This is a genomic window from Serratia sp. FDAARGOS_506 (assembly GCF_003812745.1).
Taxonomy (GTDB): Bacteria; Pseudomonadota; Gammaproteobacteria; order Enterobacterales; family Enterobacteriaceae; genus Serratia.
In genome coordinates this window covers 2685836-2740395 of sequence record NZ_CP033831.1, presented here as the reverse complement: position 1 = coordinate 2740395, position 54560 = coordinate 2685836, and the positions used below count along the sequence as shown (strand labels likewise).

Below are 54560 nucleotides of genomic sequence, written 5' to 3'. Positions count from 1 at the left end.
TGACCCAGCGCTTCGCCAAGGCCAAGGCCTTTCAACACGTGCTGCTGCTGCGCAGCCCGCAGGAGATAAAGACCACCATCGACAACCAGCGAGCGCTGCTGCTGATCCGCTTCCCGGCGCAGTTCTCGCGCGATATCGCCACCGGCAACACCGCGCCGCTGCAGCTGCTGCTCGACGGACGCAACTCCAACAGCGCGCAGATCGCCGCCAACTACGTGCAGCAGATCGTGCAAGAATATCAGAACGAGCTGCTCGGCAACCGCGCCAAACCCAACAACAGCGAGCTGGTGGTGCGCAACTGGTATAACCCGAATTTGGACTACAAATGGTTCGTGGTGCCGTCGCTGATCGCCATGATAACCACCATCGGCGTGCTGATCGTCACCTCGCTGTCGGTGGCGCGCGAACGCGAACAGGGCACGCTGGAACAGCTGCTGGTCTCGCCGCTCACCACCTGGCAGATCTTTATCGGCAAGGCGGTGCCGGCGCTGATCGTCGCCAGCTTCCAGGCAACCATCGTGCTGCTGATCGGCATCTTCCTGTACCAGATCCCGTTTGCCGGATCGCTGCTGCTGTTCTATGCCACCATGCTGATCTACGGGCTGTCGCTGGTCGGTTTCGGCCTGCTGATCTCGTCGCTGTGCGCCACTCAGCAGCAGGCATTTATCGGCGTGTTCGTGTTCATGATGCCGGCGATCCTGCTCTCGGGTTACGTCTCGCCGGTGGAAAATATGCCGATGTGGCTGCAGGATCTGACCTGGGTTAACCCGATACGCCATTTCACCGACATCACCAAGCAGATCTACCTGAAGGACGCCAGCTTCGGCATCATCTGGCACAGCCTGTGGCCGCTGCTGGTGATCACCGCCACCACCGGCAGCGCCGCCTACGCGCTGTTCCGCCGAAAAATCGCATAAAAAAAGCTCTGCATGTCACATGCAGAGCCTGGTAAGTCCTATGGATTTCAAGCTACTGCTTGAAAGGTCCCGGATTTAGCGGCGGTTGCCGAAGATACGCAGCAACATCAGGAACAGGTTGATGAAGTCGAGATACAGCGTCAGTGCGCCAACGATGGCGTACTTGCGGAAGCCGTCTTTGTCATCGGCGTTCAGCTGCTCGCCCATCGCCTTGAGTTTTTGCGTGTCATACGCGGTCAGGCCGACGAACACCACTACACCGATGTAGGTAATCGCCCACATCAGCGCGGTGCTTTTCAGCCAGATGTTCACCAGCGAGGCCAGCACGATGCCGATCAGCGCCATGAACAGCATGCTGCCGAAGCCGCTCAGATCGCGCTTGGTGGTGTAGCCGTACAGGCTCATGGCGCCAAACATACCGGCGGTGACCACGAAGGTGCTGGCGATCGAGCTGTAGGTGTAAGCGATGAAGATGCTCGACAGCGTCAACCCGGTCAGCGCCGAGTACAGCATAAACAGCGAAGTGGCCACGGCGCCGCTCAGGCGGTTGACCATGCCGGAAATCACGAACACCAGCGCCAGCTGGGCGATGATCAGACCGAAGAAGGTGATCTGGCTGGAGAAGATGAAGTTGAGGATCGCGGGCGTGTTGGCCGCATACCAGGAAACGAACGCCGTCAGCAGCAGACCGCAGGTCATCCAGCCGTAAACCTGCGCCATGTAGGCCTGAATGCCGCTGTTGGCACGTTCGACGATTGAACCATTAGAGCGTGGATATCGGTCCATGACGGTTACCTTTTGCGTAGTAAACAAGATTCCGAAGCCCCTCGAACGGGGCTTCGCCTGCTATAAGCGTACCACAGAATATGCCGGGCGAAAGCGGCAAAGGTCTTGATTTGTTTCCGCTGTTGACGCGTTATTTAGCCGGGTTTTGCCAGCGCTGCGCCGCTTGACGATCGCTGTCGCGGGCATCCACCCAACGATCGCCCTGGCCGGTGGCTTCGCGCTTCCAGAACGGCGCGCGCGTCTTCAGGTAGTCCATGATGAACTCACTGGCGGCGAACGCCATGCTGCGGTGCGCGCCGGTCACGCCGACGAACACGATCTCGTCGCCGGGATACAGCGCACCGACACGGTGGATCACCGTCACCCGTTGCAGCGGCCAACGGCTGCGCGCCTCGGCCACGATCTCCGCCAGCGCCTTCTCCGTCATGCCGGGGTAGTGTTCCAGCGTCAGCGCGCTGACGTCATCCCCCAGATTATGGTTGCGTACCTTGCCGATGAAGGTCACCACCGCGCCGTCGGCGTCGCACTGCGCCAGCCACTGGTATTCGTCGCCGACGTTGAACGGCGCTTCGCCCACGCGAATGCGGGTATTTTCCATGCTTACCCCCCGGTGACCGGCGGGAAGAAGGCCACTTCATCGCCGGCGCGCAGCGGATGATCCGCCGCCACCAACGACTGATTGACCGCCGCCAACAGCTTGCCGGACTCCAGCGCCAGCGCCCAGCGATCGCCGCGCGCGCACAGCGCCTGGCGCAGCGCCTCGACGGTCGGGTAATCCGCCGGCATCGACAGGCCACCGGTGCCCACCAGTTCGCGCACCTGCGCGAAGAAAAGAATATCGATCATACGTTCACCTTAAAATCGCCGGATTTGCCGCCGCTTTTCGCCAGCAGGCGCACCGGGCCGATCACCATGTCTTTCTGTACCGCTTTGCACATGTCATAGATGGTCAATGCCGCCACCGAGGCGGCGGTCAGCGCCTCCATCTCGACGCCGGTTTTGCCGGTCAGCCGGCAGCAGGTTTCGATGCGCACCCGGTTGTGCTGCGTTTGCGCCTCCAGCTGCACTTCGACCTTGCTCAGCATCAGTGGGTGGCACAGCGGGATCAGCTCCCAGGTGCGTTTGGCCGCCTGAATGCCGGCGATGCGCGCCGTGGCGAACACGTCGCCCTTGTGATGGCTGCCGTCGACGATCATCGCCAGCGTGGCGGGCAGCATCTCGACGAAGGCTTCGGCGCGCGCCTCGCGCACCGTTTCGGCCTTGGCGGAAACGTCAACCATATGGGCTTCGCCGGCGGCGTTAATGTGGGTTAGCTGTGTCATGACTCAGGGCTTCTTCAAGTGGGGCTGGAAGTTGCACGGGCGATGGCGCGCGTCCAACTGCTCTTCGATAATCCGCTCCCAGGCGGTGCGGCAGGCGCGGGTGGAACCCGGCATAGCGAAGATCACCGTGCGGTTGGCCAGGCCGGCCAGCGCGCGCGACTGGATCGTTGCGGTGCCGATCTCTTCGTACGACACCATGCGGAACAGTTCGCCGAACCCTTCCACCTCTCTGTCGAACAGCGGTAGCAGCGCTTCTGGCGTGTTGTCGCGGGCGGTAAAACCGGTGCCGCCGGTGATCAGCACCGCCTGCACGCTGTCATCGGCGATCCAGGCGGAAACCCGCGCGCGGATCTGGTAAATGTCATCTTTGACGATGGCGCGATCCACCACCTGATGACCGGCTTCCTGCGCCGCTTCCTGCAGATATTGGCCGGAGGTGTCTTCCGCCGCGCCGCGGCTGTCGGACACGGTCAGGATGGCGATATGCGCCGGAATAAACTCGCTGCTCGCATGGCTCATGGTTCAATAGGCTCCTATTGGCTGTCAGCCGCCGATAAACGACAGGTTCTGGGTGATCCCGCTGTTGCCCTGATGCAGGAAATGGGTCTGCTTCTTGCTCAGCAGCCCGCTCTGGATGCGCGCCTTCAGCGCGTCGAGCTGGCCGTCGTCCGCCAGCAGATCGCGCAGGGGCACCCCCTGCTCGCCGAACAGACACAGGTGCAGATTGCCGATGGAAGAAACGCGCAGCCGGTTGCAGCTGGCGCAGAAGTCTTTCTCATAAGGCATGATAAGACCCACCTCACCCTGGTAGTCCGGGTGGCTGAACACCTGCGCCGGGCCGTCGCTGCGGCCGCGCGCCTGGCGCTGCCAGCCCTGCTGCTCCAGCTGCCGGCGAATCACTTCGCCGGAAACGTGGTGTTTGCGAAACAGCTCGCCGCCCTCGCCGGTTTCCATCAGTTCGATAAAACGCAGCTGGATAGGCCGGTCTTTGATCCAGGCGAGAAAGGCGCCGAGCTGCTGGTGGTTAACGTCGCGCATCAGCACCGCGTTGACCTTGACCTTGCTGAAACCGGCGCTGAAGGCGGCGTCGATGCCGTCCATCACCTGGCGGAACTTGTCCTGACCGGTGATGGCGTGAAACTGACGGGGATCCAGGCTGTCGACGCTGACGTTGATCGCCGTCAGACCCGCGTCACGCCAGGCGGCGACGTCGCGCGCCAGACGGTAGCCGTTGGTGGTGACCGCCAGGGTACGGATGGCCGGGTTTTCCCGCACGGCGGCGATGATCTCGGTAAAATCGCGGCGCAGCGAAGGCTCGCCGCCGGTCAGACGCACCTTTTCGGTACCCAGTTCGGCGAACGCGCGGCTGACGCGGCGGATTTCATCCAGCGACAGGAAGCTTTTCGGGCTGCCGCTCGGCTTGTAGCCGTCGGGCAGACAATAGGTGCAACGAAAGTTGCACACGTCGGTGATCGACAAGCGCAGGTAATAGAACTTGCGCTCATAAGCATCAATGAGTTGCGGCACCATAACACCTTTCCAAAGTCGGGAGATGCGAGCGTTTCCCCTCTGCACCCTGGTGGCTGACTTCGCCACGGCCCAGGCGCCATATCGTTCCTGATGAACAACGTAGGCGCAGGGGCTAGGAGTTTGATTTCTCTTCCCGCTACCTTGAGTAGCCGGAACGAAACCGTGGTTTTCAGCAGAATTCTAGCGCTAATCGGCAACGATAGCCAACGCGTAAATTCGCTATATAATTGTCTATACAGCGTTTTTAGACGCCGCGTATTCGGGTAAACCATGATAAACATCAGTTGCGCGGACGAATTGACCGGAATCACGCAAATGACACTCTTATCGCGTTTTTATGCCGGATCCGCTACCTTATGCGGGCAGTTCAGCCCCTTTGTAAGGAAATTTATGCGTAATCGTACCCTGGCCGATCTCGACCGCGTGGTGGCGTTAGGCGGCGGACACGGCCTGGGCCGTGTGATGTCGGCCCTGTCGTCCTTAGGCTCCCGCCTGACCGGCATCGTCACCACTACCGACAACGGCGGCTCCACCGGCCGCATCCGCCGTTCGGAAGGCGGCATTGCCTGGGGCGATACCCGTAACTGTCTCAACCAGCTGATCACCGAACCGAGCGTCGCCTCGGCGATGTTCGAATACCGCTTCAGCGGCAACGGCGAACTGGCCGGCCACAACCTCGGCAACCTGATGCTGAAAGCGCTGGATCATCTTAGCGTTCGCCCGCTGGAAGCGATAAACCTGGTGCGCAGCCTGCTGAAGGTCGACGCGGCGCTGATTCCGATGTCGGAGCAACCGGTAGATTTGATGGCGCACGATCACGAAGGCAATCACGTTTACGGTGAAGTGAATGTCGATCAGCTGACCCATATGCCGCAGGAGCTGATGCTGTCGCCGCCGGTCAACGCCACGCGCGAAGCGCTGGACGCCATCGCGCAGGCTGACGTGATCCTGATCGGACCGGGCAGTTTCCTCACCAGCCTGATGCCGCTGCTGCTGCTGGACGATCTCACCCAGGCACTGCGTCGCAGCAGCGCCAGCATGATCTATATCGGCAACCTCGGCCGCGAGCTGAGCGTGGCCGCCGCGGCGCTGTCGTTAAAGGATAAGCTGACGCTGATGGAAGATAAGATCGGCCGCCCGATGATCGATGCCCTGATCGTCGGCCCGGCGGTAGACGCCAGTGAAGTGCAGGATCGGGTCGTGATTCAACAGCCGCTGGAAGCGAGCGACATCCCTTATCGCCACGATCGCCAACTGCTGCGCCAGGCGCTGGATCGGGCGCTGGTGGAGCTGGCCGCCCGCCGCTGACCGAATTTAACCGTCTCGCCCGCGCAGCCAGGGATTATCGCTGGCTGGGGCGGGGTGGCTGACCATATCGATATACAGATCTTCTACCTCTTTGCGCGCCCAGGGCGTGCGACGCAAAAACTTCAGGCTGGACTTGATGCTCGGATCGCTGCGGAAGCAGTTGATGCGAATGCGCGCCCCCAGCTCGGACCAACCGTAGTGATCCACCAGTTTATTCAGCAGTTGTTCCAGCGTCACGCCGTGCAGCGGGTCTTTGGACTGGTGTTGACTCATGTTCGATACTCTTCGTGGTCAGATCGGGCCGCACACCTTAACAGCTTTGGCACGGCCGACAAGGAATTTCGACGCCCGCAGCGCGGGCGCCATCCAACGGTCAGGAAATCGCGATGAACTGTTCGCGCAGCTGATGGATCTCGTCGCGCAGGGCAGCCGCCTGCTCGAATTCCAGGTTTTGCGCGTGAGTGTACATTTGCGCCTCCAGATCGCGGATTTTCTGATCCAGCGCTTTCGGCGTAAGGTTCTGAAGCTGAGCGCCGCCGTCCACCGCCTTGCCCTTGCCTTTGCTCTTGGCGCGGTTGACCGGCTGGCCGATCTGCAGAATATCGCCGATCTTCTTGTTCAGCCCCTGCGGCACGATGCCGTTGGCTTCGTTGTAGGCCTGCTGCTTGGCGCGGCGCCGCTCGGTTTCGCCGATCGCCTTGGCCATCGAGTCGGTGATGCGATCGCCATACAGGATCGCCTTGCCGTTCAGGTTACGCGCCGCGCGGCCGATGGTCTGGATCAGCGAACGCTCGGAACGCAGGAAGCCTTCCTTGTCGGCGTCCAGAATCGCCACCAGCGACACCTCAGGCATGTCGAGCCCCTCACGCAACAGGTTGATGCCCACCAGCACGTCAAACTCGCCCAGACGCAGGTCACGGATGATTTCGACCCGTTCCACGGTATCGATGTCCGAGTGCAGGTAGCGCACGCGCTCGCCATGCTCTTCCAGGTATTCGGTCAGGTCTTCCGCCATGCGTTTGGTCAGGGTGGTCACCAGCACGCGCTCGTTGATCGCCGCGCGCTTGCGGATCTCGGAGAGCAGATCGTCCACCTGGGTGGTGACCGGCCTCACTTCCACGATCGGATCCAGCAACCCGGTCGGCCGCACCACCTGATCGATCAGATCGCCGCCGGATTTCTCCAGTTCATATTTGCCCGGCGTCGCGGAAACATAGATGGTCTGCGGCGCCAGCGCCTCGAATTCCTCGAAGCGCAAGGGGCGGTTGTCCAGCGCCGACGGCAGGCGGAAGCCGTACTCCACCAGCGTTTCTTTACGCGCGCGATCGCCCTTGAACATCGCGCCGATCTGCGGAATGGTGACGTGGGATTCGTCGACCACCAGCAGGCCGTCCGCCGGCAGGTAGTCGAACAGCGTCGGCGGTGGCTCGCCCTCGGCGCGCCCGGACAGGTAGCGCGAGTAGTTTTCGATCCCCGAGCAGTAACCCAGCTCGTTCATCATCTCCAGATCGAACTGGGTGCGCTGCGTCAGGCGCTGCTCTTCCAGCAGCTTGTTGTTGGCCAGCAGCACCTTGCGACGGTCCGCCAGATCGACCTTGATCTCTTCCATCGCCTGCATGATCCGCTCGCGCGGCGTCACGTAGTGCGATTTCGGGTAGATGGTAAAACGCGGCACCACCTGCTCGATCTGCCCGGTCAGCGGATCGAACAGCGACAGCCGCTCCACTTCGTCGTCGAACAGCTCGACGCGCAGCGCCAGCTCGTCCGATTCCGCAGGGTAGATGTCGATTACCTCGCCGCGCACGCGGAAGGTGGCGCGCTGGAAGGCCTGATCGTTGCGGGAATACTGCAGCTCCGCCAGCCGGCGCAAAATGGATCGTTGATCGATGATCATGCCTTGAGTCAGGTGCAGCATCATCTTCAGGTAAAGATCCGGATCGCCCAGGCCGTAGATCGCCGACACCGACGCCACCACCACCACGTCGCGCCGCTCCAGCAGCGCCTTGGTGGCGGAAAGGCGCATCTGCTCGATGTGCTCGTTCACCGAAGCGTCTTTTTCAATGAAGGTGTCGGAGCTGGGCACGTAGGCTTCCGGCTGGTAGTAGTCGTAGTAAGAGACGAAGTATTCCACCGCATTCTCCGGGAAAAACTCTTTCATCTCGCCGTACAGCTGCGCCGCCAGCGTCTTGTTCGGCGCCAGCACCATGGTCGGCCGATTCAGATCGGCTATCACGTTGGCGATGGTGAATGTCTTGCCCGAACCGGTTACCCCCAGCAGCGTCTGGTGCGCCAGGCCGTCTTCCAGCCCCTCTTCCAGTTTGCGGATGGCTTCCGGCTGATCGCCGGCCGGTTTGAACTCTGAATGCAGTTTGAAAAGTTTACTCATTGCTCGGCTACCCTGTGGAGATGCGCGCGCTCAGGCGGCCCGCCGGCTCTGCGCCGGGCATGGCCCCTAATTATGGAAAGTGTCGGCAATTTGCGCCAGTGCCCATGATACTGGATATAAAACCAGCTTCAAGCGGATTCGTCACTGCGCCCGGCGCCGCGGCAACGCGGTTGCACCGTGGCGTTACAGCCCGGTGACATTTTTATTGTCAATAACAGATTTATCCCCAGAACATGCCGCGAATTAACTTATTGTTAGCACGGCGTCGAAAAATCATACATAGAGACCTGATCAATGCCCTTGCGTCTTGATTTTAATTAAATTACTGATATTTAATGACATTAACAAAAAGACGAGAATGCGGACAAAGCGAACAGAACCCGCGTCGGCTCTCGCTTTACAGCGTTTTTCTAAATCTAATACACAAGGTTATCCACAGGAATAGTGGATAACTCTCACCGCCCCGCCCGGGGCGGGAGTTACAGAAAGAAAGCTTTTCGCCCTTTACACTCACCAAAATGCCTTTTTTAGTTATTTTTTCATAAAAATATCGCTTTGTTTATGCCGATTAATACTAAAAATCCCCATTGCCAAAATCGCATTGTCCCCTTTCACGCGGATCGCTCTTGACGGCGGCGCAACGCCTTGCACCATCTTCTCACCGAAGAGCACCATGAGAGTGCAAAAAACGTCCGGGTTAACTTCCCTGCGCATTTTCAGGCCGCCACGGCAGCGCGCGTCAGGCCTGACCAGCGGTTAACAAGGTGGTAACAATCCCCGTTTTCACCCGGCGGCAAAAACTGGCCTGGGAGTTGCTTCATATTCCTGCGTATAAACGCGGTGCGGCAGCATGATGCACTGCCTGCCGCGGCACATGACCGCCGCAGTGCTATCGCCCGTAAAAGCGCAAGAACGACACCAAGTCGTCACAAGCGTCGTTTTTAACGACATATTGACTGTCATTCCGTCCACCGCAGACCTTGCTCTGGCTCATTAGACGGACGGCATTTTGTTCCAGACATTACCACACTCGGGAAATCCGCCGCCCATGCGGCCTTTGCAGTCCCCGCCAACGAGTGAAACGGGCGTCTATGAGGAGAATGTCAAATGCTGAACCTGAGATCGGTCAATCAATTTTACGGGCAGAACCACACCCTGTGGGACATCAACCTGGAGCTGCCGCGTGGCCAGTGTACCGTGCTGCTTGGGCGCAACGGCGTGGGCAAAACCACGCTGGTCAACTGCATCATGGGGCATCTGCCTGTAGTGAGCGGCAGCATGACCTGGCAGCCGGCGGATCAGCCGCCGCAAAACCTGCTGCTGCAGCCGATGGAGCGCCGCGCCGCACTCGGCATCAGCCACGTACCCCAGGGGCGGCAGCTCTTCTCGCAGCTGAGCGTGGAGGAGAATCTGCAGGTGGCGCAAATGGCCGGGCGCGGCGCCCCTCGCCGCATTCCGCCGCTGATCTACAGCCTGTTCCCCCATCTGCGCCAGATGCGCGCACGCCGCGCCGGCGATCTTTGCTTGGGCGCCCAACGCCAGCTGGCGATTGCTCGTGCGCTGGCCCAAGAGCCGGCGCTGCTGATCCTCGACGAACCGACGGCGGGCGTGCCGCCCTCGATCGCCGCCGACATAGGCAACGTGATCCGCCGGCTCAACCGCGAATTAGGCATGACCATTTTACTGGTGGAACATCAGTTAGCGTTCGTGCGCCGGGTGGCGGACCGCTTTTGCCTGTTGGACAGCGGGCGCACTGTGGCGCACGGTGCGCTGGCGCAGCTGGATGAGGCGTTGATCGGTACCGAGCTGGCGGGACAGGAAGGAGGATGAGGGGGAAAGCCCCCTCATTGAGCGTTTATAACAGGCTGACATCCAGATACTGCCCCAACGGCGCCCGTTCGGCCTGAGGCAGGTGCGGGATTTCGCCCAGCAGCGGTGCCGGCAGCATGCGGCGCAGCGTAGCCAGATATTCCTGATGCCGCCGCCCCGGCGGCGTCACGTCGTTGGCGATCCAACCGGCCAGCGTCAGCCCCGCCTGTCGCACCGCCTGCGCTGTCAGCACCGCGTGGTTGATGCAGCCCAGTTTAATGCCCACCACCAAGATCACCGGCAGTTGCTCCTGCTGCACCCAGTCGGCGAAGGTGTACTGCGCCGACAACGGGGTAAACCACCCGCCGGCCCCCTCGACCAGCACCCAGTCGGCGCGCTGCTCCAGCCGGCGCAGGCCGTCGGACAGCCGCGCCGCGTCGATCGGTCGGCCTTCATCGGCGCTGACGATATGCGGCGAGGTCGGTTCAGCAAAAACGTAAGGGTTCACTTCGTCGTAGCGAAGCGCCACGCCGCTGTTGGCCTGCAGTGCCAGCGCGTCGCCGTTGCGCAGCCCCTCGGTGGTCATCTCGCTGCCGGAAGCCACCGGCTTATAACCGGCGCTGCGGTAGCCCGCCCGGTTGGCAGCCTGCAGCAAAGCGCTGCTGGCGACGGTTTTTCCGACTTCGGTGTCGGTACCGGTCACGAACCAACGTTTAATCACGATAAATCACTCCATAAACCAGATGATAGCTGAGCGGGAATTCCCCCTGCCGGCACGGGTAAGCCGCCTGCAGCGCGGCGAGACGGCCACGCGACATCAGGCCGCCCTCGCGCCCCTGATGCAGGTGCGTCGCCCCGATGCCCTTGAGCGAACGCATCAGCGTCATCACGTCCGGGTAGTTCAGGATGCGTAACTCCGTGACCAGCTCGTGTCGGTATTCAGCACAAGCGGCGCGGATCTGCGCCAGCGGCAGGAAGGCATTAACGTGGCGCTCGCCGTCCACCTGCTGCCAGGCGTCCCCCAGTTCCTGCAGCGATCCCGCCGCCAGCGTGGAAAACAGGATCGCGCCACCGGGCCGGGTCACACGATACAACTCCGCCAGCGCGGCGGGCAGATCGCTGCACCACTGCACCACCAGGCTGCTGAAACAGATGTCCATCGCCGCATCGGGCAGCGGCACCTGTTCGATATCCCCCAGCAAATAATGATGCGCCGCCTGCCGTTGGCGGGCGACATCCAGCATGCCCGGCGCCAGATCGAGCGCGGTTACCTGCTTGCCGCGCTCGCGCCACAGGCGGCTGAAATAGCCGGTGCCGCAGCCGGCATCCAGCAGCCGTTCGCCCGGATGAGTACTCCCCATCCCCAGTAAGCGCTCGCCAACGTCACGCTGCAGCGCGGCGGCGGCATCGTAGCTGCCGGCGGCACGGCTGAAGGCCGAAGCGACCGCCTGTTTGTTCACCGCGTCATTGGCTGACGTCATGCAATACCTCCAGCAGGCGATCGATGTCCTGCGGCTGATGCGCCGCCGTCAGAGTGATGCGCAGCCGCGCGCCGCCCGGCGGCACCGTTGGTGGGCGGATGGCGCTTACCCACAGCCCGCGCTCGCGCAGGCGGGTTGCCAGATCGAGCGCGCGTTGATTGTCCCCCACCAGCAGCGGCTGGATGGCGGTGTCGGAGTCCGTCAGGGTCAGCGCCAACGGTGCCGCGCCCTGGCGGAAACGGCGAATATTGTCCTGCAGCCGGGCGCGCAGGTCATCGCCCTCTCGAATGCAGGCCAGCGCTGCCTGCAGCGCGCAGGCCTGCGCCGGCGGCATCGCGGTGCTGTAGATCAGATGGCGGGCGAACTGCAGCAGATACTCGGCGGTCGCCTCATCGCACAGCACCGCCGCGCCGCTGACGCCGAACGCCTTGCCGAAGGTCGCCACCAGCAGTTCAGGGCGCACGCCCTGCTGCCAGCAGCTGCCGCGGCCTTGCTCGCCGCGCACGCCGATGCCGTGGGCGTCGTCCACCATCAGCCAGGCGCCCGCCGCACGGGTTAAGCGATGCAGTTCCGCCAACGGCGCGCCGTCGCCATCCATGCTGAACACCCCTTCGGTCACCGCCAGCCGCTGCCCGTCGCAGGGTTTGGCCAGCAGATCCGCCAGCGCCTGCGGCTGATTGTGCTGGAAGCGGCGCAGCTCGGCCGGCGACTGCGCCGCCGCCTCCAGCAGCGAAGCGTGGCTGAGGCGATCGGACAAAATGCGATCGCCTTTCTGCATCAACGCCGCCAGCACCGCCTGGTTGGCGGCGTAGCCTGAGATGAACAGCAGCGCGCGCGGATAGCCGAGCCACTCCGCCAGTTGTTCTTCCAGCGCCTGATGCGCCGCGCTAAAACCGGTCACGTGGCCCGAACCGCCGCTGCCGACGCCGTAACGCTGCGCGCCCTGCTGCCAGGCAGCGATCACCCGCGCATCCTGGCTCAACCCCAGGTAGTCGTTACCGGAGAAGTTCAGGTAGAGACGCTCACCGAGCCGGATCTGGCGGCCATTGCCGCCCTCGGTGGTCTGTCGCCGACGGTAGGCGGCGTTCAGGCGCCGCTCTGCCAGCGCCTGCTCGATGCGTTGTTGCCAGCTCATCACGGCGCCGCGTTGTAAAACTCGGCGGTATCGGCGTTCAGCAGTTGCTTGGCCAGCACCTGTTGTTGCTGGTTGTCGCCGTGTTCAGTAGCGGTCTGCTGCGGATTTAGCCCCAGCTTGCGGAACAGCTGCAGGTCTTTGTCTTCTTCCGGGTTCGGCGTGGTCAGCAGCTTGCAGCCGTAGAAGATCGAGTTGGCGCCGGCCATAAAGCACATCGCCTGCGTCTGTTCGTTCATCTGTTCACGGCCTGCGGAGAGGCGGACATAAGAAGACGGCATCATGATGCGCGCCACCGCGATGGTGCGGATGAAATCGAATGGATCGACGTCGTCGTTATCCGCCAACGGCGTGCCTTTTACCTTCACCAGCATGTTGATCGGCACGCTCTCCGGCGGCTTCGGCAGGTTGGCCAGCTGCACCAGCAGCCCGGCGCGGTCGCGCACGGTTTCACCCAGCCCGACGATGCCGCCGGAGCACACTTTGATGCCGGCGTCGCGCACCTTGTCGAGCGTATCCAGGCGTTCCTGGTAGCTGCGGGTGGTGATGATGCTGCCGTAGAACTCCGGCGAGGTATCGAGGTTATGGTTGTAATAATCCAGCCCGGCCTCCGCCAGGCGCTCGGCCTGAGTGCCGTCCAGCGTGCCCAGCGTCATGCAGGTTTCCATGCCCATCGCTTTCACGCCCTGCACCATCTGCTGCAGATAAGGCATATCGCGCTCGTGCGGGTTCTTCCACGCCGCCCCCATGCAAAAACGGGTCGAACCGTTCGCCTTGGCCTTGCGCGCCGATTCCAGCACCTGCTCGACCTGCATCAATCGCTCCGACTCCAGGCCGGTCTTGTAGCGCGAGCTTTGCGGGCAGTATTTGCAATCTTCCGGGCAAGCGCCGGTTTTGATCGACAGCAGCGTGCTGACCTGCACCTGACGCGGATCGAAGTGCTGGCGGTGTACGGTTTGCGCTTCGAACAGCAGTTCAAGCAAAGGTTTATCAAACAGGGCCTGGGCTTGCCCTACAGTCCAGTGAATGCGGTCAGCCATCATGGCGTCTCCAAAACGAAAAAGTGTCGCCAGTTTAAATATTGTGGATATACTGTCAACCAATCTTAATCCAATTTGGTTTACAAGTATGTCTGTCACCGCTTCCGACCTGGCGTTTGACCAACGTCATATCTGGCACCCCTACACCTCCATGAGCCGCCCGTTACCCTGTTATCCGATCGAGTCGGCCAGCGGCGTCGAGCTGCAGATGGCGGACGGCCGGCGTCTGGTGGACGGCATGTCCTCCTGGTGGGCGGCGATCCACGGTTACAACCATCCGCATCTGAATCAGGCCGCCAGCCAGCAGCTGGAGAAGATGTCGCACGTGATGTTCGGCGGCATTACCCATCCGGCCGCCATCTCGCTGTGCCGTCGGCTGGTGGAGATGACGCCGGAAGCACTACAGTGCGTGTTCCTGGCGGATTCTGGTTCGGTGGCGGTGGAAGTGTCGCTGAAAATGGCGCTGCAGTATTGGCAGGCGCGCGGTGAGCGGCGGCAGCGCATCCTGACGCTGCGCCACGGCTATCACGGCGATACCTTCGGCGCGATGTCGGTCTGCGATCCGGACAACTCGATGCACAGCCTCTATCAGGGCTACCTGGCGCCGCACCTGTTCGCCACCGCGCCGCAGTGCCGCTTCGACGAGGAATGGCGTGAAGAAGACATCGTGCCGTTCGCCGCGCTGCTGGAGCAGCACGCCGGTGAAGTGGCGGCGGTGATCCTGGAACCGGTGGTGCAAGGCGCCGGCGGCATGCGCATCTACCACCCGACCTACCTCAAGCGGGTGCGCGAGCTGTGCGATCGCCATCAGGTACTGCTGATCGCCGACGAGATCGCTACCGGCTTCGGCCGCACCGGCAAACTGTTCGCCTGCGAGCACGCACAGGTGGTACCGGACATTCTCTGCCTGGGCAAGGCGCTGACCGGCGGCTACATGACCCTCTCGGCCACTCTGACCACCCGCCACGTGGCGGAAACCATCAGTAACGGCGCGGCCGGCTGCTTTATGCACGGGCCGACCTTTATGGGCAACCCGCTGGCCTGTGCGGTGGCGGACGCCAGCCTGGCGCTGCTGGCGGAAAATCGCTGGCAGGCGCAGGTGAACGCCATCGAAGCTCAGCTGAAGCGGGAACTGCTGCCGCTCGCGGCGCTGCCGAAGGTGGCGGACGTGCGGGTGCTGGGCGCGATTGGGGTGGTGGAGATGCGTGAACCGGTGGATGTCGCCGAGCTGCAGCGCGGGTTCGTCGAGCGTGGGGTATGGATCCGGCCGTTCGGCAAGCTGATTTACCTGATGCCGCCTTACATCATCGAAGCGGAGCAGCTCACCCGCCTGACGGCCGCCGTCGCCGCCGCCGCGCGTTAATGCCTTACCAATGCTGGTCCAGATAGCGGGCCAGCAACCCCAGGCACAGCAGCCAAAGTAAAATGATCATCGCCGCCGCCATGCGGCCGGTGGGGTTATCGACGCGCTTTTGCGCCTTCTCGCGCAGCTCGGCCATCAGCGGCTTGGGGATCAGGCGCACCGCCAGCATGATGCCCAACGGCACGATGATTACGTCATCCAGATAGCCCAGCACCGGAATGAAGTCCGGGATCAGATCGATCGGCGAGATCGCATAGCCGGCCACCAGCAGCGCGATCAGTTTGGCGTACCACGGGGTGCGCTTATCACGGGCGGCCAGCCACAGCGCGTAAATATCGCGCTTGATGCTTTTGGCCCAACGGCGTAGCCAGCCGAACCACGGCGTGCGTTTTTTCAGTGAGATCATGGTGGCGTTGTTTGGCTATCCGGCGGTCTGTAGAAAGGAAGATGCGGCCATGGTAACCGATCCGCGCCGCCGTTGGCGAATGGCAATCCCACTTGTATTGTCACGGCGAAACGATCTAGCTTAAGGGTCCGCGTTTATCGACAACTGGGAGTCACTATGGCTTTTCGTTTGTACAGCAACGATCTGCAGGACGGCGGCAAGCTGCCGCAGGCGCAGGTCTTCAACGGCATGGGCTACCACGGCGATAACCTGTCGCCCCACCTGGCCTGGGACGGCGTGCCGGCCGGTACCAAGAGCTTCGTGATCGCCGTTTACGATCCCGATGCCCCGACCGGCTCCGGCTGGTGGCACTGGATCGTGGCCAACATTCCCGCCGACGTGCGCGAGCTGCCGCAGGGCGCGGGCTCCGGCAAAGCCCCGCTGCCCGCCGGCGCACTGCAGACCCGCACCGACTTCGGCTCGGCCGGCTACGGCGGCGCGGCGCCGCCAGAGGGCGAGAGCCACCGCTACCAGTTCACCGTGCATGCGCTGGACGTGGAACGTATCGAGGTTGATGAGGGGGCCAGCGGCGCGCTGGTGGGCTTCAACGTCCATTTCCACAGCCTCGGCAGCGCCACGCTGACGGTGACGTTCAACTGATCCCCCGCCAGTAAAAAAAGCGCGGCTCAACCGAACCGCGCTTTTCCCTATTTTCCAGGCTGCCGAATCACTTCGCCAACACGCTCACCCACATCGGGCCTTTGCCTACCGGATAGCGCGCCAGCGTGGTCAGCTCACCGCTGCTCTGGTCAATCTCATGCACCGCGATGTGATCGGATTTCTGGCCGGAGGAAATCACGAAGCGGCCGCTGTGATCGATGTTGAAACCGCGCGGCTGCGCTTCGGTTGGGTGATAGCCAACCACGCTCAGCGTGCCGCCGTCTTCGGAAACGCTGAAGATGGTCAGAATGCTGGCTGTGCGATCGCTGGTGTACAGGAAGCGGCCATTCGGCGTGATATGGATGTCCGCCGCCCAGCGGGTGCCGTCGAAGTCGGCCGGCATGATATCCAGCGTCTGCGTCACGGTGTATTTGCCGCCGTTTTCCGAAATGGCCAGCACGTCCACCGTACCGTCCAGCTCATTGACGCAGTAGGCGAATTTGTCATTGTGGTGGAACGCCATATGACGCGGGCCGGCGCCGGCGGCGATATCCACCGCTTCCTGCGCGTGCGGCGTCAACTGGCCCGCCAGGCTGAGGTTAAACAGGCGGATGCGGTCTTCTTTCAGGCACGGTACCAGCACCAGTTGGTTAGTCGGGTCGATGTTCGCCGAGTGCGGTGCGCTCAGGCCGTCGATCTGTTGAATCGGCGCCGTCACCACGCCGTCGTGGCCGATCGGGCTGATGCTGGCGCAGTTGCCGCTGTAGGAAGCGGAGAACAGGTAACGCCCCTGCAAATCGGTGGAGATATGGGTTGGGCTGCCCGGCAGCGGCGCCATGCCGGCCTGCTGCAGCGTGCCGTCCGCCTCGATGCGGTAGCTGACGATGCCGAACGCCGGACGCACGCCGACATACAGGTGGGTCTTGTCCGGATGAAGGGTCATCGGCTGCACCTGGCCCGGCACATCAACGGTTTGCAACAGCGTCAGCGCGCCGGCGTCGTCCAACTGCCAGACGTGGATCTGCTGGCTCTCCGGGCTGGCGACATAAACGATTTGCTTCATGTGTTCTCCTTGCAAAGGGTATAAAGAGGAACCGGTTTCAGGCCGTTCGATTGCCCCTAGCTTACCGCACATCCGCCGCATGGCAACCCCGCTTAGCACCGTAAGCTCACGCGGTTTTCTCCGTTGGCTATCCGGTGTACCATCGGATTAATTTTATGGCTAACGATAACGAGAACCCTATGAGCTACCGCGTCATCGCCCTCGATCTTGACGGCACCCTGCTTGACAACCAAAAACGCATCTTACCGCAATCGCTGGAAGCGCTGGCGCAGGCGCGCGCCGCCGGCATCCAGGTGGTGGTGGTCACCGGCCGTCACCACGTCGCCATCCATCCGTTTTACCAGGCGCTGCAGATAGACACTCCGGCCATCTGCTGCAACGGTACCTACCTGTATGATTTTCAGCAGAAGAAGGTGCTGGCGGCCGATCCGCTGGCGAAAGATCAGGCCAAGCAGGTGCTGCAGATGCTCAAGCAAACCGACATTCACGGGCTGATGTACGTTGACGACGCCATGCTCTACCAGGAGCCCAGCGGCCACGTGACCCGTTCGCTGGCCTGGGCCGAAACCCTGCCGGTGGCGCAGCGTCCGACGCTGCTGCAGGTCGCCAGCCTGGCGCAGGCGGCCGACGACGCACAGGCGATCTGGAAATTCGCCACCTCGCACGCCGATACCCTGGCGCTGCGCGAGTTTGCCGACACGGTGGAGAAAGAGCTGGGGCTGGCGTGCGAATGGTCCTGGCACGATCAGGTGGATATCGCCAAAGGCGGCAACAGTAAAGGCAAGCGCCTGCGCCAATGGGTGGAGTCGCAGGAGCTGAGCATGGATCAGGTGGTGGCGTTTGGCGACAACTACAACGACATCAGCATGTTGGAAGCGGTCGGGTTGGGCGTGGCGATGGGCAACGCCGATGACGCGATCAAGGAACGCGCCGATCTGGTGATCGCCGATAACCTGCAGCCGGGCATCGCCGAGCTGATCCGCACCCGCGTGCTGTAGTTTTTGCGCCCTCCCGCCGGGAGGGCCTGTCTTAGCTGCTCTCGCGGCTGATCGACACGCTCTTCACCTGCGCGTACAGCCACTGCCCGGGGCGGATCGCCAGTTCGTCGCGCGCCCAGGGCGTGATCCGCGCCCACAGCACATGCTCCCCGACCGCCAGCTTCACTTCCACCTGCCCGTCCACGTCCAGACACTCGCTCACCTTGGCCGGCAACACGTTGCGAATGCTGCTGTTGACCGGCGGCTGCAGCACCAGCGAAACGTCGGCGGCGTTGATGCGAATGCGCAGCTGAGTGCCCAGTTCGGCGCCGATGCCGCTGACCCACAGCCTTTGATCGCCGAGCGCCAGCGCGGTCATGGCATAACGTTGATGATGCTCAATCACGCTGACGCGCAGCACGCTGCTCTGATCTTCTCTCTGCAGCCATGGCCGCAGCGCGCTGCTGGCCCAGACAGCTTCCAACCCGCCGAACGCGCGCACCTCGCCGCGATCCAGTACCATCACCTGCTCGGCCAGGCGCAGGATCTCGTCCAGGCTGTGGCTGACGTAGAGGATAGGGATGTTGACGTCCTGCGCCAACCGTTCCAGATACGGCAGCAGCTCGCGTTTGCGCGGCAGATCGAGCGAGGCCAGCGGTTCATCCATCAACAGCAGTTCCGGCGCGGTCAGCAGCGCGCGGCCGATCGCCACCCGCTGTTTTTCACCGCCTGACAGCGTCAGCGGCAGCCGATTGAGCAACGGCCCGATGCCCAGCAGCTCGACGATAGTGTTGAACTGCGCGCGCATGCCGGCCGCCATGCCGTACTGCAGGTTGCCGCGCACCCGATAGTGCGGGAACAGTCGCGCATCTTGAAACACGTAGCCGATACGGCGCTTTTCCGGCGGCAGGCAGAGACCGCTGGCGGTATCCACCAGCGTGCGGCCGTTGAGCGAGATGCGCCCCTGCTGCAAACGGGTCAGGCCACCGATGGCGTTGATCAGGGAAGTTTTGCCCGCGCCGGACAGGCCAAAAATCGCGGTGATGCCCTGCGCCGGCAAATCGGCGCGGACGTTGAGATTAAGGTCGCCCAGCTGCTGCGAGAAATCCAGCTCCAGCATTTACACCCCCATCCGTTTGCGGCCCCAGCGGGCCAGCCATTCGGACACCATCAGCGAAGCCAGCGACAGCACGATGGCGATCACACACAGGCGCGCGGCGGCGGCCTCCGCCCCCGGCGTTTCGATCAGCGTATACATCGCCAGCGGAATGGTGCGGGTTTCCCCCGGAATGTTGGAGACGAAGGTGATGGTGGCGCCAAACTCCCCCAGCGAACGGGCGAAGGCCAGCACCACGCCGACAATGACGCCGGGCAGCGACAGCGGCAGCGTGATGGTGAAAAACACCCGCCACGGGTTGGCGCCCAGCGTGCGAGCCGCCTGCTCCAGCCGAGTGTCCACCGCCTCCAACGCCAGTCGGATAGCGCGCACCATCAGCGGAAACGCCACCACCGCCGACGCCAACGCGGCGCCGCGCCAGCTAAAGCTAAAGCTGAAACCGAACCAATCGTACAGCCGCTCGCCGATGACGCCGCGCCGCCCCATGGCGATCAGCAGCAAATAGCCGACCACCACCGGCGGCAGCACCAACGGCAGGTGAATGATGCCGTCCAGCAGCGCCTTGCCGGGAAAGCGGCAACGCACCAGCACCCAGGCCATAAGAATGCCGAACGGCAGGCTGCAGACCACCGCCAAACCGGAGACTTTCAGGCTCAGCTCAACCGCCTGCCACTCGTACTCACTCAGAATCATTTACGCGGGGTGAATCCATAATGTTCAAAAATAGCGGCCGCTTCCGGGCTCTTCAGATAGGTATAGAAAGCGCTGACCGTCGGATTTTGACGATCTTTCACAATCGCCATCGGATATTCAACCGGTTTGTGGCTGTCTTCCGGGAATACGCCCACCACTTTCACCTTGTCGCTGGCGACCGCGTCGGAACCGTAAACGATGCCGAGCGGCGCTTCACCGCGCTCCACCAGCGCCATCGCGCTGCGTACGTTGTTGGCACGCGCCAGTTTCGGTTCCAATGCGTTCCAGGCACCCAGGTGTTCCAGCGCTTCTTTGGCGTAGATGCCGGCCGGCACGTGATCCGGATCGCCCACCGCCAGGCGGCCGCCATTCAGCAGCTTGGCCCAGTCGGTCTGCTTGTCGATGGCGATCTTATCTTGCTTATCGCTTTTGGCGGCGATCAGCACCAGTTCGTTACCCAGCAGCGTGTAGCGGGTGTCTTTCACCATCTGCTGCTTGTCGATGGCGTAATCCATCCACTGTTGATCGGCGGAGATAAACAGATCGGCCGGGGCGCCCTGCTCAATTTGGCGCGCCAGCGTCGAGGAGGACGCGAAGGAGGAAACCACCTGCACGTCCTTGCCTTTTTGATACTGAGTGGCGATGTCCTGCAGCGCGTTGGTCAGCGACGCGGCGGCGAACACGGTGATCTTTTCCGCCGCAGAAGCCTGAGCCACCAGGCCCGATGCCAACACGATCCCGCCAACCCATTTGGTCCATTGCTGTTTCATTGTTTTTCTCCGCAAGTTAACGTGCATTATCACTCTTCGTTATATAAAAAATAATATAACGTTGCGCGAAAGCTTGTCATGCGGTTTATCGGCAAAGCGTGAGATAACTTGAGGAATGCCCGCCGGGTGATGCCGGCGGGTATCGGGATGGGGAACGGTCAGTGCTGGGTGCGGTTTTCTTTCGAACGGCCCACTTTGGAGAAGACGTTGAACACTTCGCCAAAACCGTAGATCAGGCCGAGGATCAGCGCCATGACCACCGGCACCATTACCACGGCAAACAACAGACTTTTCAATAATTCCAACATGATAGCCTCGCTTAACTGCCCATTGAGCGGCAAATGCCTTTCACCGCATAGGGGTTATTCTAACCCAAAAAATCGGCAAAACCGGAGTTATTTTAGCCAGCGGGGCGAAATTGTGATCGGCTAAACGTGCCCTTTCCACCGGGATCATGCCGGTGCGGGGTAATAGATCAGCGGCGGCGCATAGCCGGCGGGCGCCGCCAGCCGGGCCTCTACCCCGTACACTGCGCGAATGTTCTCCGGCGTCAGCGCCTGTCGCGGCGCGCCCGCCGCGCAGATCCCGCCCCGCTGCAGCAGCGCCACCCGATCGCAATAGCAGGCCGCCAGATTCAGATCGTGCAGCGTCACCACCACGCTGAGCTTCAGCCGCCGCAGCAAGGCCATAAACTGCTGCTGATGGGCGATATCCAGATGGTTGGCTGGCTCATCCAGCAGCAGCCACGGCGTTTGCTGCGCCAACGCGCGCGCCAGGTGCACCCGCTGCCGTTCGCCGCCGGACAGCCGTTGCCAATCGCGATCGGCCAGGTGGCTGATGCCCACTTGCTCCATCGCCCGCCCGGCGAGGCGTCGATCTTCGGGGCCGAAACTGCGCCAGCGGCCGACATGAGCCAGGCGCCCCAGCAGCACCGCCTCCTTCACCGGCAGCGCGAAGGCGCCGGGGGCAGATTGCTCGAGAAAGGCGATACGCCTGGCGCGCTCCCGCCCGGAAAACGCGGCGATTTCGCGCCCTTCGAGCCAAACGCGGCCCCCGGTGGCAGGCTGCAACCCGGCCAGCAGCTTGAGCAGCGTGGATTTACCGCTGCCGTTGACGCCGAGCACGCCGGTGATCTCACCGGGCAAGGCGCAGAAACTAAGGTTTTCCAGCACCGTGCGCGTACCCGCGCGCCAGCTCACCGCTTCGGCGCACAGGCCGGATCGCGCTTTTTCAATCGTCATGCATTGACCTTTCGATACAGCAACAGCAGGAATACCGGCACCCCCAGCAGCGCCGTCAGCACGCCGACCGGCAGCTCGCGCGGGGCAAACAGCGTTCTGGCCAGGGTGTCCGCCGCCACGGCGAACAGAGCGCCGCATAGCGCGCTGGCCGGCAACAGCAGCCGATGCCGCGAGCCGACCAGCCGCCGGGCGACATGCGGCACCGTCAGCCCGATAAATCCCACCGCGCCGCTGAACGCGACGATCGCGGCCGTCAGCGCGGTGGTCACCACATACAGCAGCAGCTTCAGCGGAGCCACCGCCACCCCCAGCGACGCGGCGGTCACGCCGCCGAACGCCAGCGCGTCCAGTTCACCCGCCCGCAGCCAACAAAGCAGCAGCGCCGCCGCCAGCGCCAGCCCGCACAGCCCGACCTGCGGCCAGCGCGCGTCGCTGAACGATCCCAGCAGCCAGAACATCACGCCGCGCGTGGCGTTGGCATCCGCCTGCCAGAGGGTGATCAGCGAAGTCAGCGCAGAGAGCAACTGCGTCACCGCCACCCCGGCCAGAATAAACAGCGTGGACTCCCCCTGCAGCGAACGCCCGGCCAGCAGCATCACCAACGCAAACGCTCCCAGCGCGCCGATAAACGCGCCGCCGGACACCGACAACAGGCCGCCCCCCAGCCCCAATACCAGTACCGTTACCGCCCCCACGCCGGCGCCGGAGGAGATACCCAGCACCCAGGGATCGGCCAGCGGATTGCGGGTAAGCGACTGCAGCACGGTGCCCGCCAGCGCCAGCCCGGCGCCGGCCAGCGCCGCCAACAGCGCGCGCGGCATCCGCAGCGACCAGATGATGCGCTGATACACCTCGGCGTCGGTCGCCGCGCTGCCGCTGACGCCGAAAACGATACGCCAGGCGTCATGCCACGCGATCGGCGCTGGCCCCGACAGGGTGGCACCCAGCAGGGCCAGCGGCAGCGCCGCCGCCAGCAACAGCAGCCAGCCGGCCTCACGGCCGGGCAGTAACCGCCGGATCATGCTATTTCCAGCCTGCGATCACATAGTCGTCCAACAGCTGCCACACCGTCCCCGCCTCGCTGAAACCAGCTTGCCTGAGGGCCGCGAGCTGGAAATCCACCGGCGTCGGCGGCGGCACCGGGCGGCCGGCAAACAGCGCTTCACGCTCGGCCTGATAAGCGGCCAGCGCCGGCGATTGCAGCGCGCCCGCAAACCAGCGATCCCAATCCTCGACGCCGTCGTCCCAAGCCCGCTGTTGGGTCTGCCCATCATGCCGCTCTGCCAATGCTTTCAGCCGCGGCTGGCGCTGGTCATAACGCTGATGATCGGCGTTCAGGAACACGCCGCCGTCGGCCAGCAGCCCGGCAACGTTGCGGTACAGCGCCAGCTGCTGCTCGGGCATCAGCCAGTGCAGCGCCGTGCTGGACACCGCCGCCTGCGGCGCGGGGCCGGACAGCGCGGAAAAACAGGCGGGATCCGCCAGATCGGCCTGCAGAATGCGGATCCGATCACCGTACTCCGCCAGCGCGCCGCGCGCCACCGCCAGCAGCAGCGGATCGAGATCGATGGCGGTCACCCTGGCCTGCGGAAAGCGCTGCAAAATGCGCAGGCTCAGCGAGCCTGGGCCACAGGCCAAATCCACCACGTGAAAATCCTGGCCGGCGGCCAGCGCCAGCACGTCCAGCTGGGCGTTAAAACGCGCTTCCCGTTCGGCGATGTAGGCCGCCTGCTGGCGATCCCAGGAGTCCAGCAGCGAGGAGAATGAAACGGCAGTCATATCAAGGTTCCTTGTTGAAAAATGTCGGAGCCTGCGGCGGCAAAGCCGCCAGGCCTCGAATCAAACGGCCCATCGCCGCCACGGTGCGGGCGGAAGGGTCCATGTCGTAACCGGGGAGGATCACGTAGCGCCGCTGACGCACGGCGCGCAGCGTAGCGGTCAGCGGGTGATGCTCCAGAAAGGCGATCTTGTCCGCCGCGCTGTCGCCAAAGCCGCCGCGCGGCAGATCGCCAAGCACGATCGCATCCGGATCGCGGGCGGCGATGGTTTCCCAGGACACCGTCGGCCACAGCTCGGGCCGATCGCCGAACAGGTTCTCGCTGCCGACGCTGCGGCTCAGCAAGCCTGGCGCGCCGCAGCACCCCGCCACATAGGGCGTCTGCACGCCGGCATACCACCACAGCAGACGCCAATGCGGCAATTGAGCGCGCTGCGGCTCAAGCGCCCTCAGCTGCCCGCGCAGCCGTTCGATCAGCGCTTCACCGGCGCGGCTGACGTTGAAAATGCGCGCCAGTTCCCGCAGCTCGGTGAAAATATCCTCGAACGTCAGCGCCGCGGCGATCGCGCTTTGCTGGCCGCTGCAGGCGCCGGGAGAGAGATAAGTGCCGATGCCCCATTCCTCCAGCCGCGCCCGATCGGGCGTTTCCGAGCTGTGCAGCCAGTAATAGCTGGCCGAATAAACAAAATCCGGCCGCATCAGCAACAACGCTTCCGCCGTGGGCGGTGCCGGGCTGGTGGGCGCCTGCAGCACATCGGCCGACGCCGTCGGGGCGGGATCGCGCGTGCGGTCATACCCGACCACGCCGATTGCGCGGTCAGCCAGCCCCAGCGCCAGCAGGTTTTCCAGCGCCGGGTTGGCGTAAACCAGCACCCGCTGCGGCGGCTGCGGGTAATCGCGCGTCAGCCCGCAATTTTGCAGGCCGACGGCCTCAGCATGCAGCGGCACGCCCCCGCCCAATCCCAGGGCGCACAACAGCAGAGCAAGCCAGCGCTTCACGCCGTCAGAACCTGACCGATACGAAGGTTTCATAGCTGCGCGGCGGCGCGATCAGCGCCTGGTCCGGGTAGGTGCGCTGATAGGCGTACAGCTGGTTGGTAGCGTTGCGAATGCGAAAACCGACATCAACGATCGGCGTCAACTGATAGTCCGCCGCCAGATCGAGCGTGGTGTACGCGCGCATCTTGCGCTGATTGGCGTCGTCGTTGTAACTGCTGCCGACGTAGCGCAGTGAAGAAGCCAGCCCCAGGCGTTCCGTCGCCTGATAATGCACGCTGAGGTTGGCGGTCCAGTCCGGGATATAGGCCGGGAGATTGCCGTTGTAGCTGCGCAGCGGGCTGCCGCCGCGGTAGTCGTCGTAGCGGGCATGCGTGTAGGCGGCGTTGCCGGCCAGCTCCCAGCGCTCGTCGGGACGCAGCACCACGCCAAGCTCAATGCCGCGCGACGTCTGCCTGCCTACCGCGTTCAACGCATCCGGCCGCTGCGCGTCGGGCACAAACAGGTTGTCCTTGCGCAGTTCATACAGCGCCAGCGTCGCCTCGCCCTTGTTACCCCAGAACTGCCCTTTGGCGCCGGCCTCCCACTGGCGCGCTCGTGTCAGCGGCAGATCGGTCTGCGTTGGGCTGAGGAAGAACAGATCGTTGCCAGGCTCCTGGCCGGTGGTGTAGTTGGCGTAGAGCGTGAGGTTATCGGTCAATGCATAGCTGGGGCCCAGGCTCCAGGTGCTGAAAACGTAGGTGTGCGCGCGGCTCTCTTCCTGCGGCCCCTGGAAGCGCCAGTCCATGTTCATATGGTTGTAGCGCAGCTGGCCCAGCAACGCTAAACGCTCGGTCAGGCTGAAGCGATCCTCGAGAAAGGCGGCGTACTGGTTCTGGGTGACGTGGCGCACCGGCGCGCGTTGGCGGTCGGTACCCTGGGCGAACGGCTCTCTGGGCGGCGCGCCAAGCGGTACGTCTTCCGAGCCGGGGAAACCGTTGGAATAATACTGAAAATGCCGCTTGCTCAGATCGAGGCCGACCAGCAACCGGTTATCAAAACCGGCGATGGCGCGGTCGAACACCAGCGAACTGCGGTTGCCGATCAGATCGTCGTCGTGCGCCAGGGCGCCGAAGGAGTCGCGATTGACGTCGCCGGGCCGGGCCGCCGCCGCGACGCGGAAGCGCTCGACGTTACGCCATTCGCGAAAGCCGCTGTAGTAATAGAATTGGTTATGCCATTCCACTTCGGGCGTCATAAACCAGTCCAGGCTGGCCTGAAATGCGGTGGCGTTGCTCTGGATGCGGCTGTCGGTCAGGTTGTTGTAATTGATATCGCGCAGCTCGCCGGCAATACGCCCGTCCAGCAGCGGCGTGCCGTAGTAAGGATTGTTGGTGCGGTTGAGCATGCGGTCCAGGCTCAGCGTCAACAACGCATCGTCCGTCAGCTTAAACAGCAGCGAGCCGGAAACCCGCTTCTGCCGATCGCGTTCATACTGCACGTTGCTGCCGCTGTCGTTGCCGCTGACGTCCAACCGGTACGCCACCGCATCGTCCACCAGCGCGCCGCCGGCCCCCAGATGCAGACGCTGGCTGCGGTAGCTGCCGAAGCCATAATCGAGCTCGAGCGGCTGGCGGCTGAAGGTCGGCCGCCGCGAAATCAGGTTGACGCTGCCGCCTGCGGCGCTCAGGCCGTTCAAGGCCGATCCCGGCCCGCGCAGTATCTCGATGCTGTCGTAATGCGCCGGATCGCCCAGCTGCAGCGTGCTGCCAGGCATCTCTACGCCGTTATACAGCCAGGCGATAGGCCGGAAACCGCGCGCGGAAAAGTTGTTGGACAACGTTGGCGAAGCGACGCCGGACAGACCGGTGGCGTGCTCGACGGCGGCGGCCAGCGAGCGATCGCCCCGCTGTTGAATCGCCCGTGCGCTGATGATATCGACGCTGCGCGGCGTCTCCCGAGCGCTCAGCCCGAGCTGCGAAGCACTGCGGCTCACGGCGCTCAACGCATCGTAGCGCCCGGCGGGGGCCACCGCCTCCACGGTGAGCTGTTCTTCGCATCCCGTAGCATTGCGAGCTTTATCGCAGTCGGCGGCGAAAGCCAGCGGCGCCGTCAGTGCGCCGCCGACCCAGGCGGCAAGGCATAAAGATTTTCTGGGCGTGCCAAAACGCCGGTGTGTCGTACTCATGTGGAGCATCCCTGTGGTGAAATAAAAACCGGCCGCAGCCGGCGTAAAGCCTTATCGTTTTTCTGTTATGTTATATTATAACAATAAAGCAATACCAGTCTTTATTGCCCCGCGCTCCACCGCAGTGCGTTTGGCGCTTTGCCGCCAAATCGGCGACAATAAGATTTTTGCTGCCGACAGGATGCGCTATGCAGGCCGAAATTCTTCTTACTCTTAAACTCCAGCAAAAGCTGTTCGCCGATCCGCGCCGCATCGCGCTGCTGAAACAGGTGCAGCACACCGGCTCCATCAGCCAGGGCGCCAAACTGGCGGGCATCAGCTATAAAAGCGCCTGGGACGCCATCAATGAAATGAACCAGCTGGCGGAACAAACGGTGGTGGAACGCGCCACCGGCGGTAAAGGCGGCGGCGGCGCGCAGCTGACGCACTATGGCCAGCGGTTGATCCAGCTGTATGACCTGCTGGGCCAGGTGCAGCAAAAAGCTTTCGACGTGTTGCAGCAGGACGATCTGCCGCTCGACAGCCTGCTGGCGGCCATCTCGCGCTTCTCGCTGCAAACCAGCGCGCGCAATCAGTTTTTCGGCACCGTCATCGAACGCGATCATCAGCAGGTGCAGCAACACCTGGCGATTTTGCTGAACGACGGCACTACTCGCCTGACGGCGGCCATCACCCAGCAAAGCGCCGACCGACTGCAGCTGACGCCGGGCAAAGAGGTGTTGGCGCTGATCAAGGCGCCCTGGGTGCGGTTAAGCGTCGATACGGCAGAACATGCCGGCGCGGATAACGTACTGGCGGGCGTGGTGGCCGGCATTCAGCCGGGTGCCGAACACAGCGAGGTGCTGGTGACGCTGGCGGGCGGCGAAACCCTGTGCGCCACCCTGACGACGGCGGAGTTGCAGCGTCTGCAGCTGAGCGTCGGCACCGCCGTACACGCCCTGTTCAACGCCGATCGCGTGATTGTTGCCACGTTGTGTTAAGCGCAACGTGACGTTGCGTTTTTGTTGATTGACATCCCCCTGCAATACGCCTATTTCTAAGGCAAATAATTGCAAAAAAAGGAACAGGTGATGTCGTCGTTGCACATTTCGCAAGGTTCATTCCGCTTAAGCGATACCCGCACCCTGACGCTGGAAGCGCTCGCGATACAGGCAGGCGACAGCTGGGCCTTCGTCGGCGCCAACGGCAGCGGCAAATCCGCCCTGGCGCGCGCGCTGGCCGACGAACTGGTTCTGCTGAGCGGTGAACGCCGCAGCGATTTTCAGTACGCGGTGCGCATCTCCTTCGAACAGCTGCAAAAAATGGTCAGCGACGAGTGGCAACGCAACAACACCGATCTGCTCAGCGCGGACGAAGACGACACCGGCCGCACCGCAGCGGAAATCATTCAGGAAGAAGTGAAAGACGCCGCGCGCTGTGAGCGGCTGGCCGCGCAGTTCGGCATCACCGCCCTGCTGACGCGCCGCTTCAAATACCTCTCCACCGGCGAAACGCGTAAAACCCTGCTGTGCCGGGCGCTGATGCCCGAGCCTGACCTGCTGATCCTCGACGAGCCCTTCGACGGGCTGGACATTCACTCGCGCGCGCAGCTCGCCGCATTACTGAGCGAGCTTTCCGCCCAGGGCCAGACCCTGGTGCTGGTGCTCAACCGGTTCGACGAAATCCCGGATTTTGTCCGGCAAGTGGGCGTGCTGGCGGACTGCACCTTGACCAGCCGCGGGCCGCGCAGCCAGGTGATGGCGGACGCACTGGTGGCACAGCTGGCGCACAGTGAAAACCTCAGCGGGTTGGCGCTGCCGGAGACAGAGGATCCGACGCAAAAGGTGGCGCTGCCGGCGGATCGGCCGCTGATCGTCCTGCGCGACGGCGTGGTCAGCTATAACGATCGGCCGATCCTCAATCATCTCGACTGGCAGGTTAACCCCGGTGAACATTGGCAGATCGTCGGCCCGAACGGCGCCGGCAAATCCACGCTGCTCAGTTTGATCACCGGCGATCATCCGCAGGGCTACAGCAACGATCTGACGCTGTTCGGCCGCCGCCGCGGCAGCGGAGAAACCATCTGGGAGATCAAGCGCCATATCGGCTACGTCAGCAGCAGCCTGCATCTGGACTATCGCGTCAACACCAGCGTGCGCAACGTGGTGCTGTCGGGGTTCTTCGACTCGATCGGCATTTATCAGGCGGTGTCGGATCGTCAGCGGCAGCTGACCGAACAATGGCTCGCGCTGCTCGGGCTCGACGGCGCGCGCGGCGACGCTCCGTTCCACAGCCTTTCCTGGGGGCAACAGCGGCTGGCGCTGATCGCTCGCGCGCTGGTGAAGCACCCGGCGCTGCTGATCCTCGACGAGCCGCTGCAAGGGCTGGATCCGATCAATCGCCAGCTGGTGCGCCGCTTCATCGACGTGTTGATCGGCCAGGGCGCCACCCAGCTGCTGTTCGTCTCGCACCATGCCGAAGACGCGCCGCAGTGCATCACTCACCGCCTCAGCTTCGTGCCCGACGGCGAGGGCGGCTACGGCTACCAGCAGCAACGACTGGAGGCGGCCTCCGCCTGAAGCGCGGCGTAAACATATCCGGCAACACTTCACCGCAGCACATCACATTTGGCCTTTTATCATAGAAAGAAAGAAGGCCATTTTCTGGAGACGCCATGTCCGCTGCGTTGATTATTATCGACCTGATCGAGGATCTGATCGGGCCCAAAGGGCGCGCCAACCACTGCCGCGAACAGGTGCTTGCAACCCACCTGATCGCCAACGTCAATGCCGCCGCAGCCTACGCCCGGGTACGAAAAATCCCGGTGATTTGGGTGCGGGTGGGATTCGCCGACGATTATCATGATATTCCCCCCCACTCGCCGCTGTTCAACCATTTGAAACAGATAGGCGCGCTGCGGCTTAACAGCCCAGGCTGCCGCTGGATGCCCGAACTGCATCAGGAAGAGACCGATCTGCTGTTTGAAAAAACGGCGGTTAGCGCTTTCTCCGGTAACAATTTGTTAGCCTGGCTACGGCAGCATCGGTGCCATCATCTGCTGCTGGCGGGCGTCAGCACGCCGCTGGCCATCGAGAGCACCGCGCGTCAGGCGCACGACGCCGGCTTTCAGGTGACCGTGCTGCACGACCTGTGCGCAGCCCCCACGCAAGAGATCCACCAGCAGAGCCTGGACACCCTGCAAAACCTGGCCGAGATCACCCGTTCACAGGCCTGGATGAAAGGCTGAGCTCAATACCGCCGGTCGTGTGGGCCGGCACCATGCATGAATGCGTCACTGCACCGACCTTTAACGTCATTCTGGTGTGCTACTATCCGCTTTAGCGCTCAATTTCGCCATCATCGCACGCCGCAAAGGCGCTGAGCGCCGTGTACATATTTTAAAGGGACATATTATGTGGGGCGTACTGGCTGCTTCGTTATTTTTCTTGCCGTTTAACCGGCTGATAGCCTGGGTGATCCTGGCCGCCTCGGCGGGCATGGGGCTTTATCATGGGGTACTGACGCCACTCAGCCTGGGTTGCCTGTTGGCCATCGTTGCGCTGGCGGGGCTGCGTCACCATTTTCGTGAGCAGCGTAATCTGGCGATCGCGTTCGAAGGGTTGGTGGTCGCCGGCTGCGTCGCGCTGCTCCTGCACCTGGTGCCGGGCATCCACAACCAGCTGATGATCGACGGCGAAAAAGCCGGCCCGCTCAGCGCGCCGTTCACCATGTATTACAACTTCGACAAGGCGATGGTGCCCTTTCTGCTGTTCGCCTGCTTGCCCACGCTGTTTTCCGCCGAACGCGGCGGCAACGCCGGCAAAGCGGGCTGGATTGCGCTGGTGCTGGCCGTGCCGGCGCTGTTGCTGCTGGCCGTGGCGCTGGGTGGCTTAAAAATCGAGCTGCATGCCCCCGCCTGGATGCTGCCATTCGTAATGGCTAACCTGTTCTTCGTCTGTATGGCCGAAGAGGCGCTGTTTCGCGGCTACCTGCAACAGCGCCTCAGTCAGTGGCTGGGGGCCTGGCCGGCGCTGATCGTCGCCGCCCTGGTGTTCGGCGCCGCGCATTTGGCCGGCGGGATGCTGATGGTGATCTTCGCGACGCTGGCCGGCGTGATCTACGGCCTGGCATGGATGTGGAGCGGCCGCCTGTGGGTGCCGATTCTGTTCCATTTCGGGCTTAACCTGACTCATCTGCTGTTCTTCACCTACCCGCTGTATCAGCACGCCTAACGGCTGACGCCGGCAGAGAGTCTCTCTCTCTGCCGGCTGGTCAAGGTGAAAACGCTATCACCAACACCGCACGGCAACACCTCACTTTCCCCTGTTGAATCTTTCTCTCCGCTAATCAGGTGCTTTTCACTCAAGTGTAAACGATTCCATTTTTCGCGTTAGATCACCTTTTTATCGCCGCAGGCATGCTATCTTTTTGCGCAATGAACTTTCCCTTTTCAGCAACGAGCGTATCAAGACGGCGGATGAAAGCGATTACACCTCGTCGACGCCAAGAAAGGAACCGTATGACGGCATTTAACCCTATCGACCATCCACACCGCCGCTACAACCCGCTGAGCGGCCAGTGGGTGCTGGTCTCACCGCACCGCGCCAAGCGCCCCTGGCAGGGCCAACAAGAGGCCGTCCCCACGGAAACGCTGCCGGCACACGATCCCGATTGTTTCCTGTGCCCCGGCAACGCGCGTGTCACCGGCGATCGCAATCCGGATTATCACGGCACCTACGTCTTCACCAACGATTTCGCCGCGCTGATGAGCGATACGCCGCCGGCACCCGACAGCCAGGATCCTTTGATGCGCAGCCAGAGCGCACGCGGCGTCAGCCGGGTGATCTGTTTCTCTCCCGATCACAGCAAGACCCTGCCCGAATTGACGCTGCCGGCGCTGGAGCAGGTGGTCGCCGCCTGGCAGGCGCAAACCGATGAGTTGGGTAAGCACTACCCTTGGGTGCAGCTGTTCGAAAACAAGGGCGCGGCGATGGGCTGCTCCAACCCGCACCCGCACGGGCAGGTCTGGGCCAACAGTTTTCTGCCGAACGAAGCTGAGCGCGAAGATCGCCTGCAGCACGAGTATTTTCGGGAACACGCCTCCCCGCTACTGCTGGACTATGCACAGCGCGAGCAGGCCGCTGGCGAACGCATCGTGGTGAACACCGAACACTGGCTGGCGGTAGTGCCCTACTGGGCCGCCTGGCCGTTTGAAACGCTGCTGCTGCCGAAAGCGGCGGTGCAGCGCATCACCGATCTCAACGCGGCGCAAAGCCGCGATCTGGCACTGGCGCTGAAAAAGCTGACCAGCCGCTACGACAACCTGTTCCAGTGCTCCTTCCCCTATTCGATGGGATGGCACGGCGCGCCGTTCAACGGCGCCGACAATCGGCACTGGCAGCTGCACGCCCATTTCTACCCGCCGCTGCTGCGTTCAGCCAGCGTGCGCAAATTTATGGTCGGTTACGAGATGCTGGCAGAAACCCAGCGCGACCTGACCGCCGAACAGGCCGCAGAGCGTCTGCGCGCCGTCAGCGATATTCATTACCGTGAAGCCGGAGCCCAAGCATGAGCCTGAAACCGCTTACCCATTCCCTGTTTGCCGAACACTTCGGCTACGCGCCGGCGTTGACCATCCAGGCGCCGGGGCGAGTGAACCTGATCGGCGAGCACACCGATTACAACGACGGCTTCGTGCTGCCCTGTGCCATCGATTATCAAACCGTCATCGCCTGTGCCCAGCGCGATGACCGCCAGATCCGCGTACTCGCCGCCGATTATCAGAATCAGCTGGATCAATTCTCGCTCGACGCGCCGATCGTCAGCCATCCCGATCAGCGCTGGTCCGACTATGTACGCGGTGTGGTGAAGCACCTTCAGCGCCGCAACGCCGACTTCGGCGGCGCGGATCTGGTGATCGCCGGTAATGTGCCGCAAGGGGCGGGGCTCAGCTCCTCCGCCGCACTGGAAGTGGCGGTGGGCCAGGCGCTGCAGGCGCTCTATCAGTTGCCGCTGGACGGCGTCACGCTGGCGCTGAACGGCCAGGAGGCGGAGAACCAATTCGTCGGCTGCAACTGCGGCATTATGGACCAGCTGATCTCCGCGCTCGGCCGGCGCGACAGCGCTCTGCTGATCGACTGCCGCTCGCTGGAAACCCGTGCGGTGCCGATGCCCGACAACATCGCGGTGGTGATCGTCAACTCCAATGTGCAACGCGGGCTGGTGGACAGCGAATACAACACCCGCCGCAAACAGTGCGAAGAAGCGGCGCGTTTCTTCGGCGTCAAGGCGCTGCGCGACGTCAGCCCCGAACAGTTTGAGGCGCGTCAGCACCAGCTCGATCCGTTGGTGGCCAAACGCGCGCGCCATGTCATCAGCGAGAACGCCCGCACGCTGGCGGCGGCCGAAGCGCTGGCGGCCGGCGATCTGCAGCGCATGGGCCGGCTGATGGCGGAGTCGCACGCCTCGATGCGCGACGACTTTGAAATTACCGTGCCGCCGATCGATAAGCTGGTCGAGATCGTCAAAGCGACGATCGGCCCACGCGGCGGCGTGCGCATGACCGGCGGCGGCTTTGGCGGCTGCATCGTCGCACTGATGCCGCAAGATCTCGTGGAGACGGTGCGTGCCGCCGTGGCGCACGAGTATACGCGGCAAACCGATGGATTGCGGGAAACGTTCTACGTCTGCCAGGCTTCGCAAGGTGCCGGCCTATGCTGACGTCAATGACGGCAGTCGCACCCGATGGGCAGCCTTACCAGCTGACACAACTGCAAAACGCCGGCGGCATGACGGTGACGCTGATGGACTGGGGCGCCACCTGGCTGTCCGCCGTCTTGCCGCTCAAATCCGGTGAAAGGCGCGAGCTGCTGCTTGGATGCCGCAGCCCAGCGGACTACCAACGCCAGAGTGCCTATTTGGGTGCTACCGTCGGCCGCTACGCCAACCGTATCGCCAACGCCAGTCTGCCTATCGACGGGAAACCCCATGCGCTGATCGCCAATCAGGGCGCCCACCAGCTGCACGGCGGCCCCGACGGTTTCCATGCCCGCCGCTGGCGCCGGGTACAGCATGATGCGCAGCAGGTCTGCTATGCACTGCACTCGGCGGATGGCGATCAGGGCTTTCCCGGTAATCTCGAGGTGCAGGTTTGCTATCATCTGACCCACGACAATCGCCTGGAAATCAGCTATCTGGCACGGGTTGACCGCCCCTGCCCGGTCAACCTGACCAACCACGCCTATTTCAATCTGGACAGCGCCGACACAGACAGTGACGCCCGCGCCCAGCGCCTGCAGTTGTTCGCCGATCGCTATCTGCCCGTCGATTCCGAGGGCATTCCCTGCGCCGAGCTGACGCCGGTGGACGACAGCGGCATGGATTTTCGCCAGCCGAAAACGCTGCTGCAGGATTTTCTGCGCGACCGCGACCAGCAACGGGTGAAAGGCTACGATCACGCTTTCCTGCTGCACCGCACCTGCGGCGCGTTGGAGAGCCCGGCGGCCCATTTGTGGTCCGCCGACGGGCAAGTTCAGATGAGCGTATTCACCGATGCACCCGCGCTGCAACTCTACAGCGGCAATTACCTGGCGGGCACGCCCGCGCGCAGTGGCGGTAGCTACGCCAATCATGCCGGTGTGGCGCTGGAAAGCGAATTTTTACCGGACAGCCCGCACCATCCGGAGTGGCCGCAGCCGAACTGCTGGCTGCAACCGGGGAGCTACTACCGCAGCGCCACGCATTATCAGTTTTATCCTATCTGACCCGCCACGCCCCTTGCCATGCGGCCGGGGGCGATTTGTTATAAATGCTTACCTTTTAGCGCTCTCCCCCCGCCGGAGCTCACCTTTCCTTATTCCAAAGTGCGCACTACACTCAGGCTACCGTGATAAGCACAACGCCTTGTGCAACGTCACAATTTTCGGCCGATGGCGGCCAATCAATAGCTGAAGGAACACCTATGCGTCTGATTACTGCACTTCCATTGCTGGCGGGCTTAATGCTGAGCACCAATCTGATGGCGGCCGACGCGACGACGGCGACGAAAACGCCTTCGCCGGCGCAGACGGCCCAGCAGAAACGCATGACCGATTGTAACCAACAGGCATCCACCAAGTCGCTGAAAGGTGCGGATCGCTCCACCTTTATGAGCACCTGCCTGAAATCCGAAGGCACTGCCGCGACGGGCAAAACCCTGACGCCGCAGCAGCAGAAAATGAAAACCTGCAACGCCGACGCCAAGACCAAGAATCTGAAGGGCGACGCGCGTAAAACCTTCATGAGCAACTGCCTGAAAAAATCGGCCTGATTTGCCCCACGCCACGGCGCGGCCAAAGCGATTTCGGCGCGCCGTTTCTCCCTCCCAGCGCCAGCCTGAACGATTCAGCTTTTTCCTTTCGCCAGCCCTTACTTTGCGGCAAGAAATTGGCTATGGTTAGACACTATCGATTGCCGAGCCCTGGCCCGCGGCAATATAATGATTTTCGTTATCATTGAAATGTCAGATTATTAAGGAGTTAAGCTATGGCTGTAACTAAGCTGGTTCTGGTGCGTCACGGCGAAAGCCAGTGGAACCAAGAAAACCGCTTCACCGGTTGGTATGATGTTGATCTGTCCGACAAGGGCCGCACCGAAGCGAAAGCAGCAGGCAAGCTGTTGAAAGAAGAAGGTTTCACTTTCGACTTCGCTTACACCTCCGTACTGAAGCGCGCGATCCACACCCTGTGGAACATCCTCGACGAGCTGGATCAGGCCTGGTTGCCGACCGAAAAATCCTGGAAGCTGAACGAACGTCACTACGGCGCGCTGCAGGGTCTGAACAAAGCGGAAACCGCTGAAAAATACGGCGACGAGCAGGTGAAACAATGGCGTCGCGGCTTCGCGGTGACCCCACCAGAACTGACCAAAGAAGACGAACGTTACCCTGGCCACGATCCGCGCTACGCCTCTCTGACCGAGCAAGAGCTGCCGCTGACCGAAAGCCTGGCGCTGACCATCGATCGCGTTATCCCTTACTGGGACGAAGAGATCCTGCCACGCATCAAGAGCGGCGAGCGCGTGATCGTTGCGGCGCACGGCAACTCGCTGCGCGCACTGGTGAAATACCTGGATAACCTGAGCGAAGACGAAATCCTCGAACTGAACATCCCAACTGGCGTGCCGTTGGTATATGAATTCGACGAGAACTTCAAACCGACCAAACGTTACTACCTGGGTAACGCCGACGAGATCGCTGCAAAAGCGGCGGCCGTGGCAAACCAGGGTAAAGCGAAGTAATTTCGCCCGTTAACGAGAAAGCCCCCGGTGAAAACCGGGGGCTTTTTTTATTGCTGTCGCGGCTGCTGCGCCATCGCCTCATTCACCGCCTCCAGCCGTTCTTGCATCGCCGGATGGGTGCTGAGCCAGGCCGGCAGCGTCCAGCCATCAGCCGTTTCACGTTCAGGCGCCTGCGCCAACGCACGGTAGATCGCCGCCATCTCCGCCAGCGAACGCCCCTGGCGCTGCATTTGCGCAATGGCGAACGCATCCGCCTCGCGCTCCATCCCGCGGGAAAACTGCATCTCATTCACGAAGGACGCAGACTGCAGCAGTGTGTCGCCGATGCCACTGACGTCGCCGGTCATCCACATCAGCGTCAACGCCACCAGTGACGAACGCACCAGCATGCGCATCGGGTGGCGATGAGCGTGGTGCCCCATCTCATGCAACATGACTGCCGCCAGGGCGTCGTCGTTTTTCGATAGGGCGACCAGACTATCGCTGAGTACCAGCGTGCCATCTGGCAACATAAAGGCGTTCGGCGCACCAGGCACCGCCATCAGTTTCAGCGACAGCGGTGTGCGCTCCTCACGCATCTCGGCCGGCATCACCTGCCGGAACAGCCGCTGCAACGCCTGCTGCCGCTCGGCCGGCAATGCCGAGGGCTCGAAACCGCTCTGGCTCAAGAACGTCTGCGTATGTTCGCCCAGCGTCTGTTCCACCGACGTGGGGATACGCATGGCGATCTCGCTGCTCGCCCACGGCAATACCACATATACGTAAGCCACGACCGTGAACAGCGTCATCAGCAGCGCCAGGGCGACGCCGCGTTTATGGCGTTCCAGGCGATGCACCCAACCCGGCGAACGGCGCTGATAGAACCAACGACGAAAGGCCGCGTCGTCATCCGGCACAAAGCGCGCGCCGTCGCTGAAAGTCAGCGTCAGTGGAATATTGCCCAACGCAGCAGAGACGGTGATGTCCGCCAATGGGATATAGCGCTGCTCATCCTGCCGCTGCAGCGTCACGCCCTCGCCGCTTTCGTTCACCAGCAGGCGGGCCGCTTCACGTGCGGCCCGCCCCGGCAACTGATAGGCGCCCTCGAGGATCATTGGCGCCTCAGAAACTGCCGCCCAGATCCAGCGCCTGTACCGCTTCTTCGGCCACCGCGCTGTTGGCCGTTTCCTGATGCGCCGCGATGTCCAGCAACGCCAGATCGCCTTCGACCGACGTACACTCCGCCAGATAACGGGCGTGACGCACTTCCGCCACCGGTACGGCGAAACCGAACGAGAACAGCGTGATCAGGGTATTGGTGATCAACAGTCCCATATACGGCAGCGTTTGCATGGAAGAACGCAGTTTGATGCTGCCGTTCAGCGTCGCCTGGTTAAACAGATAGTTGCGTTGTGCGACGATCTGATAGCTGCCGGAAATCAAGGCGCCAATCAGCAATATCACCATCATCAGCAGCAAACTGCCAATATTCTCCAGCACCAGCAAATCGGCGGTTTCATCCGTCAACATACCCATTAATACCATTTGGTACAGTGACAGGATAAACGACCCCATACACACCAGCGCAGCCAACATGAACGGCAGGAAAATGAGCAGGCCGATCAAGGCAAATTTGATGAAGGCCGACTTTTTCAGCTCGGCAATAAACGGCGTGCGGCCGAAGAACAGATTATTGACGTACAGATCGTGCTGCAGCGCGCTAATAATACCGTTGACGGCAGCAAATGCCGGCACGGCCAACATCAGCGTTAACACCACCATCAGGCTGATGGCGTTGATGCTGCCTAAGCCGCTGCCAATGCTGAGCAAAATGATTAAGGCGACATAAAGCCCAATAATCAGTAATAGCGGGCAGAACAGTAACGCCCAATAAGCGCGTCCGGTGCGGCAGACATAATTAAAACGCACGCCGCGATAGCTCGACATAATCGCATTGTAGCGCCAGCTGCGAATAACGATCCACGGCAGCAGGGCCAGCAGTACCAGTAAAGCCAGCAGCCCCAGCAGCGGCATTACCGCTAACAGGATATAAAACACGATGATGCCGCCGATCACCAACAGCCGCCCTTTCAGAATTTGCAGCGGTTGCGCATGGTAATCGAAACGATCGCCGTCCAATTCCGTGTTGCCGTAAAAATAGCGACGACGACGTACTGTCGCCCAGGCGGAATAGATACCCAGGGTCACGATGGTCAATAATGCGTTGACCAACCAAATCGCGAAGTACTCACCACCTTTCCCATGGAATTTAAGCCGGTGCAGCCCCAGCGGCTGCGAGGTATTGCTTGTCATAATTCTTTCATCCTGAAAGTAATAGGTCATACCACCCCCGCTTATTCGTTATGCGCGGTTTGTGGAATAAAAAAGCGTCTTATATAAGCACAATGCCACGAGCAGTGACAATTATTCTTTTATTAAATAGGAATAGTGCGAAGGTGGTCGCTTAATGATTTAATTGGCCTATTAATTGTAAGCCTTAAATTAGCGGGATAGATATAGAGAAGTGCAATGATAAGGAGTAAACAAGGGCCCGCTGCCGGACCCTGTTCATTTTTGCGATTATCCGCGGCGCGCTTTCACCGCCGCCGCCAGATCGCGCAGCACGGTTTCGGTGTCCTGCCAGCCGATGCAGCCGTCGGTCACGCTCTTGCCATAAACCAGCGGTTCGCCGCTTTCGAGGTTCTGGTTGCCTTCGACCAGGTGACTCTCAATCATCACGCCGATAATCGCTTTTTCACCGCCGCTAATCTGCCCGCAAACGTCAGCGCTCACGTCCATCTGTTTTTTGAACTGTTTGCTGCTGTTGGCATGGCTGAAGTCGATCATCACCTGCGCCGGCAGCCCGGCTTTGCTCAGGCCGGCTTTGACGTCTTTCACGTGCGCCGCACTGTAATTCGGCTCCTTGCCGCCGCGCAGGATAATGTGGCAGTCGCCGTTGCCGCTGGTGTTAACGATCGCCGAATGGCCCCACTTGGTCACCGACAGGAAGCAGTGCGGCGCACCGGCGGCGTTAATGGCGTCGATCGCCACTTTGATGGTGCCGTCGGTGCCGTTCTTGAAGCCGACCGGACAAGAGAGGCCTGAGGCCAGCTCGCGGTGAACCTGCGATTCCGTGGTGCGCGCGCCGATGGCGCCCCAGCTCATCAGATCCGCCAGGTACTGCGGCGTGATCATGTCGAGGAATTCCCCGGCGGCCGGCAGGCCGCTGTCGTTGATCTCCACCAGCAGCTTGCGCGCCAGACGCAAACCGTCGTTGATGTTGAAGCTGTTGTCCATCTGCGGATCGTTGATTAGGCCTTTCCAGCCCACGGTGGTGCGCGGTTTTTCGAAGTATACGCGCATCACTACTTCCAGCTCGCCCTTCAGTTCTTCACGCAGCGCCAGCAGACGCTCTGCGTACTCTTTGGCGGCTTTCGTGTCATGGATAGAGCAAGGGCCAATCACCACCAGCAGGCGATCGTCGCTGCCGCGGAGGATATTGTGAATTGCGCTGCGGGCCTGGGACACCGTCTTTGCTGCGCGTTCAGTGGCCGGGAATTTCTCCAGCAGAGCCACTGGCGGCAGGAGTTCCTTAATATCATTAATGCGTAAATCGTCGTTTTGGTAATTCATAGCTTTTCCATTCGGTATCGAGGGGTATTTCGCAGTGCGTAACGGTGTAGATCCAAACAATCTAGCCTGTGGGAATGGCGCTGTAAATCACCTTTACCCCCCTCCTCTGGAACCGCCAAATTAACAGCAGATTGTGCTGTTTCATCAGGGGAGCGCAGAGCCTCCTTTTTCGCTATGCTAGCGATAGGAATATAAAGTGACACGAGTTGAACATGCCCTCTCTGTTATTAGTTGATGACCACCCGGTGGTTCATGTCGCACTGGAAGCGGCGCTAATGAAATCATCCCGCACCTACCGTCTGCAGGCAGCGCAGGACGACATTCAGGCGCTGGCCCTGTTGGCTGGGGCCACTTTCGGCCTGGTGATCCTGGATATCGGTCTGCCGCAGGTCGACGGGCTGCAGCTGTTGAAAAAAATCCGTCGTCGCTACCCGCAGCAGCCGATCCTGATCTATACCGCGCAGGAAGCCGAGGTCTATGCGCGTATGGCGCATGCCGCCGGTGCCAACGGTTTCGTCAATAAAGGCAGCTCTCTGGCACAGCTGGTGCAGGCGATCGAGCAAGTGCTGGACGGTGAAACCAGCTTCCCCGCCGCCGCGCTGGCGGAAGAGGCGCCGACGGCGGAAGGCGGGCTGCTCACCCCCAAGGAACTCGAGGTGCTGGGCTTGCTGAGCCAGGGGTTGTCCAACCTGCAGATCGCCGATCGGCTGCACATCAGCAACAAGACCGTCAGCACGCACAAGAAAAACATCCAGCGCAAAACCGGCGCCGGCAACCTGCTGGAGCTGGTGGCGGTGTTTAAAGAGTTGGCGCCATGATGCGCCGCGCCCTGCTGCTGCTGCTCCTGTGGTGCGGTCTGGCGCAGGCGGCGGAGCCGGTGCGCTACCAGCTGGTCAGCAACCTGAATACGCCCGAGAACATGCTGATCGTCGGCGAGAAAAACCCTTGGCGCGACCGTATGCTGCGCGTCGGTATCATCAGCGAGAACACCAGCCCGTACAACATCATCGTGGACGACGATCTGTATGGGCTGAACGCCGACTACCTCGGCTATATCCAGCAGGTGACCGGTATTCGCTTCGCCATTTACGGCTTTGCCGATCTGAAGCAGCTGGAGCAGGCGCTGCACGACGGCAAGATCGATCTGCTGTACGGCATCCCGCAGAGTGAAGCGCTGCACGGATTGGCGCTCTCTCAGCCCTACTACGTCAGCAACTTGCGCGTATTGCGCGATCGCAGCAACGATCGACCGGTAATGCTCAATTCCGCCAACGCCCGCGTCGCGATCGGCGCCCTGACCGATATGCAGTCCGGCGGCGCTTTGCAAGCGGTCGCGTCGCAGATCCAGCGCTATGACAACAATCTGCAGGCGGTTTACTCGCTGCTCAACGGCAGCAGCGACTACTTTATTGCCGATGAGGCCAGCGCCAGCTTTATCATCGACCAGCTGCAGCTCGGTCAGCTCTATCAGATTGAAAGCAATGAGAACCTGGGCAACCTGTCCTTCGTGTTCGCCGCCGCCGACTCACGGCTGATAGACACGCTGGACACCGCCATCGCCGACGCGCCGATGGAGCTGATGAATGCCCTGCAGAGCCGCTGGAGTAAAAAGATCCCCAGCTACCTCGACACCGGCAATGCCGATCTGACGACGATGGAGAAGAATTGGGTGGCGAGCCACCGCGTGGTTTACTACGCCGCCATCGAGAACAACTTCCCGTTCGCCTACCGCGGCTCCGACGGCCAGCCGCGCGGCTACGCCATCGACATTCTCAACATCATCGCACAAAACACCGGGCTGCGTTTTGCGCCGCTGTGGGCACGCAACGCCGAGCAGGCCGATCGGTTGGTGCAATCCGGCCAGGCCAGCTTCCGTGCCGCCCTGCCGCTGGCTCGCGGCGTCAAGGCGCGCTACGGTGCCAGCATGCCGATCCATCGTTCGCTGTGGGGCGTTTACGTCGGCCAGCATGCCAACGGCATTTCCACCTGGAGCGATCTGACCGGTAAGCGCATCGGCGTGCTGCAGGGCGACTTGGCGCAGGGGCTGGTGCCGGAACAGGAACAGACCATCAGCTTCGACGACAGCAAATCCATGTACGACGCGCTGGCCAACGGCCAGCTGGATGCCTTGGTGGATAACGTCATCTCCGCCAACTTTTTGGCGCTGTCGCGCTATTCCGGCGCCATCAAGCTGGCCTTTGCCGCCAACAACATCCCCTATCCGGTAGCCTTCGGCGTGCGCCGCGATCAACCTCTTCTGTTGGCAATCCTCGATAAGAACCTGATGCAGATCCCGGCGGACACCCTGCAATCGCTGCGCGACGAGTGGATCGTCGATCGCAGCAACCTGATCGACGCCGTGAACGACAACCGCATGCCGCCGCAGACCACCTGGCTGCTGGCACTGCTGGCCGCCGCCACCGTGTTGCTGCTGGCGCTGACGCTGCGCCGTTTCATGCTGCAGCGCCGTGAAAAACGCGAACGCGAAGAGCTCGAACACGCGCGCCGCCGCGCCGAAGCGGAAAACCGCATGAAGAGCAAATTCCTCGCCACCGTCAGCCACGAGCTGCGCACGCCGATGCACGCCATCCTCGGCCTGCTGGAGCTGGAGCTCAAACACCAACCCGCGCCGGAAAGCCTGCCGGTGATTTACAGCTCAGCCTCTTCGCTGCTCAACCTGCTCAACGACCTGCAGGATCACGCCCGACTGGAAACCGGTTCGCTGACGCTGGCACCGAAACCGGTAGCGCTGCGCCCTTGGGTGGCGCGTATCGACGCCCTCTACCGGCCGCTGATCGGCGAACGGCCGTTGACGCTGAGCGTGGTGGCGGATCCGGCGCTGCCTGAGGCGGTGATTATTGATGGTGAGCGTTTACTTCAGGTAGCTAACAACCTGATAAACAACGCGATAAAGTTTACGCCGCGCGGCACTATTCAGGTCGAGATCGGCTGGCGCGCGCAGGATGAGCGGCAGGGGGAATTGCGATTAACGGTGAACGACAGCGGCTGCGGCATCGCCGCCGATGAGATAGGCAAGCTGTTCCAACCGTTTTACCGTGCGCGCGGCGCGCAACGCATCTCGGTGCAAGGCACCGGTTTGGGGCTGTCTATCTGCAAAGAGATCGTCGAACAAATGGGCGGCCGCATTGAGCTGCAATCGCAGCCGGGCATCGGCACCCGCGTCGAGGTCACGATACCGGTCGAGCTAAGCGGCGCGGCGCCGGCTGTCGCCTCGGAAGAACACACCTTTGCTCTGCCGCCTTCCGCCTTGCGCACCGCGCTGATCGACGATCACCCCACCAACCTGTTGCTGATGGAACGCCAGCTGCGCCACTTCGGGCTGCAGCCCGCGCGGTTTGAACAAGGCTATGCGTTGTTGAAGGCCCAGCGCCGGCAACCGTTCGATCTGCTGTTTATCGACTATAACATGCCACGGCCGGACGGCCTGACGCTGGCCAGGCTGATCCGCCGCGACGAACAACGGTTGCAGCGACAACCTTGCCGCATTGTGCTCTGTTCGGCGGACGTGCAGGAGTTTACTCGCATTCCGCCGGGGTTGGTGGCGATCGATCACTTCCTGACCAAACCGATTTCACTGGCGGCGATCGGCCAGGTATTGGCTCAGCAACCGCAGGTTCAGGAAGAAAAGTCAGTCCTTACTGACCTGCGACAAACGCTGGCCGAAATGGCGGGTGGCGATCGCGCCATGGTACAGCGGTTGGCGCAGACGCTCAGCGATACGCTGCAGCAAGACCGGCAGCGGCTCGCGGATGCCGTCGCTGCAAGCGACTGGCCGCGCCTGGAGCAGGCGGCGCACCGCATCAAAGGCAGCCTGCTGATGCTGCAGCTGCCGGAAGCCGCGCAGCTGTGCCAGCAACTGGTAGAAACCGCACGTCGGGGCGAGTTTGCTGCCGCCGCTTATACTAAATTAAAGGCGTTAATGGCGCAGATAGTGCCGGAGCTGGACGCTCTGCTCGCCGCCGCCCCCTCTTTCGCAATGCATAAGGATGAATAATGTCGGACACTCCACACATACACCTGCCGAAAGACAGTAATAGTAAACGCCTACTGACCGCTTTTTTAGTCACCGCAGTCTTCATGGTGGCCGAAGTGGTCGGCGGCCTGTTGTCCGGCTCGCTGGCGCTGTTGGCCGATGCCGGCCACATGCTGACCGATGCCGCCGCGCTGCTGGTGGCACTGATGGCGGTACACTTCTCCCAGCGCAAGCCCAACGCGCGCCACACCTTCGGCTATCTGCGCCTGACCACCCTGGCGGCCTTCCTCAACGCTGCGGCGCTGCTGGTGATCGTGGTATTCATCCTGTGGGAGGCGATACGGCGTTTCTTCGAACCGCAGCCGGTGATGGGTACCCCAATGCTGATCATCGCCATAGCGGGGCTGCTGGCGAACCTGTTCGCCTTCTGGCTGCTCCATCGCGGCAGTGAAGAGAAGAATATCAACGTGCGCGCCGCCGCACTGCATGTGCTGGGCGACCTGCTCGGTTCAGTGGGCGCCATCGTCGCCGCCATCGTCATTCTTGCCACCGGCTGGACCCCGATTGATCCGATCCTGTCTGTGCTGGTCTCCTGTCTGGTGCTGCGCAGCGCCTGGCGGCTGCTGAAGGAGAGTTTCCACGAGCTGTTGGAAGGCACGCCGCAGGAGGTCGATATCGCCAAGCTGCAAAAAGACCTGTGCCTGAATATCCCGGAAGTGCGCAACATCCATCACGTGCATGTCTGGCAGATCGGCGAACAGAAGCTGATGACGCTGCATGCGCAGGTGATCCCGCCGCATGACCACGATGGGTTGTTGCAACGCATTCAGGCTTATCTGTTGGAACACTACAAGATTGGCCACGTGACCATTCAAATGGAGTACCAGCACTGCGAAACGCCGGACTGCGGTATTAACCGGGCGCCGGAGCCGAGTGAACACTCACATGCCGAAGCGCACTCCCATCTGGGACATCGCCACTAAGCCAAGAGGGCGCCACCACGGCGCCCTCTGCATTGTTACGGTGCGGAAGAGAGCGGGTTGGAACGGTTGCGCCCGGCGCTCTTGATCCACAACCAAGAGCCGTTCAGGGCGATCAGCGTCAGAATGACGTATTCCAGCGCCATCGCGTACACGCCCTGGTAGGCGAAGATCGCCACGCTGATGACATCGATAACCACCCACAGCAGCCAGTTTTCCACGTATTTGCGCGTCATCAGAATCATCGCCACGATGGAGAGCACCATCATCGCCGAATCCCAGAACGGGAACGCGTCCGGCTGCAGCTCAGGCATCCGGACGTTCAGTCCCAGCCCTTGCATCACCGTTACCGCAACCTGCGTCAACCAAGCGAATACGCGGTCGATATTGAAGGTCATCAGGCCGATACCGATAACGCAGACCGCCGCCCAGGCCAACGCCTTCGGCAGCGGCAGCCAGCGGATCTGCAGTTCAGCCTGATTATCCTGGGTTTGTCGGCTCCAGGCATACCAACCGTAAATGTTGGCGCCGAAAAAGAACAGCTGCAGCAGCAGGCTGGCGTACAGCTGGATCTGGAAGAAAATCACCGCGAACAGCGTGACGTTGATCAGGCCGAACAGGTAGTTGATGATTTTTTCCTTGCTGGCGTACCAGATGCACAGCAACCCGAATAACGTGCCGATGGCTTCGATCCACGACAGATCGTAACCGCCCGCGCCAAGCGGAATATGCACCAGAATATTGCTGGTACTGAAGAAACTCATGAGGTCATCCTTTTGAACGGTTAAGCGTTGCCTTTAACCTGCATCTTAAGCTGAGCGGCGAAATCCAGCATGCGGTTCAGCGGCACCAGCGCCTTCTCGCGTAGCGCGGCGTCCACATGAATTTCATGCTGCGCTCCCCCCTGCTCCAGCCCTTCGGCAATCGCCTTCAGGCCATTCATCGCCATCCACGGGCAATGCGCGCAACTGCGGCAGGTCGCCCCTTCTCCGGCGGTCGGTGCCTCGAACAGCTCCTTTTCCGGACAGGCCTGCTGCATCTTATAAAAGATACCGCGATCGGTGGCGACAATCAGCTGTTGATGCGGCAATGTTTTCGCCGCCTGAATCAGTTGGCTGGTAGACCCCACCGCATCCGCCAGCTCGACCACCGCCTGAGGCGATTCGGGATGCACCAGGATGGCCGCCTGCGGATAAAGCGCCTTCATGCGCCGCAGCGCCTGAGTCTTAAACTCGTCATGCACAATGCAGGCGCCTTGCCAGCACAGCACGTCGGCACCGGTCTGCTTTTGCACGTAGCTGCCCAGATGGCGATCCGGTGCCCAAATGATCTTCTCGCCCAGGCTGTCCAGGTGTTCAATCAGCTCAACGGCGATGCTGGAAGTGACCACCCAGTCGGCGCGCGCTTTGACCGCCGCCGAGGTGTTCGCATAGACCACCACGGTGCGATCGGGATGGCTGTCGCAAAACGCATGAAATTCCTCTTCCGGGCAGCCCAGATCCAGCGAACATTCGGCAAACAGCGTCGGCATCAGCACCTGCTTTTCCGGGCTGAGGATCTTGGCGGTTTCTCCCATGAAGCGTACGCCGGCCACCAACAGCGTGGAAGCCGGATGGGCGCTGCCGAAGCGCGCCATTTCCAGCGAATCCGCCACGCAGCCGCCGGTTTCTTCCGCCAGCGCCTGGATTTCCGGATCGGTATAATAGTGGGCGACCATCACCGCATTGCGCTGCTTGAGCAGGGTTTTGATCTTCTCGCGATAAAAGGCTTTTTCGGCTACGTCCAGCGGTACCGGTTTAGGCGGGAAGGGATACACCGCCGCGTTGACATCAAACATTTCACTCATCGCTGCAATCTCATGCTAGGCTGGGCGCCTGCCGCGTGAATATCGCCTGCCGCAACGCCCTTCGTTTTATATACTAAACAAAATACCTAAAACTGCGCGAAAAGTCCGCTGATATTTTCATATTTGCGCACTTAGTGTTTAATGGATTAAAAACACAGACATTAACCTCACAGAACACAACGGATAATGGCTTGGTAAGGGTTTATTACGTACAGATAAGAGCGGGATGCTGATCGGTGCGGTGTTGAAACGAGAAAGCACCAATGTAGATTACGGTGCTGCAGATGCGAAAAAAGCGCCAAAAGGCGCTTTTCTCTGAATTGGTGGGTCGTGCAGGATAACTCGGCCTTTGGCCTCGCCCTTGCGGGCCATCACCGGAGTGATGTTGTCTCGCTTCGCGAGACTCGAACCTTTAAGGTTCTCATCCTTTACGATTCTCTATCGCAGCCATTCTTAAAGAATGGTGGGTCGTGCAGGATTCGAACCTGCGACCAATTGATTAAAAGTCAACTGCTCTACCAACTGAGCTAACGACCCGCAGTGTGGTGGGTGATGACGGGCTCGAACCGCCGACCCCCTCCGTGTAAAGGAGATGCTCTACCAACTGAGCTAATCACCCACTGCTGTGGTACTGCTATTTTTCACTCTCAAAGAGTGGTGGGTCGTGCAGGATTCGAACCTGCGACCAATTGATTAAAAGTCAACTGCTCTACCAACTGAGCTAACGACCCACTGATGTGGTTTACTGCTGATGGCGAATAGGCTATTGGACCGACTCGCGGAAAACAAGGATGGGGATGTTCAGGACAACTCGACGGGTACTCGACTCGGACCTTTACTTTGCCACATCAAACCGATTCTGAAGCTGCCATTCTTAAAGAATGGTGGGTCGTGCAGGATTCGAACCTGCGACCAATTGATTAAAAGTCAACTGCTCTACCAACTGAGCTAACGACCCATAACAGTGGTGGGTGATGACGGGCTCGAACCGCCGACCCCCTCCGTGTAAAGGAGATGCTCTACCAACTGAGCTAATCACCCACTGTTGTGGTTACTGCTACTTCAGAAATTGGTGGGTCGTGCAGGATGACTCGGCCTTTGGCCTCGCCCTAACGGGCCATCACTTCGTGATGTTATCCTTCCCGATTCCACTTCATTTCTTGCTTCAAAATTGGTGGGTCGTGCAGGATTCGAACCTGCGACCAATTGATTAAAAGTCAACTGCTCTACCAACTGAGCTAACGACCCAATTTCCCTGCCGCTTTAACATCTTGCAAGATGTCTTGGCAACGGCGGCATATATTACTAATTTATCTTGGCAGCGCAACCTAAATTTTTTACTGATACGTTCAACTGCTTGTTCTTCACGCGAATGAGCCCAGAAATCGGTCAAATAGACTAACTTCTGGGCTCATTTTTCTGACTGTTAACCGCCTACGCGACTTTTCGCCTGTTTGGCCGCCGCACTGGTTGGGTACTGTTTAATCACCTGCTGGAACACGGCTTTGGCTTTATCGGCCTGCCCTTTCTCCTGCATGATGATGCCCACCTTGTACATGGCGTCCGGCGCCTTCGGTGATTTAGCGTAATTCTTCACCACCACCGCAAAATAGTAGGCCGCGTCGTCTTTTTTACCCTTGTTGTAGAACAACTGCCCCAGCCAATAGTTGGCATTGGGCTGGTAGGTAGACTTCGGATACTGTTTTACGAAGGACTGAAAGGCGGAAATCGCCTGGTCATACTGTTTTTTTTCCAGCGCCAGAGAAACAGCGGCGTTGTAGTCACTGTTCTCATCACCGCCGCTCGGCGTTGCAGAAGCGGCTGCAGGAGCGCTGCCGCCCGCATCGGAAGATGCGCCTGCGGTAGCCCCACCGGCAGCACCCGCGGCCGCAGAAGCGCTCTGAGCGCCGCCCTGGCTGAGGCTATCCATCTGCTGATAGATTTGCTTTTGGCGTTCAACCACCTGATTCAACTGATACTGGCTTTCCTGGATTTGCCCACGGAGAGAATCAATGTCGCGTTGGTTATCAGAGAGTTGCTGCTGGAGTTGGTTTAAAAGCTGGCCTTGAGCATTGCTGATGCGCTCAAGCGAGGTGACGCGGTCTTCGACCGAGCCGGAGCCGACATTACTGATTGGCGCTTGGGCAGTAGCGGCCCAGGGGGCCGCTACGCCAACCAGTAACGACAGACTCAACAGGTGACGTCTGAAGTTACTGTTCATGCGATTCTCTTAGTAAACCAGAACGGCACGACGGTTTTTAGCATAAGCCGCTTCGTCGTGGCCCAGTACTGCTGGTTTTTCTTTACCGTAAGAAACGATAGAGATCTGGTCAGCGGAAACGCCTTTACCCTGCAGGTACATTTTAACGGCGTTAGCACGGCGCTCACCCAGAGCGATGTTGTATTCCGGCGTGCCGCGTTCGTCAGCGTGGCCTTCAACAGTCACTTTGTAAGACGGGTTGTTACGCAGGAATGCAGCGTGCGCGTCCAGCATCTGAGCGAATTCGGAGCTTACGTCATACTTGTCCAGGCCGAAGTAAACGATGTTGTTCTTCTGCAGTTCTTGCATCTGCAGACGAGCTTGTTCTTCGGAAGACAGGTTGCTGCTGCCGTTTTCCATACCAGTGCCAGCGCCCATACCAGATTGGTCGTTGTTTGCGCTTTTGTTAGAACTACAAGCTGCTACAGCCAGAACTGGCAGTGCCAGCAGAAGCCCTTTCAGCACTTTGTTCAGTTGCATTTCTTTGATCCTTTTATAGTTTGCCATACATATTTACACATGCATCACAGATACGGCGACCAGGCAGGGAATTTGACCTGTCCATCAGTTGCCGGAAGACGCGCTTTGAAACGCCCATCAGTTGACACCAACTGCAACACGGAGCCCATACCTTGCGTGGAGCTATAGATCACCATGGTGCCGTTTGGCGCAATACTAGGCGTTTCATCCAGGAAGGTGCCGGTCAAAACCTGAACGGCGCCCGATCCAAGATCTTGTTTGGCGATGTGTTGTGCACCACTGTTGGTGCTCACCATCACCAGGAATTTACCATCGGAGCTGACTTCAGAATCCTGGTTCTGAGAGCCTTCCCACGTCAGACGTTGTGCGGCACCGCCGCTGGCGCTGATTTTATAAATCTGTGGACGCCCGCCCTGGTCGGAGGTAAACGCCAGAGACTGGCCATCCGGGAACCAGGTCGGTTCGGTATTGTTGTTGCGCCCATCGGTCAGCTGCGTGATCTGGCCGGATCCGAGGTTCATCACGTACAGGTTCAGGCTGCCGCTCTTGGACAGCGCGAACGCCAGCTTGCTGCCGTCCGGCGAGAACGCCGGCGCACCGTTGTGGCGCGGGAACGAGGCGATCTGGCGGATAGCGCCGTTAGCCAGGGTCTGCACCACCAGCGCGGAACGGCCGCTCTCGAAGGTCACGTAAGCCAGTTTGCTGCCGTCCGGCGACCAGGCCGGCGACATCAGCGGCTCAGGCGAACGGTGCACCGTGAATTGGTTGTAACCGTCGTAATCCGCTACGCGCAGCTCATACGGGAATTTCCCGCCGTTGGTCTGCACTACGTAGGCGATACGGGTACGGAACGCGCCCTTGATGCCGGTCAGCTTCTCGAACACTTCGTCGCTGGCGGTATGGGCAGAATAACGCAACCACTGTTTGGTCACTTTATACTGGTTCTGCGCCAATACGGTGCCCGGCGAACCCGAGGTGTCCACCAGCTGGTAGGAGATCAGGTAGCTGCCGTCTGCGCCAGGTTGAACCTGGCCGACAACCACGGCGTCGATGCCCAGCGCAGTCCAGGCCGCCGGCGTCACTTCAGACGCAGAGGTCGGTTGCTGCGGCATGCGCGCCACGTCGATCGGGTTGAATTTGCCGCTGTTGCGCAGATCCGCACCGACAATCTTGCCGATATCTTCCGGCGGCGTGCCTGGGCCCGCCCATTTAAACGGCACCACGCCAATCGGACGAGCGGAGTCGACCCCCTGGGTGATTTCAATGCGAACTTCCGCGTGCAGCACGGACGCCCACAGAATTAAAAAACCTAGCGCTACTCGAAATGCCTGCTTCATCTCATCTCCCTTATCCAGGCGGGATGCCTGCGATAAATTAGCAGAATTTTAACAAACCAACTTACGTAAAACTACATAATCCCTGTTGGTTACCTTAGTACATCCCTGTGATATTACTCAGCTCAAACAACCATTATTGCGGCTTGAACGTAAGGGGAGCATTCTTAAACACCTCATACACCGCCTGACTTGGCGGTTTCGGGATCCTCGCCTGTTTCGCTGCGGCTATCGCCGCCTGACACAGTGCCGGATCGCCCCCTTCAGATTTCACGTCTATCAGTAAACCGTCCGGCGCCAGCTTGATTCGCAGGTCACATTTACGGCCCTTGTACAGATCCGCATCGTAGAACTTGCTTTGAATCGCAGCGGTAATCTGGCCAAGATAGCCATTGATTTCCGCCCCGCTGGCGCCAGCCGTCTTGGCGTTGCCTTGCCCAGCCGGTTTGCCGTCGCCCTTCTGCTTACCGCCGCCTTTCGGCGCGTTCTTGCCGTCCGCCAGGCCGCCAAACAGATCGTCGACTTCCGCCGATTGCTTCGCGGCATCGGCAGCGGCCTTCTTCTTCTCTGCTGCAGCTTTTTTGGCTGCCGCAGCTTTCTCAGCGGCGGCGGCTTTCTTCTCTGCCTCAGCGGCAGCCTTCTTCTCGGCTTCCGCTGCGGCTTTTTTCTCGGCTTCAGCGGCCGCTTTCTTCTCCGCGGCCTCTGCGGCTTTTTGCTCTGCGGCGGCAGCCGCGGCTTTCTTCGCCTCTTCCGCCTGTTTCTTGGCGGCGGCAGCGGCGGCCGCTTCTTTTTTGGCTTCCGCTTCGGCTTTCTTCTGCGCGTCCGCCTGCGCCTTGGCTATCTTGTCCGCTTCGGCCTTCGCCTTGGCGGCAGCGGCTTCGGCGACTTTTTGTTGCTCTTTGGCCTTGGCGGCGGCAGCTTCCGCCGCTTTTTGCTGCTCGGCGGCCTGTTTCTGCTGCTCTGCCGCCTTCTGCTGTTGCTCCGCCTGCGTTTTAGCTTGCTGCGCCGCTTTCTCCTGCGCCGCCAAACGCTCTTTCTCCAGCTCTTTCAGGCGCTGCTGCTGCTCCGCCTGCTTCTGCTGAAGCTCTTCGGCCTGTTGCTCCGCTTTTTTCTGGCGCTGCTTCTCGGCACGCTGCGCATCGTTGCTCTGCTGCTGCTGGCGGTTGTACTGCTCCACCACGGCGCCGGGATCGACCATCACCGCGCCCACTACGGAACCGTCGCCACCGCCACCGGCGCTCATGTCGACCTTTTCCTGCAGCGATCCCCAAATCAGCAGGGCAATCAATATGAAGTGCAGAACGACCGAAACAATAACGGCGCGGTTCAGCTTATCGTTTTGCTCAGTTGCCTTTACCAAAATAGATTCCCAAAAACTGGTGTTGCTTATACGGGGTTCCTGGGCCGCAGCGCAGGAACCGGGTTGCCGTTCGCCTTACGGTCAGATCGGCTGGGTCATCAGCCCCACGGAAGCCACGCCCGCCTGATGGAGAATATTCAATGCCTTGATAATCTCATCGTAAGGGACTTCCTTCGCACCGCCGATCAAAAAGACCGTTTTCGGGTTAGCCGCCAAACGCGACTTGGCTTCGGCCGCGACTTGCTCTGGCGGCAGCAGCTCCATACGGTTGTGATCCACCACCAGGGTGTATTGACCTACGCCGGAAACCTCGAGGATCACCGGCGGATTGTCATCGCTGGACACCGTTTTGGAATCGGTGGCGTCCGGCAGGTCAACCTCCACGCTCTGCGTGATGATTGGCGCGGTTGCCATAAAGATCAGCAGCAGCACCAGCAACACGTCGAGCAGCGGAACGATGTTAATTTCGGACTTCAGCTCGCGCCGACTACGTCCACGTACTCTCGCCATGCTACCTCCTACTTATTTGCTGTCGCTGGAGAAGGCCTGACGATGCAGAATAGCGGTGAACTCTTCCATAAAGTTGTCGTAATTCTGCTCAAGCTTGTTGACGCGCTGGTTGAGACGGTTGTAGGCCATTACCGCCGGGATGGCAGCGAACAGACCGATCGCGGTGGCGATCAGCGCTTCGGCGATACCCGGCGCCACCATCTGCAGCGTGGCTTGCTTCACCGCGCCCAGCGCGATAAAGGCGTGCATGATCCCCCACACGGTGCCGAACAGGCCGATATACGGGCTGATCGAACCGACGGTGCCGAGGAACGGAATATGGGTTTCCAGCGTTTCCAGCTCGCGGTTCATCGAAATGCGCATCGCGCGCGACGCCCCTTCGATCACCGACTCCGGCGCATGGTTGTTGGCGCGGTGCAGGCGGGCGAACTCCTTGAACCCGGAATGGAAGATCTGCTCGGAACCGGTCAGGCTATCGCGACGCGCCTGACTTTCCTGGTACAGACGGGAAAGCTCGATACCGGACCAGAATTTGTCTTCAAAGGCTTCGGCGTCACGCGTCGCCGCATTGAGGATGCGGGTGCGCTGAATGATGATCGCCCAAGAGGCTACCGAGAAGCATATCAAAATCAACATGATAAGCTTAACCAGCAGGCTCGCCTTCAAGAATAAATCTAGGATGTTCATGTCAGTCACTGCTTAAACTCCGCGACAATAGACTTAGGAAGCGCTCTTGGCTTCATTTGGTGTGGATCAATACAGGCAATCAGAACATCTGCCTGGCTCAGTAGGGCCCCGTCAGAATTGACAATGCGTTGAGCAAACGTGAGAGAAGCCCCGCGCAGACAGGTGATTTCGCTCTGGACTTCCAGTTGCTCGTCGAGACGAGCCGGAGCCAGATAATCCACCGTCATGCGCCGGACGACAAAAGCGACTTGTTCACTGAGCAGCTGCTGTTGATGAAAGTTGTGCTGACGCAGCATCTCTGTGCGCGCTCTTTCAAAAAAGGCGACGTAGCGGGCGTGATAGACCACACCACTGGCATCGGTATCCTCGTAGTAAACGCGAACCGGCCATCGAAACAACGTATTACTCACTCTACTTCCCAGCAATGCAATTTAACGCTGCTACTATACGCAAGACGGATCGGGTTGGGAATGGGTTACAAGATGGGAATGAAAATAATTATGGGCCGTGAGGGCCCATAACGTGGGGACATCGGGGAGATTATAAAGAAACGTAAAGTAATCCTGCGCACAGGATCACAATTGCGGGAAGTGGCGCGAAAAAAGCGCGCCAGACGCTGCGCTGCGGGCGGAATCCAAAACCGTGGATCACCCCGGCGCACACCGCCCAAATCAGTAACAGTCCTTCCCAAATCTCCAACGAGCTGGTTTTGGCGGCGAAACGCGTCGGATCCCAGAACACGCACCCCGCCAAAATCAACGCCAGCACCAGGGAAAGGGCCCGGATCGGGCCCTTGTCAGTGACAGCGTACAGCTTGTCAATCACGGAAGAGCTCATCACTTACCGTCTTGTTGAGCTTTGGTCGCTTCGCTCTGCTCAAGCGCCAGCGCCGTGATGATGCCGAAGGCGCAGGCAAGAAGCGTTCCGAGAATCCAGGCAAAATACCACATGGTTTAGCTCCTTATCCTTAGTACAGCGAATGCTTGTTGTTTTCGATGTAGTTCTTGTCGAGACGACCGAACATTTTGTAGTACGACCAGCTGGTGTACGCCAAAACGATAGGTACGAAGATCGCCGCCACGACGGTCATCACTTTCAGCGTCAACAGGCTCGAGGTCGCGTCCCACATGGTCAGACTGACGTTAGGCACGGTGCTGGACGGCATCACGAACGGGAACATGGTGACCCCGGCAGTGAGGATGACGCAGGCGATGGTCAGCGACGAGGTGACGAACGCCAGCGCGCCTTTCTCCAGACGCGAGAACAGGATGGTGAACAACGGCAGCACCACGCCCAGCGCAGGCAATGCCCACAGCAGCGGA

General features: G+C 61.0%; 57 protein-coding genes, 6 tRNA genes, 1 other RNA gene and 1 riboswitch (2 of these 65 running past the window's edge). Of the genes, 18 read left to right on the top strand and 46 right to left on the bottom strand.

Going from position 1 to position 54560, the window contains the following annotated elements:
- Positions 1–917, top strand: the 3' portion of a protein-coding gene (locus EGY12_RS13330; protein WP_123894053.1) for an ABC transporter permease. Its footprint begins 190 nt before the window's first position; the window shows 917 of its 1107 coding nt (coding positions 191–1107); its start codon lies beyond the left edge, outside the window; the stop codon is at positions 915–917.
- A 75-nt stretch (positions 918–992) separates the two neighbouring features.
- Here EGY12_RS13330 and EGY12_RS13325 read toward each other — a convergent pair whose 3' ends face one another.
- The 6 genes from EGY12_RS13325 to moaA form a co-directional block, all read right to left on the bottom strand.
- A complete protein-coding gene (locus tag EGY12_RS13325) occupies positions 993–1703 on the bottom strand; it encodes a Bax inhibitor-1/YccA family protein (protein WP_004939761.1) in 711 nt (236 codons plus the stop codon).
- Between the two features lie 130 nt (positions 1704–1833).
- Entirely contained in the window at positions 1834–2301 is a 468-nt protein-coding gene (moaE, locus tag EGY12_RS13320; RefSeq protein ID WP_123894051.1) for a molybdopterin synthase catalytic subunit MoaE, read from the bottom strand.
- A 2-nt stretch (positions 2302–2303) separates the two neighbouring features.
- Positions 2304–2549 carry a molybdopterin synthase sulfur carrier subunit gene (gene moaD, locus EGY12_RS13315; RefSeq protein WP_019453985.1) on the bottom strand — a complete coding sequence of 82 codons (246 nt, stop codon included), beginning with the start codon at positions 2547–2549 and terminating at the stop codon, positions 2304–2306.
- Positions 2546–3025, bottom strand: coding sequence for a cyclic pyranopterin monophosphate synthase MoaC (gene moaC / locus EGY12_RS13310; RefSeq protein WP_049201144.1), 480 nt, complete (start codon positions 3023–3025; stop codon positions 2546–2548). The genes moaD and moaC overlap by 4 nt, the downstream gene beginning before the upstream one ends.
- A gap of 3 nt (positions 3026–3028) precedes the next feature.
- Positions 3029–3544, bottom strand: coding sequence for a molybdenum cofactor biosynthesis protein B (gene moaB, locus EGY12_RS13305; RefSeq protein ID WP_123894049.1), 516 nt, complete (start codon positions 3542–3544; stop codon positions 3029–3031).
- Between the two features lie 24 nt (positions 3545–3568).
- Positions 3569–4555 (bottom strand): GTP 3',8-cyclase MoaA, encoded by a 987-nt coding sequence (moaA, locus tag EGY12_RS13300; RefSeq protein WP_004939778.1) that lies wholly within the window; start codon positions 4553–4555, stop codon positions 3569–3571.
- A riboswitch (molybdenum cofactor riboswitch) is annotated at positions 4542–4686 on the bottom strand. Its footprint overlaps the gene before it by 14 nt.
- Positions 4687–4945: 259 nt before the next feature.
- Between moaA and yvcK the strand changes: the two genes are divergently transcribed.
- Complete coding sequence (gene yvcK, locus EGY12_RS13295) at positions 4946–5863, top strand: uridine diphosphate-N-acetylglucosamine-binding protein YvcK (RefSeq protein WP_123894047.1); 918 nt, start codon at positions 4946–4948, stop codon at positions 5861–5863.
- Positions 5864–5869: 6 nt separating this feature from the next.
- On the opposite strand, the gene EGY12_RS13290 is transcribed toward yvcK, so the two are convergent.
- The 3 genes from EGY12_RS13290 to EGY12_RS13280 all read right to left on the bottom strand — a co-directional run bounded on the left by EGY12_RS13290 (position 5870) and on the right by EGY12_RS13280 (position 8963).
- On the bottom strand, positions 5870–6136 hold the full coding sequence (locus tag EGY12_RS13290; RefSeq protein WP_004939783.1) for a VF530 family DNA-binding protein: 267 nt from the start codon (positions 6134–6136) through the stop codon (positions 5870–5872).
- A gap of 100 nt (positions 6137–6236) precedes the next feature.
- Positions 6237–8249 carry an excinuclease ABC subunit UvrB gene (uvrB, locus tag EGY12_RS13285; protein WP_123894045.1) on the bottom strand — a complete coding sequence of 671 codons (2013 nt, stop codon included), beginning with the start codon at positions 8247–8249 and terminating at the stop codon, positions 6237–6239.
- Between the two features lie 531 nt (positions 8250–8780).
- Entirely contained in the window at positions 8781–8963 is a 183-nt protein-coding gene (locus tag EGY12_RS13280; RefSeq protein WP_123894044.1) for a hypothetical protein, read from the bottom strand.
- Between the two features lie 393 nt (positions 8964–9356).
- Between EGY12_RS13280 and EGY12_RS13275 the strand changes: the two genes are divergently transcribed.
- Positions 9357–10079 carry an ATP-binding cassette domain-containing protein gene (locus EGY12_RS13275; RefSeq protein WP_123894042.1) on the top strand — a complete coding sequence of 241 codons (723 nt, stop codon included), beginning with the start codon at positions 9357–9359 and terminating at the stop codon, positions 10077–10079.
- A 25-nt stretch (positions 10080–10104) separates the two neighbouring features.
- Here the strand turns inward: EGY12_RS13275 and bioD are convergent, their stop codons facing one another.
- Genes bioD through bioB form a run of 4 tightly spaced genes read right to left on the bottom strand, consistent with a single transcriptional unit; the run spans position 10105 to position 13711 of the window.
- Entirely contained in the window at positions 10105–10779 is a 675-nt protein-coding gene (gene bioD / locus EGY12_RS13270; protein WP_123894040.1) for a dethiobiotin synthase, read from the bottom strand.
- Positions 10772–11539, bottom strand: a complete 768-nt coding sequence (bioC, locus tag EGY12_RS13265) for a malonyl-ACP O-methyltransferase BioC (protein ID WP_123894038.1) — start codon at positions 11537–11539, stop codon at positions 10772–10774. Before bioC ends, bioD begins: the two co-directional genes overlap by 8 nt.
- A complete protein-coding gene (gene bioF, locus EGY12_RS13260) occupies positions 11523–12674 on the bottom strand; it encodes an 8-amino-7-oxononanoate synthase (protein WP_123894036.1) in 1152 nt (383 codons plus the stop codon). Before bioF ends, bioC begins: the two co-directional genes overlap by 17 nt.
- On the bottom strand, positions 12674–13711 hold the full coding sequence (bioB, locus tag EGY12_RS13255) for a biotin synthase BioB (RefSeq protein ID WP_031299723.1): 1038 nt from the start codon (positions 13709–13711) through the stop codon (positions 12674–12676). The genes bioF and bioB overlap by 1 nt, the downstream gene beginning before the upstream one ends.
- Positions 13712–13799: 88 nt before the next feature.
- Here bioB and bioA point away from each other — a divergent pair, with 88 nt between their 5' ends.
- Positions 13800–15074 carry an adenosylmethionine--8-amino-7-oxononanoate transaminase gene (gene bioA, locus EGY12_RS13250; protein ID WP_123894034.1) on the top strand — a complete coding sequence of 425 codons (1275 nt, stop codon included), beginning with the start codon at positions 13800–13802 and terminating at the stop codon, positions 15072–15074.
- Positions 15075–15078: 4 nt separating this feature from the next.
- Here bioA and EGY12_RS13245 read toward each other — a convergent pair whose 3' ends face one another.
- Positions 15079–15480, bottom strand: coding sequence for a YkvA family protein (locus tag EGY12_RS13245; RefSeq protein ID WP_038870940.1), 402 nt, complete (start codon positions 15478–15480; stop codon positions 15079–15081).
- Between the two features lie 156 nt (positions 15481–15636).
- On the opposite strand from EGY12_RS13245, the gene EGY12_RS13240 reads away from it, so the two are divergent.
- On the top strand, positions 15637–16119 hold the full coding sequence (locus tag EGY12_RS13240; RefSeq protein ID WP_123894032.1) for a kinase inhibitor: 483 nt from the start codon (positions 15637–15639) through the stop codon (positions 16117–16119).
- A gap of 67 nt (positions 16120–16186) precedes the next feature.
- Here EGY12_RS13240 and pgl read toward each other — a convergent pair whose 3' ends face one another.
- Positions 16187–17182 (bottom strand): 6-phosphogluconolactonase, encoded by a 996-nt coding sequence (gene pgl, locus EGY12_RS13235; protein ID WP_123894030.1) that lies wholly within the window; start codon positions 17180–17182, stop codon positions 16187–16189.
- 179 nt (positions 17183–17361) lie between these two features.
- On the opposite strand from pgl, the gene EGY12_RS13230 reads away from it, so the two are divergent.
- Positions 17362–18180 (top strand): pyridoxal phosphatase, encoded by an 819-nt coding sequence (locus EGY12_RS13230; protein ID WP_123894028.1) that lies wholly within the window; start codon positions 17362–17364, stop codon positions 18178–18180.
- A gap of 31 nt (positions 18181–18211) precedes the next feature.
- Here EGY12_RS13230 and modC read toward each other — a convergent pair whose 3' ends face one another.
- From modC to EGY12_RS13185, 9 genes are all read right to left on the bottom strand, one after another.
- A complete protein-coding gene (gene modC, locus EGY12_RS13225; RefSeq protein WP_123894027.1) occupies positions 18212–19279 on the bottom strand; it encodes a molybdenum ABC transporter ATP-binding protein ModC in 1068 nt (355 codons plus the stop codon).
- Positions 19280–19969, bottom strand: coding sequence for a molybdate ABC transporter permease subunit (gene modB / locus EGY12_RS13220; RefSeq protein WP_123894026.1), 690 nt, complete (start codon positions 19967–19969; stop codon positions 19280–19282).
- Positions 19966–20739 carry a molybdate ABC transporter substrate-binding protein gene (modA, locus tag EGY12_RS13215; RefSeq protein ID WP_123894025.1) on the bottom strand — a complete coding sequence of 258 codons (774 nt, stop codon included), beginning with the start codon at positions 20737–20739 and terminating at the stop codon, positions 19966–19968. The genes modB and modA overlap by 4 nt, the downstream gene beginning before the upstream one ends.
- A 158-nt stretch (positions 20740–20897) precedes the next feature.
- Positions 20898–21047 (bottom strand): AcrZ family multidrug efflux pump-associated protein, encoded by a 150-nt coding sequence (locus tag EGY12_RS13210; RefSeq protein ID WP_004939813.1) that lies wholly within the window; start codon positions 21045–21047, stop codon positions 20898–20900.
- A gap of 144 nt (positions 21048–21191) precedes the next feature.
- Positions 21192–21980: an ABC transporter ATP-binding protein gene (locus tag EGY12_RS13205; protein WP_123894023.1), complete on the bottom strand. Its 789-nt coding sequence runs from the start codon at positions 21978–21980 to the stop codon at positions 21192–21194.
- Positions 21977–23002, bottom strand: a complete 1026-nt coding sequence (locus EGY12_RS13200; RefSeq protein ID WP_049201175.1) for an iron ABC transporter permease — start codon at positions 23000–23002, stop codon at positions 21977–21979. Before EGY12_RS13200 ends, EGY12_RS13205 begins: the two co-directional genes overlap by 4 nt.
- 1 nt (position 23003) lies before the next feature.
- Entirely contained in the window at positions 23004–23759 is a 756-nt protein-coding gene (locus EGY12_RS13195; RefSeq protein WP_123894021.1) for a trans-aconitate 2-methyltransferase, read from the bottom strand.
- 1 nt (position 23760) lies between these two features.
- Complete coding sequence (locus EGY12_RS13190; RefSeq protein ID WP_123894019.1) at positions 23761–24756, bottom strand: ABC transporter substrate-binding protein; 996 nt, start codon at positions 24754–24756, stop codon at positions 23761–23763.
- A 4-nt stretch (positions 24757–24760) separates the two neighbouring features.
- The gene (locus tag EGY12_RS13185) at positions 24761–26920 is read right to left on the bottom strand and encodes a TonB-dependent siderophore receptor (RefSeq protein WP_123894017.1); all 2160 of its coding nucleotides are present in this window, start codon (positions 26918–26920) and stop codon (positions 24761–24763) included.
- Positions 26921–27108: 188 nt separating this feature from the next.
- On the opposite strand from EGY12_RS13185, the gene modE reads away from it, so the two are divergent.
- From modE to gpmA, 9 genes are all read left to right on the top strand, one after another.
- Positions 27109–27900 (top strand): molybdenum-dependent transcriptional regulator, encoded by a 792-nt coding sequence (gene modE, locus EGY12_RS13180; RefSeq protein WP_123894015.1) that lies wholly within the window; start codon positions 27109–27111, stop codon positions 27898–27900.
- A 90-nt stretch (positions 27901–27990) separates the two neighbouring features.
- Positions 27991–29478, top strand: a complete 1488-nt coding sequence (modF, locus tag EGY12_RS13175; RefSeq protein ID WP_123894013.1) for a molybdate ABC transporter ATP-binding protein ModF — start codon at positions 27991–27993, stop codon at positions 29476–29478.
- 95 nt (positions 29479–29573) lie between these two features.
- Entirely contained in the window at positions 29574–30146 is a 573-nt protein-coding gene (locus EGY12_RS13170) for a cysteine hydrolase family protein (protein WP_123894011.1), read from the top strand.
- 166 nt (positions 30147–30312) lie between these two features.
- The gene (locus EGY12_RS13165) at positions 30313–31131 is read left to right on the top strand and encodes a CPBP family intramembrane glutamic endopeptidase (protein ID WP_123894009.1); all 819 of its coding nucleotides are present in this window, start codon (positions 30313–30315) and stop codon (positions 31129–31131) included.
- Between the two features lie 287 nt (positions 31132–31418).
- Entirely contained in the window at positions 31419–32471 is a 1053-nt protein-coding gene (galT, locus tag EGY12_RS13160) for a galactose-1-phosphate uridylyltransferase (protein ID WP_123894007.1), read from the top strand.
- Positions 32468–33619 (top strand): galactokinase, encoded by a 1152-nt coding sequence (galK, locus tag EGY12_RS13155; protein WP_123894005.1) that lies wholly within the window; start codon positions 32468–32470, stop codon positions 33617–33619. The genes galT and galK overlap by 4 nt, the downstream gene beginning before the upstream one ends.
- The gene (galM, locus tag EGY12_RS13150) at positions 33613–34662 is read left to right on the top strand and encodes a galactose-1-epimerase (protein WP_123894003.1); all 1050 of its coding nucleotides are present in this window, start codon (positions 33613–33615) and stop codon (positions 34660–34662) included. Before galK ends, galM begins: the two co-directional genes overlap by 7 nt.
- Before the next feature lie 197 nt (positions 34663–34859).
- A complete protein-coding gene (locus EGY12_RS13145) occupies positions 34860–35207 on the top strand; it encodes a PsiF family protein (protein WP_123894001.1) in 348 nt (115 codons plus the stop codon).
- Between the two features lie 215 nt (positions 35208–35422).
- Entirely contained in the window at positions 35423–36175 is a 753-nt protein-coding gene (gene gpmA / locus EGY12_RS13140) for a 2,3-diphosphoglycerate-dependent phosphoglycerate mutase (RefSeq protein WP_004939834.1), read from the top strand.
- 47 nt (positions 36176–36222) lie between these two features.
- Here gpmA and EGY12_RS13135 read toward each other — a convergent pair whose 3' ends face one another.
- The 3 genes from EGY12_RS13135 to aroG all read right to left on the bottom strand — a co-directional run bounded on the left by EGY12_RS13135 (position 36223) and on the right by aroG (position 39787).
- Positions 36223–37269: a M48 family metallopeptidase gene (locus EGY12_RS13135; protein WP_123893999.1), complete on the bottom strand. Its 1047-nt coding sequence runs from the start codon at positions 37267–37269 to the stop codon at positions 36223–36225.
- A gap of 7 nt (positions 37270–37276) precedes the next feature.
- Positions 37277–38467: a YjgN family protein gene (locus EGY12_RS13130; RefSeq protein WP_123893997.1), complete on the bottom strand. Its 1191-nt coding sequence runs from the start codon at positions 38465–38467 to the stop codon at positions 37277–37279.
- Positions 38468–38734: 267 nt separating this feature from the next.
- Entirely contained in the window at positions 38735–39787 is a 1053-nt protein-coding gene (aroG, locus tag EGY12_RS13125) for a 3-deoxy-7-phosphoheptulonate synthase AroG (RefSeq protein WP_123893995.1), read from the bottom strand.
- A gap of 212 nt (positions 39788–39999) precedes the next feature.
- Between aroG and EGY12_RS13120 the strand changes: the two genes are divergently transcribed.
- From EGY12_RS13120 to zitB, 3 genes are read left to right on the top strand one after another with little or no spacing between them, the layout of a single operon-like run.
- Entirely contained in the window at positions 40000–40605 is a 606-nt protein-coding gene (locus EGY12_RS13120; RefSeq protein WP_123893993.1) for a response regulator transcription factor, read from the top strand.
- Positions 40602–43802, top strand: a complete 3201-nt coding sequence (locus EGY12_RS13115; RefSeq protein ID WP_123893991.1) for an ATP-binding protein — start codon at positions 40602–40604, stop codon at positions 43800–43802. The genes EGY12_RS13120 and EGY12_RS13115 overlap by 4 nt, the downstream gene beginning before the upstream one ends.
- Positions 43802–44764, top strand: coding sequence for a CDF family zinc transporter ZitB (zitB, locus tag EGY12_RS13110; protein ID WP_123893989.1), 963 nt, complete (start codon positions 43802–43804; stop codon positions 44762–44764). The genes EGY12_RS13115 and zitB overlap by 1 nt, the downstream gene beginning before the upstream one ends.
- A 35-nt stretch (positions 44765–44799) precedes the next feature.
- On the opposite strand, the gene pnuC is transcribed toward zitB, so the two are convergent.
- The 19 genes from pnuC to cydB form a co-directional block, all read right to left on the bottom strand.
- Positions 44800–45525: a nicotinamide riboside transporter PnuC gene (pnuC, locus tag EGY12_RS13105; RefSeq protein ID WP_123893988.1), complete on the bottom strand. Its 726-nt coding sequence runs from the start codon at positions 45523–45525 to the stop codon at positions 44800–44802.
- A 20-nt stretch (positions 45526–45545) separates the two neighbouring features.
- Complete coding sequence (nadA, locus tag EGY12_RS13100) at positions 45546–46607, bottom strand: quinolinate synthase NadA (RefSeq protein ID WP_123893986.1); 1062 nt, start codon at positions 46605–46607, stop codon at positions 45546–45548.
- Between the two features lie 321 nt (positions 46608–46928).
- Positions 46929–47053: non-coding RNA, RtT sRNA (locus tag EGY12_RS13095), on the bottom strand.
- A 15-nt stretch (positions 47054–47068) separates the two neighbouring features.
- Positions 47069–47144 (bottom strand) — tRNA-Lys (locus tag EGY12_RS13090).
- 6 nt (positions 47145–47150) lie between these two features.
- Positions 47151–47226 (bottom strand) — tRNA-Val (locus tag EGY12_RS13085).
- A gap of 36 nt (positions 47227–47262) precedes the next feature.
- A tRNA-Lys gene (locus EGY12_RS13080) sits at positions 47263–47338 on the bottom strand.
- Positions 47339–47489: 151 nt separating this feature from the next.
- Positions 47490–47565 (bottom strand) — tRNA-Lys (locus EGY12_RS13075).
- Positions 47566–47572: 7 nt separating this feature from the next.
- Positions 47573–47648, bottom strand: a tRNA-Val gene (locus EGY12_RS13070).
- Positions 47649–47779: 131 nt separating this feature from the next.
- Positions 47780–47855: transfer RNA gene (locus EGY12_RS13065), tRNA-Lys, on the bottom strand.
- 178 nt (positions 47856–48033) lie between these two features.
- Positions 48034–48828: a cell division protein CpoB gene (cpoB, locus tag EGY12_RS13060; protein WP_123893984.1), complete on the bottom strand. Its 795-nt coding sequence runs from the start codon at positions 48826–48828 to the stop codon at positions 48034–48036.
- Positions 48829–48837: 9 nt separating this feature from the next.
- A complete protein-coding gene (pal, locus tag EGY12_RS13055; protein ID WP_025160033.1) occupies positions 48838–49347 on the bottom strand; it encodes a peptidoglycan-associated lipoprotein Pal in 510 nt (169 codons plus the stop codon).
- A 44-nt stretch (positions 49348–49391) separates the two neighbouring features.
- Positions 49392–50684 (bottom strand): Tol-Pal system beta propeller repeat protein TolB, encoded by a 1293-nt coding sequence (gene tolB, locus EGY12_RS13050; RefSeq protein ID WP_004939856.1) that lies wholly within the window; start codon positions 50682–50684, stop codon positions 49392–49394.
- A 133-nt stretch (positions 50685–50817) separates the two neighbouring features.
- Positions 50818–52041 (bottom strand): cell envelope integrity protein TolA, encoded by a 1224-nt coding sequence (tolA, locus tag EGY12_RS13045; RefSeq protein ID WP_123893982.1) that lies wholly within the window; start codon positions 52039–52041, stop codon positions 50818–50820.
- An 81-nt stretch (positions 52042–52122) separates the two neighbouring features.
- Positions 52123–52551, bottom strand: coding sequence for a colicin uptake protein TolR (gene tolR / locus EGY12_RS13040; protein ID WP_004939859.1), 429 nt, complete (start codon positions 52549–52551; stop codon positions 52123–52125).
- A 12-nt stretch (positions 52552–52563) separates the two neighbouring features.
- Positions 52564–53247, bottom strand: coding sequence for a Tol-Pal system protein TolQ (gene tolQ, locus EGY12_RS13035; protein WP_004939862.1), 684 nt, complete (start codon positions 53245–53247; stop codon positions 52564–52566).
- A complete protein-coding gene (gene ybgC, locus EGY12_RS13030) occupies positions 53244–53648 on the bottom strand; it encodes a tol-pal system-associated acyl-CoA thioesterase (RefSeq protein ID WP_025160034.1) in 405 nt (134 codons plus the stop codon). Before ybgC ends, tolQ begins: the two co-directional genes overlap by 4 nt.
- Positions 53649–53778: 130 nt before the next feature.
- Positions 53779–54075 carry a cyd operon protein YbgE gene (gene ybgE / locus EGY12_RS13025; protein ID WP_019454032.1) on the bottom strand — a complete coding sequence of 99 codons (297 nt, stop codon included), beginning with the start codon at positions 54073–54075 and terminating at the stop codon, positions 53779–53781.
- Positions 54075–54188, bottom strand: a complete 114-nt coding sequence (cydX, locus tag EGY12_RS13020) for a cytochrome bd-I oxidase subunit CydX (protein ID WP_004939868.1) — start codon at positions 54186–54188, stop codon at positions 54075–54077. Before cydX ends, ybgE begins: the two co-directional genes overlap by 1 nt.
- Positions 54189–54205: 17 nt before the next feature.
- Positions 54206–54560, bottom strand: partial view of a cytochrome d ubiquinol oxidase subunit II gene (cydB, locus tag EGY12_RS13015; RefSeq protein ID WP_015376980.1) — the 3' end only. 785 nt of this gene lie beyond the right edge of the window; only the last 355 of its 1140 coding nucleotides appear in the window; its start codon lies off the right edge, out of view; it ends in the stop codon at positions 54206–54208.

What these genes read in the sequence shown, in the direction of transcription:
- ybgE (WP_019454032.1), bottom strand. Translation starts at nt 54,075, where the DNA reads ATGAGCTCTTCCGTGATTGACAAGCTGTACGCTGTCACTGACAAGGGC.
- EGY12_RS13230 (WP_123894028.1), top strand. Translation starts at nt 17,362, where the DNA reads ATGAGCTACCGCGTCATCGCCCTCGATCTTGACGGCACCCTGCTTGAC.
- modF (WP_123894013.1), top strand. Translation starts at nt 27,991, where the DNA reads ATGTCGTCGTTGCACATTTCGCAAGGTTCATTCCGCTTAAGCGATACC.
- bioA (WP_123894034.1), top strand. Translation starts at nt 13,800, where the DNA reads ATGTCTGTCACCGCTTCCGACCTGGCGTTTGACCAACGTCATATCTGG.
- EGY12_RS13170 (WP_123894011.1), top strand. Translation starts at nt 29,574, where the DNA reads ATGTCCGCTGCGTTGATTATTATCGACCTGATCGAGGATCTGATCGGG.
- EGY12_RS13135 (WP_123893999.1), bottom strand. Translation starts at nt 37,269, where the DNA reads ATGATCCTCGAGGGCGCCTATCAGTTGCCGGGGCGGGCCGCACGTGAA.
- modC (WP_123894027.1), bottom strand. Translation starts at nt 19,279, where the DNA reads ATGCTGGAGCTGGATTTCTCGCAGCAGCTGGGCGACCTTAATCTCAAC.
- modE (WP_123894015.1), top strand. Translation starts at nt 27,109, where the DNA reads ATGCAGGCCGAAATTCTTCTTACTCTTAAACTCCAGCAAAAGCTGTTC.
- bioC (WP_123894038.1), bottom strand. Translation starts at nt 11,539, where the DNA reads ATGACGTCAGCCAATGACGCGGTGAACAAACAGGCGGTCGCTTCGGCC.
- EGY12_RS13200 (WP_049201175.1), bottom strand. Translation starts at nt 23,002, where the DNA reads ATGATCCGGCGGTTACTGCCCGGCCGTGAGGCCGGCTGGCTGCTGTTG.
- moaA (WP_004939778.1), bottom strand. Translation starts at nt 4,555, where the DNA reads ATGGTGCCGCAACTCATTGATGCTTATGAGCGCAAGTTCTATTACCTG.
- galT (WP_123894007.1), top strand. Translation starts at nt 31,419, where the DNA reads ATGACGGCATTTAACCCTATCGACCATCCACACCGCCGCTACAACCCG.
- pgl (WP_123894030.1), bottom strand. Translation starts at nt 17,182, where the DNA reads ATGAAGCAAATCGTTTATGTCGCCAGCCCGGAGAGCCAGCAGATCCAC.
- modB (WP_123894026.1), bottom strand. Translation starts at nt 19,969, where the DNA reads ATGATTCTGAGTGAGTACGAGTGGCAGGCGGTTGAGCTGAGCCTGAAA.
- zitB (WP_123893989.1), top strand. Translation starts at nt 43,802, where the DNA reads ATGTCGGACACTCCACACATACACCTGCCGAAAGACAGTAATAGTAAA.
- aroG (WP_123893995.1), bottom strand. Translation starts at nt 39,787, where the DNA reads ATGAATTACCAAAACGACGATTTACGCATTAATGATATTAAGGAACTC.
- EGY12_RS13290 (WP_004939783.1), bottom strand. Translation starts at nt 6,136, where the DNA reads ATGAGTCAACACCAGTCCAAAGACCCGCTGCACGGCGTGACGCTGGAA.
- EGY12_RS13130 (WP_123893997.1), bottom strand. Translation starts at nt 38,467, where the DNA reads ATGACAAGCAATACCTCGCAGCCGCTGGGGCTGCACCGGCTTAAATTC.
- galM (WP_123894003.1), top strand. Translation starts at nt 33,613, where the DNA reads ATGCTGACGTCAATGACGGCAGTCGCACCCGATGGGCAGCCTTACCAG.
- EGY12_RS13165 (WP_123894009.1), top strand. Translation starts at nt 30,313, where the DNA reads ATGTGGGGCGTACTGGCTGCTTCGTTATTTTTCTTGCCGTTTAACCGG.
- moaC (WP_049201144.1), bottom strand. Translation starts at nt 3,025, where the DNA reads ATGACACAGCTAACCCACATTAACGCCGCCGGCGAAGCCCATATGGTT.
- EGY12_RS13120 (WP_123893993.1), top strand. Translation starts at nt 40,000, where the DNA reads ATGCCCTCTCTGTTATTAGTTGATGACCACCCGGTGGTTCATGTCGCA.
- EGY12_RS13325 (WP_004939761.1), bottom strand. Translation starts at nt 1,703, where the DNA reads ATGGACCGATATCCACGCTCTAATGGTTCAATCGTCGAACGTGCCAAC.
- EGY12_RS13145 (WP_123894001.1), top strand. Translation starts at nt 34,860, where the DNA reads ATGCGTCTGATTACTGCACTTCCATTGCTGGCGGGCTTAATGCTGAGC.
- moaB (WP_123894049.1), bottom strand. Translation starts at nt 3,544, where the DNA reads ATGAGCCATGCGAGCAGCGAGTTTATTCCGGCGCATATCGCCATCCTG.
- EGY12_RS13185 (WP_123894017.1), bottom strand. Translation starts at nt 26,920, where the DNA reads ATGAGTACGACACACCGGCGTTTTGGCACGCCCAGAAAATCTTTATGC.
- gpmA (WP_004939834.1), top strand. Translation starts at nt 35,423, where the DNA reads ATGGCTGTAACTAAGCTGGTTCTGGTGCGTCACGGCGAAAGCCAGTGG.
- bioB (WP_031299723.1), bottom strand. Translation starts at nt 13,711, where the DNA reads ATGGCTGACCGCATTCACTGGACTGTAGGGCAAGCCCAGGCCCTGTTT.
- tolB (WP_004939856.1), bottom strand. Translation starts at nt 50,684, where the DNA reads ATGAAGCAGGCATTTCGAGTAGCGCTAGGTTTTTTAATTCTGTGGGCG.
- tolR (WP_004939859.1), bottom strand. Translation starts at nt 52,551, where the DNA reads ATGGCGAGAGTACGTGGACGTAGTCGGCGCGAGCTGAAGTCCGAAATT.
- nadA (WP_123893986.1), bottom strand. Translation starts at nt 46,607, where the DNA reads ATGAGTGAAATGTTTGATGTCAACGCGGCGGTGTATCCCTTCCCGCCT.
- EGY12_RS13195 (WP_123894021.1), bottom strand. Translation starts at nt 23,759, where the DNA reads ATGACTGCCGTTTCATTCTCCTCGCTGCTGGACTCCTGGGATCGCCAG.
- EGY12_RS13205 (WP_123894023.1), bottom strand. Translation starts at nt 21,980, where the DNA reads ATGACGATTGAAAAAGCGCGATCCGGCCTGTGCGCCGAAGCGGTGAGC.
- yvcK (WP_123894047.1), top strand. Translation starts at nt 4,946, where the DNA reads ATGCGTAATCGTACCCTGGCCGATCTCGACCGCGTGGTGGCGTTAGGC.
- cydX (WP_004939868.1), bottom strand. Translation starts at nt 54,188, where the DNA reads ATGTGGTATTTTGCCTGGATTCTCGGAACGCTTCTTGCCTGCGCCTTC.
- galK (WP_123894005.1), top strand. Translation starts at nt 32,468, where the DNA reads ATGAGCCTGAAACCGCTTACCCATTCCCTGTTTGCCGAACACTTCGGC.
- moaE (WP_123894051.1), bottom strand. Translation starts at nt 2,301, where the DNA reads ATGGAAAATACCCGCATTCGCGTGGGCGAAGCGCCGTTCAACGTCGGC.
- EGY12_RS13210 (WP_004939813.1), bottom strand. Translation starts at nt 21,047, where the DNA reads ATGTTGGAATTATTGAAAAGTCTGTTGTTTGCCGTGGTAATGGTGCCG.
- EGY12_RS13240 (WP_123894032.1), top strand. Translation starts at nt 15,637, where the DNA reads ATGGCTTTTCGTTTGTACAGCAACGATCTGCAGGACGGCGGCAAGCTG.
- EGY12_RS13275 (WP_123894042.1), top strand. Translation starts at nt 9,357, where the DNA reads ATGCTGAACCTGAGATCGGTCAATCAATTTTACGGGCAGAACCACACC.
- pnuC (WP_123893988.1), bottom strand. Translation starts at nt 45,525, where the DNA reads ATGAGTTTCTTCAGTACCAGCAATATTCTGGTGCATATTCCGCTTGGC.
- cpoB (WP_123893984.1), bottom strand. Translation starts at nt 48,828, where the DNA reads ATGAACAGTAACTTCAGACGTCACCTGTTGAGTCTGTCGTTACTGGTT.
- pal (WP_025160033.1), bottom strand. Translation starts at nt 49,347, where the DNA reads ATGCAACTGAACAAAGTGCTGAAAGGGCTTCTGCTGGCACTGCCAGTT.
- modA (WP_123894025.1), bottom strand. Translation starts at nt 20,739, where the DNA reads ATGAAACAGCAATGGACCAAATGGGTTGGCGGGATCGTGTTGGCATCG.
- uvrB (WP_123894045.1), bottom strand. Translation starts at nt 8,249, where the DNA reads ATGAGTAAACTTTTCAAACTGCATTCAGAGTTCAAACCGGCCGGCGAT.
- moaD (WP_019453985.1), bottom strand. Translation starts at nt 2,549, where the DNA reads ATGATCGATATTCTTTTCTTCGCGCAGGTGCGCGAACTGGTGGGCACC.
- EGY12_RS13115 (WP_123893991.1), top strand. Translation starts at nt 40,602, where the DNA reads ATGATGCGCCGCGCCCTGCTGCTGCTGCTCCTGTGGTGCGGTCTGGCG.
- bioF (WP_123894036.1), bottom strand. Translation starts at nt 12,674, where the DNA reads ATGAGCTGGCAACAACGCATCGAGCAGGCGCTGGCAGAGCGGCGCCTG.
- EGY12_RS13280 (WP_123894044.1), bottom strand. Translation starts at nt 8,963, where the DNA reads ATGCGCAGGGAAGTTAACCCGGACGTTTTTTGCACTCTCATGGTGCTC.
- EGY12_RS13245 (WP_038870940.1), bottom strand. Translation starts at nt 15,480, where the DNA reads ATGATCTCACTGAAAAAACGCACGCCGTGGTTCGGCTGGCTACGCCGT.